Origin of the sequence: Novosphingobium sp. CCH12-A3 (genome assembly GCF_001556015.1) — a bacterium.
Classification (GTDB): Bacteria; Pseudomonadota; Alphaproteobacteria; order Sphingomonadales; family Sphingomonadaceae; genus Novosphingobium; species Novosphingobium subterraneum.
The window spans coordinates 1-47,050 of sequence record NZ_LSIA01000234.1 but is presented as its reverse complement, the minus strand read 5'-3'; the positions used below and the strand labels follow the sequence as shown (position 1 = coordinate 47,050).

Here is a 47,050-nt window from a genome sequence, read left to right as displayed (position 1 = left end):
ATCCGCTAAAACCCACGCATTCCCAAAGGCTTCAGAGTTTTTCACGGGCGACCAGTATAATCAGCCCGCAAGGATTCGCGCATTTTACTTTACCTTCTTTCGACGCGTTTGGGATTGCCGGTTTTTAAGGCGGCCCTGCTGTCATTTCACACCGAATTGCTTGTTTCGTATGTCGAACGCCTGATCCGCGCTCTCTTGGAGTTGATCTAGGGGCGTTAAAGCATTGGTTGTCTTGCTCAGGTCTGTAACATGTAGCCATCTTGGCTGCCGCTGACGAGATGGATCGCGCTCTTACCGCATGGCGTTATATTTATTTATATCTATTTCCCCGCTCGCCGCTCGGGAGCCAACACCTCGTTGTCGGCCCAGCTTCTGTCGTGAAGCGATACCGAGAAGGAAACACTGAACATCCGCTTACGCTCAAAGAGCCGACGTTCAGCCTGTGGCGTGTGAACGACTGCCAGTCCGCCAATCAGCTTCGCAGTGGTCGGTCCCGACCAAATCCGGTCATTCTCTTAGTGCCTGATTCAGAAGTTTCTCAATTCCAGCAATATCTTGCGGTTCGGCGCGTGAGCATTCGGATTGAAGCTATGAGTGCCCATGCGGTTGAAGACGCGATGGACTTTTCCCAGTCCTTGGCAAGGCGTCGGCAGCGGCCAAGCCATGCGAAGGTTCGCTCTACAACCCATCGGCGTGGTAGCACCTCGAAGCCCTTGGCTTTGTCGGAACGCTTGATGATGTCGATAGTCCACTTGCCCATGCCGACAAGCGCGGATCGCAGTTTGTCGCCGGCATAGCCGCCGTCAGCGAAGACATGGCGTAACCATGGAAACCGCGTCCGGACGGCAGCCAGCACATCGACAGCACCATCGCGATCCTGAATGTCGGCGGCGTGGACGAGAATGAAGATCAGAAAGCCGCATGTGTCGGTCAGGATGTGTCGTTTGCGGCCTTTGACCTTCTTGCCTGCGTCAAACCCGGAAACTCCGCCACTTTCCGTGGTCTTCACCGATTGGCTGTCGATCACTCCAGCACTGGGCGAGGCTTCGCGTCCTTCGATTTCCCGCAGGTTCATAACCAGCACGGTGTTGATGGCCTCGAACAGACCGGCATTGCGCCAGGCGTAAAAGTAGCGCCGCACCGTCGACACCGGAGGGAAGCATTTGGGCAAGAGTCGCCACGCGCACCCACTCGCGGCTACATAAAGCAAAGCGTTGAGGACTTCGCGCATGTCTGCCGTTCGAGGTCGGCCTCCACGCCTTGCCGGAGGCACGAATGGCTCTGCCAGCGCCCACTCCGCATCCGTCATATCCGATGGATATCGCAATCCCTCCCGGCTATGCTCGCGCCGGGCAATACCAGTCCATGTCACCATTCACTCCATCTCTTCGCAAAGAGGCGTGAATCACAACATGCTGGTATTGCTCAACAACTTTCGGTTCGGGCTCTTAACCAGGCCAGCCCTGTCGCGACCTATTATGATGAAGTCTACAAGGGGAACTTCGCATTTCTGGGCGTGGCCATGTATGATCTCGAACGGGTCGAAGTCCTGCGTGGCCCCCAGGGCACGCTTTATGGCAAGAACACCACGGGCGGCGCGGTCAATATCATTGCCAATAACGCCAAGCTTGGCGAAACCAGCGGTTACTTCAATGCAGGCTATGGGAATTACAACCGCGTCGACCTGAACGGCGCAGTCAACGTGCCGCTGGGGGAAAAGGCGGCGCTGCGCGTTGCCGGGACCTATGCCAAGGCCGATGGCTGGTTCAAGAACGTGGTGCCGGGAAAGCCGGACCTTGCCTCGACTGACGAGTACGCGATCAGGGCCACCTTGAATGTCGAGGCGAGCGAGACGGTCCGGTTTGTCCTGCGCGCATCGACCAGTTTCCAGAACCCTTACAATTACGGAATCTATGCGCAGCCCGAAGCAGCGAACCGTCCTGGCCTTGGCAGGCGGGAGATCGCTTCGAGCATCGATGCCAAGCGCCGGGCGCGCACCTATTCGGTGGCACTGACCGGCACGTTCGACATATCCGATACGCTGACCGTCACGAGCATCACCGCCTGGGACAAGGGTAGCCTGTTCTTCTACGAAGATACCGATGGCACGGCCAGTGAATTGCTGGAAATTCCCTACAACGACCGTGCGACCCAGTTCGCCCAGGATCTGCGCCTGACCAGTGACTTCGGCGGCCCATTCGAATTCATCCTTGGCGGCTATTTCCACCGCGAGAAGGTGTTCAACGAAACGACCTTCGAGATTGGCAAGGATATAGACTCTGACGGCGTCCTGGGAATCACCGCAGATGACTGTGCGGTGGGCCTTCCGCTCGCGTGCCTCTTCCGCAATCGCTTCGATCAGTTGAAGAAGAGCTATGCGATCTATTCCGATGTCAAATACGAGCTGACAGAATCCGTCACGATGCGGGGTGGCCTGCGCTACACCCACGATACCGGCGTCCAGAGCGGTTTCCGGTCAGATGCACTTGGCGTTGATGGCACATTGATCGCCAATCTGATCCCGCTGTCCTCGCTGCGCTATTCGCAGGACAACCTCTCGGGCAAGATTGGCCTCGATTACAAGCTGGCCGACGGCAACCTTGTCTATGCAAGCATCAGCCGGGGCTATCGTGCGCCGAGTTTCAACGCTCAGGCCTTTTTCGATCCGTCCGAGCTGTCGATCGCCAAGCCCGAGCAGGTCACGTCCTACGAGGTGGGAGCCAAGACACAGTTCGCTGACCGCAAGGTCACGCTCAATGTCGCTGGCTTCTATTACGACTATCGCAACCAGCAGTTCATCAATGTCGATCCGGCGTCGGCTGCGCAGACACTGCTCAACATTCCCAAATCCCGTATCTATGGCGGTGAGGCCGAGCTGACCATCCGCGCTAGCGACCGGCTGACTTTCCATGGCGGCATGGGCCTGCTGGCGACCAAGATTCAGCGTGGCCGCGTGAGCGGCGTGAACGTGGCAGGCAACCGCCTTTCAAATGCGCCGACGCTGACCTTCAACGCGACCATCGACCTGACGGTTTTCGACGGCGGAATGGGCAAGCTCTCGCTGCATCCTGACGTCGCATACCAATCGAGCCAGTTCTTCGAGGTCCTCAATGTTCCCCGCTTGCGCCAGCCCTCCTACGCTCTGGTCGGCGGGCACATCGACTGGGAAAGCGCGGACGGGCGGTTCAATGCCTCGATCTGGGGTAAGAACTTGACCGACAAGTTCTACTTCACCTCTCGGGTTGATCTGCTGGCAGGCTTCGGGTTCGACTACAACCACATCGGCAACCCTCGCATGTACGGGGTCACGGTGGGCGCAAAATTCTGACATTCTGACATTCTGACAGTGCAAGGCGGCAAAGCCGCCAGGAGAGGACCATGGCTGACTACAAGCTGCTGATCGGCGGCAAGCTCGTCGATGGCGAAATGACGATGGATGTGATCAACCCCGCAACCGGGGAGCCGTTCTGCACGGTTCCCCGGGCCTCTGTCGCTCAGGCAGATGCGGCTATCGCAGCAGCCAAGATGGCCGTCCCCTCTTGGTCAGCCGTGCCTTGGGCCGACCGGCAGGCAAAGCTCCTTGAACTTGCAGATGCAATTGCTGCTCGCAGGGACGAGCTGGCTCGCACCTTGACCTTGGAACAAGGCAAGCCGCTTGCCGAGGCCATGGGCGAACTGGCCATGACGGATGGCTATCTGCGCCATTATGCCACGCTGGAGCTGCCCGATCGTGTCATCCAGGACGATGATGCGGGTTACATCGCGGTCAAGCACCGTCCGTTGGGCGTGGTGGTCGGAATTATTGCCTGGAATTTTCCGCTGCTCGTCGCTTGCTGGAAGATTGGCCCTGCGGTTCTGGCGGGCAATGCCATTGTGCTCAAGCCCGCGCCGACAACGCCGGTCTGTGCGCTGATCCTTGGCGAGATATGCCGGGACGTATTCCCCGCTGGCGTGGTCAATATCATTACAGATGCCAATGACCTCGGACCGCACCTGACAGCTCATCCGGACGTCGCCAAGGTCGGCTTCACCGGTTCTACGGCCACTGGCAAGCGCATCGCTGCAAGCGGTGCCGACACGTTGAAGCGCGTTACTCTGGAGCTGGGCGGTAACGACCCTGCTATTGTACTGGAAGATGTGGATGTTCGCGAGACGGCGCAGGCGATCTTCGGCAACGCCTTCTTCAACAACGGGCAGGTCTGCCTTGCCGTGAAGCGCGCCTACGTCCACGCTGACATATATGACGCCATGTGCGAGGAACTCGCCCGCCTTGCCGAAGCTGCCGTCGTGGACGACGGGCTGCAGCAAGGCACCCAGATCGGGCCGATCCAGAACGCGATGCAGTTCGAGAAGGTCAAGGATTTCATCGCGGCGGCACGAGCCGATGGCACGATCGTTGCGGGCGGCGAAGTGATGGAGCGTGCGGGGTACTTTATCCGCCCTACCATCGTCCGTGACGTGACCGACGGTGACAGGATTGTCGATGAAGAGCAGTTTGGCCCCATTCTTCCAGTAATCGAATTCAATGATGTCGAAGATGTGATCGCACGCGCCAACGCATCGGACTATGGTCTTGGCGGTTCGGTATGGTCAAAGGATGTAGCGCGTGCGGCGGACATTGCTTCGCGGATCGAAAGCGGGCAGGTGTGGGTCAATCAGCACATCGCGATTGGCCCCCACATTCCGATGGCCGGTTTCAAGTCCAGTGGCCTTGGCGTGGAACAATCGGTCGAGGGCCTTGCCGAATACACACAGACCCAAGTGGTGAATATCAAACGATGACGCATTTTTCCTACACCAAGGGCGCCACGGAAGAGCCGCTCCTGGAAAAGACGATCGGACAGGCTTTGCGCGACGCGGCGCAATCATGGGGAGGGGAACTGGCTCTCGTCTCTCGCCATCAACGCATTCGCTGGACGTGGGCGGAATTGGACATCGAGGTCGATCGGATTGCCACCGGCCTGCTTGATCGTGGGGTGGCAAAGGGCGATCGCGTCGGCATCTGGGCACCCAATTGCGCTGAATGGACCGTGCTGCAGTTTGCCACGGCCCGGATTGGCGCGATTCTGGTCACTATCAATCCTGCCTACCGCACCAGCGAGGTGGAATATGCGCTCAACAAGGTCGGCTGTACCTTTCTCGTCACCGCAGCCAGCTTCAAGACCAGCGACTACATTGCGATGCTGCGCGAGCTGGGACACGCCAAGTTGCCGATGCTGCGCGGCATGGTTGCTCTTGGTGATGCGGTACATGACGGCTTCGAACCGTGGGACGCCTTGCGCGCCGAACCTGATCATGGTCGGCTAACGGCCGTAGACGCCACGCTTAGTCAGAACGATCCGATCAATATCCAGTTCACCAGCGGCACGACCGGCTTCCCCAAGGGCGCAACGCTCACCCATCGCAACATCCTCAACAATGGCTACTTTACGGCGCGGACAATCAAGCTCGGGGTGAGCGACCGCATCTGCATTCCGGTCCCGCTGTATCACTGCTTTGGTATGGTCTTGGGCAACCTCGCCGCCTTGGCGAGTGGCGCGGCCATGGTCTATCCCGGTGAGGCATACGATCCCAAGACGGCGCTTGAGGCGGTGCAGGCTGAAGGTTGCACTGCGCTGTACGGCGTCCCCACGATGTTCATCACCATCCTCGCACAGCCCGACCTCGATGATTACGACGTCAGCACATTGCGTACCGGAATCATGGCGGGTTCGCCTTGTCCGGTTACCACGATGCGCCAGGTCATGGATCGCCTCAACATGACGGAGGTCACGATTGGTTATGGCATGACCGAGACCAGTCCGCTGACCACGCAGACGGCTACCGACGATCCAATTGAGGAGCGCGTTGGCACCGTCGGCCGCGTCCATCCCCATGCCGAGGCCAAGATCGTGGGGCTCGATGGCGAGGTCCTTCCGATTGGCGAACAGGGCGAGTATTGTTCGCGCGGTTATGCCGTCATGCTTGGTTACTGGGATGATCCTGCCAAGACTGCCGAAGCCATCGATGCTGACGGCTGGATGCATTCCGGCGATCTGGCTACCATGGACGAGAATGGATACATCCGGATTACCGGCCGTATAAAGGACATGATCATCCGCGGTGGTGAAAACATCTACCCGCGCGAGATCGAGGAGTTCCTGCTCACCCACCCGGCCATTCAAGACGCGCAAGTGTTTGGTGTTGCGGACGAGAAGTTTGGCGAGGAAGTCTGCGCGTGGGTCATTGCCCGGGCAGGGGAAGACCTCGGCCCGGATGATGTGCTGGCGCACTGCAAGGGGCGCATCGCGCACTACAAGGTCCCCAGTCACATCCGCATAGTCGAGGCTTTCGCCATGACCGTGACTGGCAAGGCGCAGAAATTCGAGATGCGGAAGATGATGGAGGCAGAGCTTCAGTCATCTCGCCGGTAGACGCTGCGAATCGGAAGCGAACAGGTGCAAATTCTCTGAGATTCTTGATTGATTCTTGTCATTCCTAACGGATCGGCGTCTGTCGGTAATTAACTATATTCTTTAATATTATCAGTTTCTTCGCTTTTCTGAGTGTAGATAAGCTCTCGGCGAGTGGCGGTAAAAAACCACCAAGATACGAAAACAAAAGGAATTTTCAGTTTTACCAGCTGTTCCCTGTTTCAAGCGATGGGGCCAGGTGAAGCCTGTTTACTCTATTTTTTAATTCTCCAGATGCGACGCATCTGGGGCAAATTCTGTCGGATTTGGATGCATCGTGAGTCACGGCAGGCGTTGTGTCGAGCGTAAAAGGTTACCTGCAAGTTAACCAATTCAGGCGCATTGCCACCGAAGACGAACACTGAAGCCAATTTCATCCGCTTGGAGATGTCGACCTACATTTCCAAGGTTGAAGAATTGCGCCCGTAAAAGGGCAAGTGTTTCCATCGCAAGGCAAGCGCGCCGAGTTGCCGTAAGGCAGCAGGAGCAGTGCGCATGTTGATGCACAAGATCAGGATCGGCTTGACGGCGATTGCGGCCACGTGCCCGTCTGCCGTTCTGGCACAGTCAACCATTGCGGGGCCGACGGCATACGCCGGTGGTACTCCCGTGTCGCTGACCCTACCTGTCACCGCATCTGTTGGTGGCCGGTGCGGCTTCGCTATTGGCGGTGCACCATCCGGCACCTTCGATGCCGGGCAAATTGACCAGTCAGGTTGGTCCAATCAGTTTCCGTTCACCCTGAACTGCAACGGCGCAGCGCGGGTGGCGGTTACCTCGGCAAATGGCGGATTGCGCAGCGCCACGCAGCCATCCGATGCTGGCTATGCCGGTATCGCGCCCTATCAGGTCACGCTCAATCTGGTCGGCGCCGGAGGCGGTAGCGTGACCGATCAGTGCGAGGCGTCCACCCTTTCCGTCGCCGCTAGTGCGCCTTGCTCGTTCATAGGGCCGGCGACGCAGAGTCAAGGTCTGCGCGTTGCACCAAGTTCGCAAAACCTCGCCGGTGCCTATCTCCAGGTAAGTGCACCCGCATACACCGGTCCAGCCATCCTGGTTCAGGGCACCTACTCGGACACCCTGACCGTCACCGTTTCCGCTGCCTTGTAGCTCGAAGCCTCCAGCCGGCCCGGTTCCGGCAACCACTCGCGCCGCCTGCGGCGGCAACTGAAAGGCCGATTGCGATGAAGACCATGCTATCCCTGCTGGCTGTAACTACTGCAGTTGCAATGACAGCTGCCCCCGCACAGGCGCAGACGGTGACGACTGGCACGGTCAATGTCACTGGCAGCGTCCTTGGAAGGTGCTCCATTGTTGCACCGGGCGGCTCGGCGACTCAGGCCTTCACCGGCACGATCGCGCTAGGCGCGCTGGACGCATCGGACGGCACCTTGGCGACCGGCTTCACCACCACCACCAGTGCAGCCCCGGGCGGAACCCCGGTCGCCACGCGCGTGGTTTGCACTTCGGCCAGCGTCTCCATTGCGATCGCGGCTGACCGTCTCGCCACCGCCGCCGCCGCCGTTTCAGGCTACTCGAACGAGATAGACTATACCGCCGAAATGCAAGTCGCGCTCGCGGCCGGCGGAAATGGCACCGTGACATACAGCACCGCCACCGGCGCCACCGCAGCCAATTCAGCGACTGTCGGTCGTCTCGCAGCTTCGGGCAACAACATTGCCGTGAAGGCCTATGGCTTCTCCACCAGGGGGGGCGCGTCGAACCTGCTCGTCGCCGGCAATTATACCTCCACCATCACCGTAAACATCCAACCCGTGGCCTGAATTGATCGAGCCTTTTTCCAGGAGAAATGAAATGCGTAAGATCCTTCTCGCGGCGACCGCCGCAGCAGCCCTCTCGGCAATGCCTGCTTCTGCCCAGAGCGTTACCGGAACTGTGAACATCACGGGCTCTGTCGCCGCCAAGTGCAAGTTCGTGACGTCATCGCAGGACCTGCCGCTGGGCGAACTGGCTGACGCAGACGGCGGCCTCGACACCAGCAAGGTTGATGGTCAGACCCGCACGCTCACCGGTTGGTGCAACAATTCTGCAGCCACCCTCTCTGTCAAGGCGACCGCGTTGACCGGAGACCAGCCGGTCACGTCCGGCGCCGAGGCGGCGTTCACCGACACCGTCAACTACACTGCATCGGTCTCTGCGAACGGCAAGAGCTTCTCAGACATCAGCACCGATGCTGTCGCCAGCACTGCCGCCAACGTCGACATGTTTTCCGGCAACATCGCCGTCACTTTGGGCTCGTCCACGGCCGCAAGCAAGAAGCTCGTCGCTGGTGCCTACACGGGCAAGGTCGAAGTCTTCCTCTCACCCACCGTCTGATCTGCATTGCGCGTGAAAAGTTCATCCAGGAGCACGACGATGAAATCCGCACTGTTCAAGTCCAGCCTGCTTTTGCTGCCTCTATATGGGATGGCTGCGCCTGCGTCTGCGCAGGAAACGGCTTCCGACACAGCGTCGGGTCAGGTCGCTGTGACGGGCTCCGTCGCACGGTTGTGCATCCTGGGTGAACCTTCGCGCGCGGTAGTCGATCTTGGCCAGATGGTGCAGACTTCTGGTACATCCGTCGGACGGATTGCCGCGCTCGCCACGCAGTCGGTCTCGCTACCCGGAAGCTTCTGCAACTTTGCCGGCTCGGTGCTCGGTGTAAGGGCGACCGCATTGCTTGGCGATTCAACAATTGCGCCGCCGCCCGGATTTTCCCGTGCCGTGAACTACACGGCCACCGCAACCGGATGGGGCAATAGCGGTACTGCTGCGACAACCAATGCTGCGGCCGACGGGGCCTCTCCCGATTCTGCCGCGACGGGAAGCACGCAGCCCAGCCCGAAACTTGGTGACATCGAAGTCGCGCTGTCTTCGTTCTCGGCGCCTCAGAACGCTCTGCTCGTTGCGGGAAACTACAGCGGCCTAGTCACTGTAACCCTCGGTCCCGTACCCGTAACGGAGTAAGCGGCCATGAACAGGCTTAAGCTTTTCACAGCTATCTCTTCCGTTGTCGTTTCGGCTCCGGTCCAAGCCCAGAGTACCAGTGACTCGGCAGACTTCGCGGTTGTCGGAACTGTTCCGGCAATCTGTGTCGGTGGCTCGGTGACGGAAGCCGGTGGCATTTTCGACCTGGGCATTCTCGTCGATACGACCACAGGTCTCCTCCGCTCCGATCTCAGTGCACCTTCCCAAGTGCTGGCGGGGAGTTTCTGTTCGTCACGCAGTTCGATCGCGGTTACTGCCACGCCCGTAGTTGCGCAGACATTCACCGCCACTGCGCCGACGGGTTTCTCACGCAGCGTTGATTTTACGGCGACGGCGGCCGGCTGGACGACAGTTCCCGCCAGCTTCAGCACCGCTTCGGCAAGCAACCCTGCAGCGATCCAGCAACGGACGACGGCCTTCAGCGGACCGATCATCGTGGGAATAGCTGACTTCGCGACCACCGGTGGAAGCGGCCTGCGCCTCGTTGCCGACACCTCCTATCGCGGCACGGTTACCGTGACGCTGACTCCGGAAAGCTGAAGCATGGCGCGCTGTTCCATCATGCTCGGCATCGCGCTCTTGCCGCTGGGCACGATTCCGGCTGCCGCGCAAGAGACGGCGAGCGCTCGCGGGCTCCCGGTCACCGGTTCTGCGCCACAGGTTTGCTCGCTTGCGGGTGGCGAACTGCAGGCAGGTCAGCTCGTCAACTTCAATGGCATTTCGGGTGACACTCTGCAGGTAACACAACTGCTGGATCAGCAGACGCTCGCTGCTCGCCCGGCGAGCGCTACCGTGTCATTCTCGGCCGTCTGCAACTATCCGCATCAGATCCGCATCCAGTCCGAAAATAATGGTTTGTGGCCCACCGATGGACGGCAAGCCACCGATGCACCGGGATTTGCAACGGCCTTGCCTTATGATGCCAACCTCACCTGGGGCAATTCCTCCGGTCAACTCCAGATGGATGCCCGCATTCGCAGCAATCGCGAGGAGCGCATCGACGTTGACCAGGCGACAGCGGGAACTGTCACCTTGCGCCTTGCCATTCTCGCCGGAGCATCGAATGGCGGCGTGAATGCGCCCGTACTTGCCGGCGTTTATGGCGATACGCTGCGCATCACGCTGGAGCCGAAATAATGCGCTCCATGATCATAACCGCGGCACTCGCGCTTGGCGTTTCGGCCAATGCACAGGAAGTAGATCGCGCAGTTCGAGTGCTGGAACTCAGTGCGACTGCAGGTTCGGCCTGTGTAATCAGCACCCCCAGAGCAAAAGCCGTAACTAACGCCAACTTCCAGGCGACGGGTGACGGCAATGCCACGGTTGGGTTGACGCGCCTGGTTGATCCCAACACCGCTCTGCCGAGGGGAGCCAGTTTCGAGCTCGAAATTCCAGCCACGTGCAATGCCTCGCACCGGGTAACCGCCGCGTCGGGCAGGGGCGGGTTGGGCAGGATCGGAGCCGTCGGCACGCAGCCGCAGGGCTTCGCGGATCTGTTGCCCTACACGCTGCGCCTCGACTGGGCCGGGGCCAGTCAGGAGCGAAGCAGCAACGCAGGCATGCTGACCCTGGCGGTGGCGAATGGTGCGACGGGCAATCTCGCTCTTCTGGTCAACACGCCCGATGGCGGCACGCCGCTGATCGCTGGCGACTATGACGACACGATCGTCATTCAGCTGCAGCCAACCGATTGAATCTATTGCCTGCGGGCAGGGGGAACTTCACGTGAAATCCATTGTCTCGTTCATGTCTGCTGCTGCCGTTTCGCTGCTGCTGCCGGCTGCCTCGACCATGGCGATGACGGTGCAGCCAGTCGTGATCGATCTCAAGACCTCCGGACGTGACATGTCGCAGGTCATCACGGTCGAGAATACGTTCGCCAGCCCGCTGCCGGTCGAGCTGACTGTTCAGGAACTCCGCCTGACCGAGACCGGCGTTTCGCCGACCGGCAAGGACCCCGGAGACCTTCTCGTATTCCCCCCGCAGGCTCTTATCGAGCCGGGCCAGACGCAAACCTTTCGCGTCCAATACGTGGGCGACCCGGCTCTGGCTGGCAGCAGGCACTACTACGTCACGGTCGCACAGCTGCCGGTAAAGTTGCCCGAAGGCCAATCTGCGATTCAGATACTCTACAATTTTCAGGTCCTCGCCAGCGTTGCGCCTGCCGGTGTTAAGCCGAAGCTGGAAGTCACTAGCGCCGAAGTTGGCAAGGATGGCGCTGGCAAGCCGGTGGCTGTCGTGACCGTTGGAAATGCTTCAGCCGTCCACGGTTACTTGAGCGGTAGCAAATTGCGCATTGTTGAAAAGGATGCCGCAGGAAAAGAGCAATTCAGGCGCACGCTTTCCGGTCCTGAAATCCAGCAGACAATCGGCTTCGGCCTCGTGGGCGGCAACCAGACCCGCAAGGTGACCATTCCTGTCGAATTGCCGCTCGCCGTTGGCACGGTTGAAGCGACGATCACACCGGAGGGCTAAGCTCATGCAGGGGCGGTCGCGCCAGATCTTCGCAATAGGAGCCAGCTTGCTTTTTGCGGGCAGGGCTCCTGCTGTCTGGGCGGACACGCTCGAGCCCGGTCACGATGGCGCCGGGATGCACTTTCCTCTGGCGCCAGCGACAAAGCTGGCGTCGGCCAACCTGGCAGATCAACTGCCCGCTCCGGCATTTCGCTCGCAGAAACTCAATCCGACGGGACGCGCTGTGGTTCTGACGGTCCCTGCAAAGGACGGTGGGAGCTATCTCGGCGACGTTCCGGTGCAGATCGATGTCGACGACCGCCTGACATTTCCGGCCGCTCGCGTCGTACAGCTTCTTTCCGAGTTGCTCGCGCCAGACGTGCTGGAAAGTCTGCGGACGAGCTTTGGTGGCAAGACGCAAGTCAGTGCAGAAGATCTGGCGCCTGTTGGCATTGGCGTGGATTACGATCCACGCACGCTCGAACTGCGGTTCAGCATTCCCACTGAGAGGCGCGCGTCGCGGGCCGTTTCGGTCTCGGCGCTTGATCGATCGCGTGTTGGCGAACTTCTGAAGCCGGCAAACTTCAGTGCCTATGTCAATCTCCGGAGTTCGCTGGACCTGGTGGAGGATGGGTTTGACCAGGGACTGCGCCAACCGGTCATGCTTGTCGATGGCGCGCTACGCCTCGGCCCGATTGTGGCGGAAAGCGATGCGATCTGGCAGCCGGGAGCGTTGGGTGGCGATTTCCAGAGGCTTGGCAGTCGTTTCGTGTTTGATGACACCCGGCACCTGGTGCGCATTTCTGCTGGCGACCTTGAAGCGCAGGCACGTGGCTTCCAGTCTGCTCCGGACATCGCCGGGATCTCGTTCTTTCGGTCCTATAGTGTCCTCAATCCCCAACAAGTCGTGCGTCCGCGTGGTGACCGTGCTTTTCGCCTCGACCGCGCGTCTACGGTTGAGGTTATCGTCAATGGCCAGCAGGTCCGCCGGCTGCAACTCGCGCCAGGCAACTACAACCTGCGAGACTTCCCATTCACGCAGGGCGGCAATGATATTCGGCTGAACATTCTTGACGACACGGGGCGTACGGAAGTCGTCCAGTTCAACCTTTTTGTCGATCAGACCCAGCTGGCCAAGGGCCTGAGCGAGTTTGGCCTCTACGCTGGCGTGAAGGCTCCACTCGGATCGCGCGGGCCCAGATACAGCGATGACTGGATCGCCTCGGGCTACTACCGCCGAGGGCTGACCGATGCATTGACTGTTGGTGTCAATTTTCAGGCTGACGCTGATAGCCGGATGGGCGGGGTCGAGGCCGTGGTCGGCACGCCGTTCGGCACGCTTGGCACGAATGTATCTTTCAGCAAGGTTGACGGCGTCGGGTCGGGACATGCCTTCAACGCCACGTTCCAGCGCCTTATCCAGCGACCGAGCGGCCTTGGCGATACCTTCAACCTCTTTGTCGAAAGGCGGAGCCGCCGCTTCGCTCCAGTCTCGTTCTTCCTGCCTGACAATCCCTACAAGTACGAGCTGGGTGGCGGTTACACCCATGCCTTCACCACAAGCTTCTTCGGAGGCGCCGATGTTCGCTTCTCCAAAGGCCGCACTGGCAGGCCCAACGTTCAGAACTACCGCCTGAGTGCGGGTTGGCGGTTTTCAGACCGCGCAACGCTGAACGCAGAGGCGCGCTACCAGGAAGACACGCTCGGTCGGGAGTTCAGCGGATTTGTCTCGCTCATCGTCCGTCTGGGACGCTATTCCACTGTCCGCTCCGACTTTGACACCCGCGACAACCGCTTCCGCGCATCTTATCAGACTCTAAGCGGTAGCGGCGTTGGCAGCTACAACGTGACAGCCGATGTCGAACGCTCGGACAATGGGGCAGGCGTCTCGGTGAACGCCAATTATTTCGCCAATCGCGCAGAGCTAGGCTTTAGCCACTTCGGCACCTACACGCGCGGTTTCGGCGACAGTCAGAACCAGCGCAGCACATTCCGCTTGGGCACCTCGCTGGCCCTTGCCGATGGTGCAGTTTCGCTTGGCCGCCCCATCTTTGACAGCTTTGCGATCGTGCGGCCGCACCGAAGCCTTGGCAAGGCCGACATCGTGGTAGACGCGTCAACCTTCGGCAACGCTGCAAATAGCGGTAGCTTGCGCTCGGCCACGATGCCAAGCCTGCCTTCCTATTCCGAGCGCACGGTGCCGCTTGATGTACGGAATGCGCCTCCTGGCACAGACATTGGCCAAGGTTCCTTGCGCGTATTCCCGTCCTACCGCAGCGGATACGTCGTCACCGTCGGCTCTGACTACAATGTCACAGCCCTCGGCATCATGCTCGATCTTGATGGCCAGCCGGTGTCACTGGTCAGCGGCACGGCCACGGAAGTGGCTCACCCCGAGCGGCCAGCGCAGACCGTGTTTACCAATCGCCAGGGCCGCTTCGGCGCGACCGGACTGGCGCCCGGAAAATGGCGTGTCGAAATGCTCGATGCTGCGCGCTCCACATTCGAAATCGAAATCCCCCAGAAGGCTACGGGAGTTGTCCAGCTTGGGGAGATAAAGGCGGTAGAGAAGAAATGAAAAGTTGGACCGTGATGTCACGCCTACGCACTTTTCTGGCGATGGCTGCAGTTGTCTTGATGGTCACTGCTGCCCAGAGTGCCCAGGCTCAGTCCAACTGCGGTGTTACCGGCAGCGGCGGAAGCACGTCCATCCAGTACGATCCGTTTGCGTCGTCCGGCCTGCAGTCGGTCGATATTCCGCTGACGCTTACGCGCGTTACGGCAGGCGGCGGGAAGAAGACGCAGGAAGCCTATTTCGTGTTGACGAAGCCGGCGGGAAGCCCTGCCTATCAAGTGCAGGCGACCGTGCCGGGTGGCGGTACCTACTTTGACGTGCTTTACGATTCCAACGCGGTGCCAAGCAATCTCCCGACCATTTCCAATATTCAAACCGGCCAGATTGCCGTGCAGTTCGGTGGGGCTGCGCAGCCGGATACGCTACAGATCAACCTGCGGGTAACCGTACCTGCCAACGTCGATCTGACGGCTGGCGGCCTCATCCAGTTCGGTATTCGCTACGTCTGCAAGGGCACGGGCGGTTTGAACGATGTCCTGACGCCAATCGACAGTGCGGCCGCCATCTCGATCAACGTGAATGTGCTGAGCGCACTTCGCGCTAGCTTCGTTGGGACCGCTCTAGATTTCGGCGAGCTTGCCCAAGTTTCGAATGTTCAGGCGCCCACTGTAAAGACTTCTGCGTCAAACCACGTTCGCGTGCAAAGCTCGGGGCCCTACACCGTCACGCTCGGCGTCATGCCGGGCGATGCCCAGCCGTTTGTCCTGACCCCAAGTGGCGCCTCGACGACGGACAGCAGCCAGCAGATCCGCTATTCCGTCCGCTTCCTCGGGCAAAGCCGTTCTCCCACGAGTACGTCGCCCATCAGTCAGACATGCGCACGCGCCGGGATTGGCGATGCGGTCGAAGACCGTCTGCCAGTGCAAGGAACCCTGATCGATGGCGGAGCGACCAAGGCGATCTCCCCGAACTATTCGGAGAACCTGGTCGTCACGATCACTCCGCTCGTTGCTGGATCAGTTGCGCCAACGGACTGCGGCAGCATCCCGCTCTGAAAGTCAGCGTGGCTCGATGCGGAAGCGGATCGAGCCAGCAGCCTTGCCGTCGGCTTCAATCGCTATCGAGCGCGTCGTTGCGGCGGCGTGGCTCACGTCACTGATAACGACTTCGCCTGAACCGTCGAGGGCAATTGTGCGGCCATCAACGATCAGTCGGCCCGCAGCAAGCTGCTTGGAATAGGTCGCTACCACCCGGTAACCTGCACCGTTGTTGCAGAACTCGCGCAGTTCGCTCTTGTTGCCATTGGCGCTGAGCATTGCGCTGGCGCTGTTGTCCACCGCAACGCGGCAAACCAAAGGCACTTGTCCGGTGATAGTGATCGATGCGGACCCTTGCGATGCTTGCACCGCACTGCCTGCGGCCATTGTACCCAACGAGGCAAGCGCCAAGGCTGCCATCCTGCCAGAAATCATGATGCAATCTCCATTAACACTCAGGCATCATGCATCGGTGCCCGCCAACGTCGGGTTCCGGTTTCTGGTTAACAATTTACGGAAAAGCTTTAGGAATGGCGGGATTCCGACGTTTTTTCTCCGCAACCTGCCTAAGTCTGATTACCTAAGCCGCTCGAAAAGTCTGAACGTCCCTTCCTTCCCTCCGGGAACCGCATCCGCCATTCGCGCATAGAGCCAGCGAAGCTGTCGCATCATCGCGCGTCAGTCAGGATCCGGAAGGAAGCCCGCCATGGCCGCTCGCGCATACTGGCAAGGGCAATTGCGCCTTGCCCTGGTTTCGATCCCGGTCGAAATCTATCCGGCCACGCGAAGCGGTGCGGCCATTTCATTTCACCAGATCCACGAACCCAGCGGCAAGCGCATCCGCTACGAGAAAGTGGCGCCCGGCGTCGGTCCAGTCGATCGCGAGGAGATCGTGAAGGGCTACGAGGTATCACGCGGCAATTACGTTCTGCTCGATGACGAGGAGATCGAATCCGTGCGCATCGAAAGCCGCAAGACGCTCGAACTCGTCCAGTTTGTCGGTTCGGACGAAATCGATGTGCTCTATTATGAAAAGCCCTATTTTGTCGTGCCGGCCGATGACCTTGCAGAGAATGCCTACATTGTCCTTCGTGAGGCGCTCAGAAAGACGAGAACTGTCGGGCTGGGACAACTCTCGGTCCGTGGGCGCGAGCAGTTCGTTTCGCTCAAACCGTGCGGGCGCGGACTTATCCTCGAGGTTCTGCGCTATGCTGACGAGGTACAGCGCGCGCACAACTGGTTCCGCGATATTCCCGCACGTGACGCCGACCCCGAGCTTCTCGATCTGGCAGCCAGCCTGATCGAGAAGAAGACGGCGAAGTTTGCGCCCGACAAGTTCCATGACCGCTATGTCGATGCACTCCACGCGCTGATCGAAAAAAAGATCAAGGCGAAGGGGGAGCGCATTATCGAGGATCCCGATGCTGACGAGGCTCCGCGTGGTGGCAACGTTATCGACCTGATGGCAGCGCTCAAGCAATCGCTGGGCCACGACGACGAAGACGCCGACGAGGGCAGACCCCGCAAACGCGCATCTCCACCGCGCCGCAAGCGGGCTTGAGTGATGGCCGCCCGCGATCCCCTCGCAGCCTATAACGCCAAGCGCGATTTTACCCGCACGGGAGAACCTTCGGGCAAAAAGGCATCAAGCAAGACTGGCAACCTCTTCATCGTTCAGAAGCACGACGCCACGCGGCTTCACTGGGACTTCCGCATCGAAGTTGACGGGGTACTGAAGAGCTGGGCGGTAACGCGCGGCCCCAGTCCAGATCCGGAGGACAAGCGCCTTGCCGTGCAGACCGAGGATCACCCGCTGAGCTATGCCGAGTTCGAAGGCACCATACCCGAAGGCGAGTATGGCGGCGGAACCGTGATGTTGTGGGATCGCGGGACCTGGGCACCGATCGAGGGCAAAAGCGCGAAGGATCTTGAAGACGGACATCTGCATTTCCGTCTTGATGGCGAGCGGATGAAAGGCGAATGGCTTCTCATCCGCCTGAAGAAGCGGGGCAACGAGAAGCGCGAAAACTGGCTGCTGCGTAAGATCGATGACGCGTTTGCTGCAGAGGGAGATATTCTCGTGGAACGCGCGCTCACCAGCGTGCTTACCGGGCGGACCATGGCCGAAATCGCCGCCGACAAACGTTCGAGTCATTCGCTGAAGGGGAAGCGGGGAGCGGACTTCGCGGCCGAGATGCAAGCGGCAAGCAAGCACAATGCGCGGATGTCCAAGGCCAAGGCACCGCGCAAGAAGCGCGGCAACGCACCACTGTCAGCGTTTCAACCAGTCCAGCTTGCAACATTGGTCGACAGTGTGCCGGAAGGACGCCAGTGGCTTCATGAAATCAAGTTCGACGGCTATCGGGCCCTCATCGCTGCAAAAGGCAAGAATGTAAGGGTGTTTACCCGCAGTGGCCTCGATTGGTCCGAGAAGTTCTCTCCACTGATCTGCCACTTCGCAAGCCTTGATCTGCCTTCATGCCTGATCGATGGCGAGATCACGGCTTCGGACGCCGAAGGCAACCCGGATTTCTCGCGCCTCCAAGCCGTGCTGAAGCGCGGCCATGGCGAACAGGGCGAAGAAGATGCTCTTTCCTTCCATGCATTCGATCTCCTTGAACTTGACGGCGAAGACCTGAAACCGCTGTCCAATGTGGAGCGCAAGCAACGGCTTGCCGGCCTCTTGGCCGACGCTCCTCCGCCAATTCACATCGCCGATCACATCATTGGCGGGGGCGAGAAGCTGCTGGAGGCAATGTGCCGCGCCGGGCAAGAGGGCATCATCGCCAAGCGGGCTGACGCACCCTATCTGCCAAAGCGGACGCAAAACTGGCTGAAGGTCAAGTGCATCCTCCGCCAGGAATTCATCATCGTCGGCATGACGAAATCGAATGCCCGCCGTCGGCCCTTCGCCTCGCTCCTGCTGGCGCAGCGAGAAGCTGACGTATTGGTCTACAAGGGAAAGGTCGGCACGGGGTTCAATGAAGAACTGCTTGATGAATTGGCCGCCCGTTTCGAATCGCTGAGGCGAGAAGACCGCGCGCTCGAAGTGCCCAAGGCCGAAGCTCGCGGGGCGTCGTGGCTCGAACCGGTGCTCGTTGCCGAAATTGCCTTTGCCGAGTTCACCGGCGAAGGCAGGGTCCGCCATGCCAGCTTCGTCGGCTTGCGCGAAGACAAGAAGGCCGAGGACGTGACGCCAGAGAAACCTGTCCGGATCGAGAGCCCGACGGAGATCATCGCGATAAGCAACCGCTCGCGGGTGATCTTTCCCGAGAGCGGGCAGACCAAGGGCAATCTTGCAGACTACTACGCTCAGCTTGCTCCAGCGATGCTCCCGTTTCTCGCCAATCGCCCGGTCAGCCTCGTGCGTTGTCCGCAGGGGAGGGCAAAGCAGTGCTTCTTCCAGAAGCATGATAGCGGCTCGTTCGGCGAACATGTCCATCATGTCCCGATCCGCGAGAAGGATGGCGATAGCGAAGACTATCTTTATGTCGACGATGCTGCGGGCATTCTCACCTGCGTCCAGATGGGCACCATTGAATTCCACGGGTGGTGCGCACGAACCGATGATGTCGAAGCGCCGGACCGCATGGTCATCGATCTGGACCCTGACGAGGGACTTGATTTTGCGGACGTCAAACGTGCGGCAAAGGATATCCGGTCACGCCTGTCTGATCTCGGTCTGGTAAGCTTTGCGATGCTTTCGGGCGGGAAAGGCGTTCACGTCGTCGTTCCCCTGCGTCGCGATCATTCCTGGGAGGCACACGCCAGCTTTGCCGAGCGTTTTGCCAAGGCGCTCGGTATGGCCGACCCTGAGCACTACGTTGCCAACATGAGCAAGGCCAAGCGCAAGGGCCGAATCTTTGTCGACTGGTTGCGCAACAAGCGCGGCAGCACGGCAGTGATGCCCTATTCCGCCCGGGCACGCGCCAATGCTCCGGTTGCAGCGCCGATCGATTGGAACGAACTCGACGATTTCGACAAGGCCAGCGCTTTCACTATTTCGGACGCAGCCGCCCTGCTGAAGCGAAGCGAGGGCAAGCTGCTGCGAGGATGGGGGGTCGCAGACCAATCACTTCCTGACGTGTGAGGCTTTCCAGTTCGCGGCGATAATCCGGTTACACCATGTTCTCTGGACGGATCAGGCGATCGAACGTCGGTTCGTCGATCAGGTTTAGGGCCAGCGCAGCTTCCCTCAGGCTCAGATTCTCCTGGTGCGCGTGCTTGGCGATCTTCGCAGCATTGTTGTAGCCGATTTTGGGGGCAAGCGCGGTCACCAGCATGAGCGAGCGTTCGACCAGTTCCCCAATGCGCTGCCGGTTCGGTTCGATCCCTTCGACACAGCGTTTGGCAAAGCTTTCCATTCCGACCGCCAGAAGGTGCATCGAGCGCAGCACCGCAGCCCCGATCATGGGCTTGAAGACGTTGAGCTCCAGGTGCCCCTGCATTCCCCCAACGGTCACGGCTTGATGGTTCCCGATCACTTGCGCGCAAACCATTGTCAGCATCTCGGCCTGTGTCGGATTGACCTTGCCGGGCATGATGGAACTGCCCGGCTCGTTGGCCGGAAGCTCCAGTTCACCGAGGCCCGAGCGTGGACCGGAGGCAAGCAGACGGATGTCATTGGCAATCTTGGTCAGCGCCACGGCCAGCGTCGACAGGGTTCCTGAAAGCTGGACCAGCGCATCGTTCGAAGCCAGCGCCTCGAACTTGTTGGGCGCCGTGCTGAAGGGTTTTCCCGTAAGGTCGGCTATTTCCGCAGCGATCTCTTCGGCAAAGCCAGCAGGTGCGTTCAGCCCAGTGCCAACCGCCGTTCCGCCTTGTGCCAGTCGAAGCAGGTGCAGCTCGATGTGTCGCAGATGATCGTGCGCATTGCGGAGTTGCTGTGCGTAGCCCGAAAACTCCTGTCCGAGAGTCAGTGGCGTGGCATCCTGCAGGTGGGTGCGTCCGATCTTGACCAGACCCTTCCACGCTATCGCACATCCAGCGAGCGCACCGGAAAGCTTGTTCAGGGCGGGGACCAATTCGGCGTTCAGCGCTTGCACCGCCGCCACATGCAGCGCTGTGGGAAAGGTATCGTTCGAGGATTGCCCCATGTTCACGTGATCGTTGGGGTGCACCGGACTCTTGCCGCCGCGTTCACCGCAGAGCATCTCGTTGGCACGACCGGCGATGACCTCGTTCGCATTCATGTTGGTCTGTGTTCCGCTGCCGGTTTGCCAGATCACCAGGGGGAAATGGTCATCAAGTTTTCCGGATGCGACTTCGGCCGCAGCCTGTTCGATGACGCCCGCGAGGCTTGCATCCAGGCCATGCCGCCGATTCACCCGGGCGGCGGCCTGCTTGATGATACCCAGCGCGTGCACCACGCCCAAGGGCATCCGCTCCATCGATCCGAATGGAAAATTGTCGATGCTGCGTTGCGTTTGTGCGCCCCAGTAGGCCTCGGCCGGCACGCGCACTTCGCCCAGGCTGTCGCTCTCTATACGGTGCATTCCCATCTCCGGTCAGGTTCGGTCGAGCAGTCGCTCCACTGTCTCGTCTGCTGTACCCTGCTTGTCGGTCGATGCACCAACTTCGCGTTCAAGCGCAGATCGCAGTCGGCAGATCTCGTCATCGGTGAGATGTTCGATGCCGACAAAGCCTTCGCGGGCCTTGTCTACCGCACGGATCAGCTCGTCCAGCTTCGCCTGCATAGCGGCAGCATCGCGGTTCTGGCTGTTCTGGATCAGAAAAACCATGAGGAATGTGATGATCGTGGTGCCGGTGTTGACCACGAGCTGCCACGTATCGCTCCACTGGAACAATGGGCCGCTCAAGCCCCAGCCAATGATGATGGCGAGCGCGATGACGAAGGTTGCGGGGCGTCCGGCCCATCCGGAAACCCGGTTGGCAACGGCGGTGAAAGCCTGATCCACCGATCAATCCTTGCGCACGTGCTCTGGCTTGCCTTTGCGACTTGTCGCAGCCAGCTCCTCCAACTCCTTCTCGGTCATCGATTTTTCCATCGATCGAGATGCACCTTTGAGGTCGTTCTTGTCGGTCTCGCCTCGTTTGGCCGACAGTGCAGCGCCGGCGGCTTTCTGTTGGGCAGCTGATTTGGCTGGCATCGTCGTTCTCCGAATTGTTCCCGACGTGAACGTTCGGGCAGGTTTGCCGTTCCGGAATGTCGGCCCGCAACTGCGCCGATTTGCGTAGCGCCTGCCGTCGTGCGTGGAGCTAGGCTTCAACTATGGCGGCGGGTTCATCATTGCGACAACTGCTTGGCTCGGGGCGAATTTCCGAGGCTCTGGTCAAGGCGGGAGAGGCGCTTGCGGCCAATCCGCACGACGTCGAAGCCGGGTTCGTTGCCGCAGTTGCTCTGGCGGAGAGCGGGCGCGTTGCCGATGCGCTGAAGGCGATTGGGGCAGTGCTCAGAGCCGAACCCAGCAACGCCGAGTATCTTGCTCAACAGGCGAGATTTTTTCTTCTGGCCCGGCGGGAGGCCGATGCACTTGCCGCGGCGCGGCAGGCAGTAACTGCAGGGAGTTTGGAGCCGCTGGTGCTGGACACGATCGGCTGCGTGTTTGCCCGCCTTGGCGCGCATGACGAGGCGCTGCCCTTGTTCGAAAAGGCCGTGGCGTCTGCCCCGGAAGTGATTGAATTCCAGTTCAATCTTGGCAGCACGCTGGGGTTCTTCGGCCGAGTTGACGAAGCTGCCCGCGCTTATGAGGCCATACTTGCGCGCGAGCCCGGTCATGGCCGGGCGCATCTTGCCCTTGCGGGACTGCGCCGAGCCTCCGCCGGGGCTGGAATCGCCCGGATTGCGGCGGCCTTGTCGCAAAATCCCGATCCCGAAGAGGAAGTCAGGCTGCGCTATGCTGCTTTCCAACTCTACGAGGCAGAACGGCAACTCGACGAGGCAAACGCACAACTCTCCCTGGCCAACGCGAGGCACCGGGCCAACCTCGGCTACCAGTTCGAGATCGATCAGGCGCTGTTCGAGATCATCCGCCGCACCTTCGTCCGCGACTTGCCACTGACCCCCGACAGCCGCCTCGGCGACGCACCGATCTTCGTCGTCGGACTGCCTCGCACCGGCACGACCCTGGTTGACAGGATCCTGTCCTCGCATGCCGACGTGACTTCTGCCGGGGAGCTTCAGGCCATGCCGCTGGCGGTGAAGCAATTGTCCGGGACATCATCGCGGCTGGTCCTCGACCCGGCGACGGTGGAGGCGAGCCGGGGCGTTTCGGCGCAGAAGATGGGAGAGCTCTATCTCGCTCGTGCGCGTCAGAATGCCGGGGCCTCCGGGCCCCGGTTTACCGACAAGTTTCCTTTGAATTTCCTGTACATAGGATACATCCTCCAGGCGCTGCCGCATGCGAGCATCGTCTGTCTGCGGCGCGGGGCGATGGACAGTGTGTGGAGCAACTACAAGCACCTGTTCGCCTTGGGTTCGCCCTACTATCGCTGGTCCTACGATCTGATGGACACGGCGCGCTATGTGCTGCTATTCCAGCGTTTGATGGCGTTCTGGCGCCAGCGCTTTCCGGGCCGAATTCATGAGGTTACCTATGAATGGCTGGTTGCGGATCAGGAGACCGAGACCCGCAAGCTGCTGACTCACTGCGGGCTGGCATGGGATGCGAACTGTCTGGAATTTCACCAGAATCGCGCTGCGGTTGCCACCCCGAGCGCACAGCAGGTGCGCCAGCCGATCAATGCGCGATCCGTTGGCCGCTGGCGCGATTACGACAAGCACCTTGGCAAGGTGAAGGATTACTTCCTCGCCAACGGCATTCCGCTCGACTGATTTTGCACAGCAGATGAAAAGAGGGCCGCCGGTCTTTCGAGCGGCGGCCCAGTCTTCGCAGGAACTGGTGCCGACCTGCCGCAGCAGGCCGGCGTAAGCGTCAGAAGTTCTTAGTCATTTCGATGCCGACCTTGCGCGGGCTGAGCACCGAGTTGGCGTAGTAGCGCGAGACGACGCCATCGTTGACGATACGGCGCGACAGGTCGTTCGAGACCGAGACCACGGCGTACTTGTCGAAGATGTTGTCGGCATAGACGCGGAACTCGAGCGTCTCATCAAGGCGGTAGGCGATCGAAGCGCGGTGCGTAGTGTACGAAGGCAGTATCTCACCGCCGGCACGCGCACCGACGCGGGTGAAGATGTTTCCGGTAAAGCTGGAGGTCCAGCTCAGCGTCATCTGGTCTTCGCCGACCGGGAACTCGTAATTGAAGCCGAGGGAGCCGGAAACCTTGGTCGACCCCGGGAGCCGGTCACCCGGGAGCGCGGCGAACTCACCCGTGCGGGTCTTAAGCAGACCCGGAACGGCCTCGGTAAGATAAGCATCGGTGTAGGACCAGTTGCCCTGTACGCTGAACCCTTCGAAGGGGCGGGCATTGAACGAGAACTCGACGCCCTTCGATACGGCCTTGCCGCCATTGACGGTGATGCCGATGGCGCCGTTCTCGGTCAGGCCATCCAACTGGATACCGTCCCAATCAATGTGGAACAGTGCCAGCGTGGTGCGCAGCTTGCCATCGAACAGGCTGGCGCGGATGCCGATTTCCTTGTTCTTGGTGGTATCGGGTTGGTAGGAAAGCTCGTTCGGAAGAGCGCAGAGGTTCTGGCCCGGTGGCAGGGGAAGGACGCATGGAGCGACGCGGTTCACGCCACCGATGCGATAGCCCTTGCTGTAGGTTGCGTAGACCATCAGGTCGGGCGAGAACTTGTATGAGCCGTTGAACTTCCAGACGCTGCCGCTCTTGCCAGTCTCCCCTTCGCGCGAGCGGAAGTTGATGTTGGGGTATGTCTGGAACAGCGGCAGTGCCTGACCACCGATGACGTAGGCATCATACTTGAAGTAGCGACCACCCGCAGTAAGCGTAAGCGCGTCGATCGGCTGGAATGTCAGCTCGCCGAAAACCGCCTTTTCCTTGGTGTCGGTGCGGACAAAGGATGCGTATTCGACTTCGTCAGGACGGTTGATCCCGGCCCAGGCCGGATAGCCGGGGACGATTTCGCGGTAGTCGGAATTGGTCTTCAGGCGGTTGTAGAAGCCGCCCAAGACCCAGCTGAAGGGACCGCCGTGGGTGGAGACAAGACGGACTTCCTGGTTGAACTGCTCATTCTCACCGTTCGAGCGGGTATAGCCCGAGAACGCGGGGAACAATTCGTAATCGTAATCGAGATCGAGAAGCAGGTCGGTCACGTCGACCGAGCTCTTGAACTTCTGCCGGGTGAAGGCGGTTGCCGACACGAGTTGGGCAATGTCGCCCAGTTCCGCTTCGACCTCGGTGGCATAGAGGTCCGTGGTGCGCTTGGCAGGTTCGAGATAGCGCCATGGGGCTTCGTATTTGCCAGTTCCAAAGACGCCGCCGCCATTGGCCTGGCGGCCGTTGGTATCGGTCTGCTGGCGGACGTAGCTGAGAGTCACCTTCAGCCCATCGAAAGGATAGAGGCCAAGCTGGTTGCGGCTGGTGAAGGTGTGTTCGAAGTTGGCGTCAGCGTAAGTGTAGAAGTTGTCAGCGATCTGCTGCGGCGTGCCGATGGGGCCAAAGAAGGTGCCCGGGCGCGCAGGCTGGGGGTTGGACACGCCCGGCTGCTTGAGCAGGTAGATGTAGTCCATGAAGCCAGGATCATTGTAGTACCCGGTGGCCGAACGGAAGGCGACCCTGCCCGGGATGATCGGCACGTTGACCACGCCATCGACGACGAAGCCGGGATCCTTGGCATGGGCGACGTCATAGACACGGGCGTGGAACAGTCCTTCCCAGCGATCCGGGTCCGGACGGTTGGGAATATAGCGGATTGCGCCGGCAAGGGTGCCGAGGCCGTAGAGCGTGCCTTGCGGCCCAAGCTGGACTTCGACGCGGTTCATGTCGATGAACTTGAAGTCCTGATACAGCGGGATTTCGCCAAGGTAGGTGGCGAGGGTGTTGTCGCCATTGGCGCCGAAAGTGCTGCTGTCGCTGGCCGAAAGGCCGCGCATGACGATTGCGCCGGTCGAGCGGGGGCCGGTATCCTGGATCGTCACGCCCGGCGTGAAGGCGGCGAGCGAACGGACGTCGTCCACGCGCTGGTCCTTGAGGCTCTCCGCAGTGACGGCTGAAATGTTGATCGGTGCATTCTGAAGCGAGACGGCGCGGCGGGTGGCGGTAACGATGATCTCGTTTCCGGCGCCTTCACCTGCTTCGGCGGCGGCATCTGCGGAAATGTCGGCCGGGGCTTCCTGTGCGACAGCAGGAAGAGCCGCGATGCTGGCCAGCGCGCTGGCTGAAAGGAGCGCTGCGCGCTTCAGGGAAAACGTCATGAAACCCTCACTTTGTTGTTTTGTCTCTTGTGGCTTCAGTCACCCTCGGCATCGGTGCAGCGCTGGCTCTGGCTTGAACTCTGTTCGCGGCGCCGATGCATTTCTCCCCGGTATTCGATCCGGAATGGGGCGAAGCTAACCGCTGCATGCCGTGCGACTATGGGTCATTTGACGTACTGCAGCGGCCTTCGGGGCGGGTTGGCACCTTTGGGTGTACGTAGATCGGCCCATCCTCTGACGGCGCCGTCTTGGCCACTATCACCTGCATGGAACGAGCCAGGCTGGATTCTGCGGGACGGGCGGCTGCATCGGGCATGTCGCGCTCCACCACGATCGTTCCCGAGCGTCGCTCCTACAATCAGTGGGCGGCGGTCCAGACGCTCGATGACTTCGCACATCGCCATACCGGTGAGGAAGCGCGAGAAGGCCCGGCTTCGCGCGTGGTGGCAGCAGCGCTGGGGACGAGTTCCTCGCTGGTCTACGAGGCAATCGGAGCGGCCATCACCGTGCTGTACGGCCTCAAGGTCGGCATTGCGGCGATTGTTACGGGTTGCCTGATCCTGCTCCTGATCGGTCTTCCGATAACCCTGAATGCTGCGCGGCGAGGGATCGATGTCGATCTGATTTCGCGCGGGAATGGCTTTGGCTACCTCGGTTCGACCATCAGCACGCTCATCTACGCCACCTTCACCTTCCTGTTGCTCGCGCTCGAAGCGAGCATCCTTGCTGACGCGCTGCGGCAGGCGACGGGCTTGCCGCTCGAGCTCGGTTACTTTGTCGCGACTTTCGTCGTGGTGCCGCTGGCGCTCCAGGGCATGCGTTTCATCGCACGTTTTCAGGCGTGGACGCAGCCCATGTGGATTGCGCTGCAACTGGTGCCGGTTGCCTACATTGCCTGGAACATTGGCGACGTCGGAGACGTGTGGAGCGGGTTCAACGGGGTATACGCGCCACGCTCTGCCCTCGTTTCGTTCGGTTTTGCGCTTTCGGTCATGCTCTCGCTGCTGCCGCGGATCGGTGAACAGGCCGGGCACCTGCGCTTCCTGCCTCCGCCGGAGCAGATCGGGGTGCAGCGATGGTGGAGCGCGGTGCTGCTCGGCGGTTCGGGCTGGGTCGTGATTGGCGGCCTGAAAATGGCCATCGGCGGGGTGCTGGCAGCCTGGACGATTGGCCGGGGAATTGCGCCCGATGCCGCGGCATCAGTCAGTCGCATCCACGTGCAGGCTTTCGCCGCCATCGGAGGTGGCCGCGAGGCGGGGGTGCTGCTGGTGCTGCTGTTCGCGGTGGTCTGTCAGACGCGTGCGAACCTGACCAACGCCTTTGCCGGGTCGGTTGCGTGGTCGAACCTGTTTGCGCGGCTGACGCAGGGGTACTCTTCCCGCCATGTCTGGCTGCTGTTCAATGTCGGGCTGGCAGCCATGCTGCTGTTCTTTGGCATCACCCGTTCGTTCGACGTGGTGATGATCCTCTATGCAAGCCTTGCAGCAAGCTGGATCGGACCACTCGCGGCGGACCTTGTGGTGTCACGGGCCTTGCGGCTCAACCCGGCCGACCCCGAGTTTCAGCGGGCTTACCTCTATGATGTGAACCCTGTCGGCATCGGGGCGATGCTGTTGTCGCTGATCGCTTCGGCGGTATGCCAGCTCGGATTTGCGGGGGAAGTGGCGCAGGCCTTTTCGCCGGTCATCGGGCTGGTCGTGGCATGCCTTGCCGCGCCGCTGCTCGCCGGGCTTACGCACGGGCGCTATTATCTTGCCCGCAGGAGAGAGGCCGGGGCTCCGGCGCGGGTCGCCTGCGTGATCTGCGAGAATAGGTTCGAGCGAGCCGATACTGCACATTGTCCGTTCTATTCCGGCGCGATCTGTTCGCTGTGCTGCACGCTGGAGACGCGGTGCCACGATGCCTGCAAGCAGGGTGCCCGCGCCACCGAGCAGTTCACCAACATCGCCGAGCGCCTGCTGCCGCGCGTCCTGGCGCGCCATGTCCACACCACCACCGGGCATTTCGTTGGCGTGGCCGGAGCGTTCACGCTGGCCAACATGCTGGTGCTGGGCCTGATCGGACGCGAGTATGCGCGCTACTATCCGGCACTTTCGACCCACGTCTGGTCGATCCTGTTTGCGGTGTTCCTGGTGTTCTTCTTCATGTCGGGCGTGGGCTCCTGGTTCATCGTGCTGGCGCATGAAAGCCGGCGGGCCGCGCTGGACGAGACGCGGCGGCATCTGGGGGAACTGGAGCAGGAGATCGTCGCGCATGAAGCGACCGACGCTGCGCTGCAGAAGGCTCGCGAGGTGGCTGAGAACGCCAACGCCGCCAAGAGCCGCTACCTCGTTTCGGTGAGCCATGAGATCCGCTCGCCGCTCAATTCGATCTACGGCTACGCGCAATTGCTGGAGCGCGGGAGCGACCTGAATCCGGGCGAGGTGGGCAAGGTCATCTGCCGGTCGAGCGAGCACCTTTCCAATCTGGTCGACGGGCTGCTGGATATTGCACAGGTCGAGGCTGGCGTGCTGCGCTTGTCGCGCGATACCATCCGGTTGCCGGCGTTTGTCGAGCAGATCGCCAACATGTTCCGGCCGCAGGCGCAGGCCAAGGGGCTGATGTTCCGCCTGGAGACGCCCAGGCAACTGCCCGAGTTCGTGCGGGGCGACCAGAAGCGGTTGCGGCAGGTGCTGATCAACCTGATCTCGAACGCGATCAAGTTCACGCCGGCCGGCTCGGTGACCTTCCGCATCGGCTGGCGCGGCGAGATCGCGACGTTCGAGGTGATCGACACCGGCATCGGCATCGCGCCCGAGGACATGGACCGTATCTTCGGCGCGTTCGAGCGGGGGAACAGCAATTCCGTGGCGGGGCAGCCGGGGATAGGTCTTGGCCTCGCGATCACCTCGACGCTGGTGCACGTGATGGGCGGAGACCTGACCGTCGACAGCACGCTGGGGGAGGGCACACGGTTTGCCCTGCGGCTGATGCTTTCCCGGCCGGTTACGCAACCGGTGCAGAGCCATCGCGCGGATGTCATTACCGGGTATGAAGGCGAGCGGCGCCGGGTGCTGGTGGTTGACGACGATGCAGCGCAGGCTTCGGTCATCGAGAACCTGCTGCGGCCACTGGGCTTTGTTGTTACCGGTGCGCGCGACGGGGACACCGCGATCGCGCTGGCTGCGGCGACGCGGCCCGACATCGTGTTCATGGACATCTCGATGCCCGGCAAGACCGGGTGGGAGACGGCCGGTCTGCTGCGAGCGGCGCACGGCGGTTCCTTGCGGATTGTCATGGTTTCGGCCGACGCGCACCAGTTCAGGCGGGGCGGAGACGGGCACGATCCGCACGACATGTTCCTGACCAAGCCGATTGAACTCGACAGCCTGCTCGATGCGCTTTCCTGGCAGTTGGACCTGACCTGGACCGTGCAGGATGGCAGTCCGCGAAAATCGCCCGCGGCCGCGACGGTGGAACTGCACTTGCCGGCTGCAGCACTGCCTTTTGTACCCGAGATCGAAAGCCTCGCGCGGATCGGCAATGTCCGCGCGATCCAGACCCGCCTCTCAGAGCTTGAGGATGCCGTCCCCGATGCAGCCCGCTTCGTCGCACACCTTCGTTCCAGTCTCGAATGCTTCGATTTCAAGGGCCTGCGCGAAGCCCTCCGACGAGGCGTCGTCAATGTTCAGTGATACCTTCGCCGGGCAGGCCGGGCGCGACACAGTGCTTGTCGTCGACGACAATCCCGAATCCCTGCACTTCCTGATCGACACGATCGAACGGGCCGGGATGACCGTGCTGATCGCCACGAATGGTGAGAATGCCCTCGAGCTGCTGCAGCACGTTGCTCCGGATCTGATCCTGATCGATGCGATCATGCCGGGACTGGACGGGTTCGACACGACGCGAGCGATCAAGAAGCAGCCGCGGCTGGCGGACATCCCGGTGATCTTCATGACCGGTCTTACCGAGACCGAACATGCAGTCCGGGCGCTGGACGCGGGCGGAGTGGACTATGTCCGCAAACCCATTGCGATCGAGGAACTGCTGGCGCGGATGCGGGTGCATCTTGCGGGCGCGCGGGTCTCGCAGGCGGGAAGGTCCGCTCTCGACGCAACCGGCAGGCATCTTTTCGCGGTGGACCGTGCGGGGCAGCTGCTTTGGGCAACGCCGCAAGTGGAGCACCTGATGGCGTCGATGGGCGGCGGGGATCGGTTGCCACCGGACTTTGCCGGGCCGGTTGCCCGCTTGATGGCCCTGCGTGACAATCCGGACGCGACCTTGCGTTTCGAGGCCGGGGCGCAGGTCGTCGAGCTGGTCCTCGTCGGACCCGTACGTCGCGACGAGGGCGAGGGGCGGGAGGTGCTGGTGCGGTTGAATCTCATCCGTGAAGGCGCCGACCTGGAGCGCCTGCGAGACCGTTATGGTCTGACCCAGCGGGAGGCCGAGGTTCTGCTGTGGATCAGCTATGGCAAGCCCAACCGGGTGATCAGCGAGATCCTGGGGATCAGCCCGCGCACGGTGAACAAGCATCTGGAGCAGGTTTTCGAGAAGCTGGGCGTCGAGACACGAGCGGCGGCGGCGGCTTTCGCGGTGCGGACAATTGCCTGAGGCCGTGCCCGGTTACCGAATTGGCGAAGGGTCCCGCTCTCTTCCTTCGCCATGCTGCGGGAAAGGCGCTAGGACAGGTCGATGACCTTCGGAGCCCTTTCCCGCAGCGCCTTGCTGGCCCTTCTTATGGCTGCCCGACCTGCGCACGCAAGCAGCCATGACGTCAAGATAACCCGCGATGACTGGGGCATTGCCCATGTCGATGGCAGGACCGATGCCGATGCCGTATTCGGCGCAATCTATGCGCAGGCGGAGGATGATTTCCCGCGCATCGAGGCGAACCTGCTGACTGCGCTGGGGCGACGGGCGGAGACCGAGGGCGAGGACTTTCTGTGGCAGGACCTGCGACAGCGGTTGTGGATCGATCCGGACGCTCTCAAGCGCGACTATGCGGCTTCGCCGGCTTGGCTGCGCAAGCTCATGGATGCCTGGGCGGCCGGCCTGAACCATTACATCGCGACCCACCCGCAAGACACGCCGAAAGTCCTGACCCGCTTCGAGCCATGGATGGCGCTCTCATTTACCGAAGGATCGATCGGTGGGGACATCGAGAAGGCAGCGCTCAAGCCTCTCGCCGCGTTCTACGGTGGCGAAGCAAGCCTCCTGGCGCTGGCAAGGGAAATGCTGCGGGACGACGAGCCGCGCGGTTCGAATGGGATCGCGATAGCGCCCAAGCGCACGGCGAATGGCAATGCTTTGCTGCTTATAAACCCGCATACCTCGCTGTTCTTCCGATCCGAGCTGGAGATGAAGAGCGGGGAAGGGCTGCATGCCTATGGCGCCTCAACCTGGGGGCAGTTCTTCATCTATCAGGGCTTCAACGAGAAGCTTGGCTGGATGCACACCACCAGCGGTGCCGACAACGTCGACGAATTCGTCGAGACGGTCGCGCGAAGGCGGGGCAAGTGGCTTTACAAGCGCGGATCTGCATTCAAGCCGTTCGCGGTGAAGCCGATCGTTCTGCGCTTCCGCAAACCGGATGGAAGCCTGGCCGAGCGAACCTTCCGGACTTACGCCAGCGACCATGGACCAATAGTGCGGCAGAGCGGTGAGGGAAAGAGCCGCAAGTGGATTGCCCTTTCCTTGATGCACCGGCCAATAGCTGCGCTCAGCCAGTCATGGTTGCGCACAAAGGCCCGCGATAAGGCGGAATTTCTCAGGATCGCCGAGTATCGCGCCAATTCGTCGAACAACACCCTGTACGCCGATCGTGCCGGCAATATCGCGCTGCTCATGCCGCAATTCGCGCCCCGTCGGAATGCGAGCTTCGACTATCGCGAACCGGTGGATGGGAGCAATCCTGGCGCCGATTGGAAGGGGCTATATGGGCCGGCAGAGCGGCCTGACGTGGTCAATCCGCAGTCAGGCTGGGTCTACAACTCCAACGATGCGCCGTGGCGCGCGGCAGGGGAAGGCACGCTGAATGCGGCGCGCTGGCCGGCGACGTTCGACCAGGTCGGGGCCAATCCGCGCGGCGACCATGCGCTTGAGCTGCTGGGCAAGGCGCAGGGGCTCGATCTGGAAAGCCTGCGGGCGCTCGCCTACGATCCGCACATGCCGCTGTTCGAAGACCTGATTACGGGGCTGGCGCAGGTGGCTGCAACAGATCCGCTGAGCGGGCCGGTTGCGCTACTCAAGGGCTGGGACCGGCGATGGTCGGCAGGTTCACAGGCCATGAGCCTTGCACACTATTGGGGCGACGAACTGGAGGCTGACGTGCGCAAGTCGCTGCCGCGCACCGGCAACGTCTTCGCCGCGATGCGGGCGACGACGGAGCAGCAGCGCAGGGCGGCGCTTGCACGCGCGGTTGCGCGCTTGCAGGCCGACTTTGGCGGGTGGCAAGTGCCTTGGAGCGAGGTCAACCGCTATCAGCGCACCACTTCGGACATCATCCAGCCGTTCGCTGACCACAAGCCCAGTTTGCCCGTGGCATTCTCTTCGGCCCGCTGGGGTTCGTTGGCATCGTTTGGGACGAAGCAATATCCGGGAACCAGGCGGTGGTACGGCACGAGCGGGAACAGCTTTGTGGCCGTGGTCGAGTTCGGCCCAAAAGTGAGGGCCATGGCGGTATCGTCGGGCGGGGCCAGTGGCCGCGAAGGGTCACCCCATTTCAACGATCAGGCCGAGCTATATGCGGCAGGAAAGATGAGGGCGGTCTACTTCTACCCCGAAGACATCAAGGGGCATGTCGAGAAGACCTATCGCCCCTGAATGATCGCTTCAGCGCGCGCCAGGTCTTCGGGCGTGTCGATATCAAGGGCAAGATGCTGATCCAGCGGGATTGCTGGTGCATTGCGCAGCAGGGCAGCGGCTCCGCGATCACCTTGGAGCGAGCGCAGAGCCGGAAAATGCCGCGCGCCGAAGATGGCAGGAACCATCGTGCGATCGGCCACGCTGGTGCCGATGTGATCGCCATCGAACGCCTGAATGAGATTCTCGAAATGGCTGGTCGGCACGAGCGGCATGTCTGCGAGGGCAATCAAGGCGGCGCAGGCATCGGGAATTTCGCCAATGCCAGTGGCAATCGAGCGGGACAGTGGAGCGCCGATTGGTTCGAGCGCGATCCTCTCGAAGCCTTCGACCTCGGGCGTAGCTTCGGAGCAGATGATCAGCTTTCGCTTGAACGGCAAGGCTGCCAGACGGTCACCGAGGTGCCGGGCCAGTGGCCGGCCTGCAAGCGTCGCGGCAAGCTTGCTGCCGCCGAAGCGACTTCCGCGCCCGGCAGCGAGGAGAACGACGACGATGTCGGCAACTGTCATTGCTCTGCGTCGGCCAGGGATTCGCCTGTCCAGTAGGTCCAATGCGCGAGAGTGTTGTATTCGGCAACGAGTTCGGCGAGCAGGGAAACGGCAAGCGTTGCCGGATCGCGGGTGGAAGGAATAAGCCCGATATGGCCGCGCAGACGCGCGATCTGTTCCAAGGGGACGCCGCTTGCCTGCAAGGCATCAAGCCTTGCGCGATGTGTGCGCCGACTGCCGATGGCGCCGTGGTAGAATGCCGGGAGCGCAAGCGCCTGCGGCAGCAGATGCTCTTCCCAATCGCGCCCGTGAAACAGGAACACGATAGCGGACCAGTGATCGGACGCGGTCAATGGTAAGGTTGAGCGCACCTGGATGCGGGTGGTCGCGATCTCGAGAGCGGCAAGGTCCATGCAAGTGCCGACGTCAGGGGATAGTGCATGAACTTGTGCGCCGAAGGCTTTGGCCAATCTGGCAAAAGCCGTAAGATCTTCGCCTTGGCCCAATGCATGAATGCGTAATGCCGGCTGGTAGCAGTGGGTCAGACATTCGCCATTCCATGGCGCTTCCTGCGCGTCTGTCACCACTGTGACCCGATCGCATTCCAACCGAAGTGCGGCTGGCTGGCGTTCTCCCAGCAAATCGAGAGCCTTGCGGATCGACGCAGTATCCGGGCGAGGCGTGAACAGGAGATCTATTCCCCCACCGCACGGCAGGCGAATGTCGATATAGGGTGAACCGATACCGTAACGGACCACATGCCCCCAGCCGTCGGCCAGCGTTTCCAGTGCCTCCGCCGCCACGGCGTCTTCAATGCAACCGCCGGAGAACGAACCAACCCGCCGACCGTCTGCCGCGACGGCCATTTGCGTGCCAATGCCGCGCGAGGATCCGCCGATCACCGCAACCAGAGTGACGAGCACGGTCTCCACGCCTTCATCCGCACGAGCGGACAAGAAGCGAAGAATGTCTAAGGGAGTCGTCGCGACCATGCGCCGCGGGCTATATCATCTCCAACGGAAGGCGGCGATGCCGTTTTCCTGTGAGCGAGTAGATTGCGTTCGCCAGAGCAGGAATGACCGGAGGAAGAGCCGGTTCGCCAAGACCGGTCGGCGGGAAGTCTGTCTTAACGAATTCGACCACGATTTCTCGAGGCGCCGCATCAATCCGCATGAGGGCGAAGTCCCCGAAATTCTCGGCGGTGATTGCGCCGTTCTCTTGCACGATCTTCTGTCCAACGAGCGCCTGGCCAATTCCATCGATCACGCAGCCTTGCGCCTGGTTCAGCGCGTTGATCGGATTGATGACGTGCGCGCCGATGTCGCCTGCCACCCAAACCTTATCGATCTGGATGTTGCCGTCTTTCATCGAAAGATCAACAATTTCAGCGAAATAGCCAAGGTGGCTGAAGTAGAAGCCGAAGCCGCGGCCCTTTTTGCGGCCTTGCCATCCAGCGGACTTGCACACCGCGTCGATCACGCCGCGCGCCCGGCCGGTGTGGAACTTCACGCGCTCGCCCGGGATCTCGCGCGGTGCCCCGAGGGTGCGGCGCATGAACTCGGGGAGATCGAGCCCTGCGGCTTCGGCAACCTCGTCCATGAACGACTGCCACACGAACGACATGGCGTTCGAGGTCGGCGCGCGCAGCCAGCCGGTGGCGAGGTTGGTCGCCATGTAGCTGGCGCCGAGGTCGACGTTGGGCACGACCGGCGCGGGGAACTCGCTCGGCGCCATCTGCGCGGCGCGGATCGGCTTGCCATCAGCGCCGAACGTCACGAAGTGGTCCTTGAGGGCAATGAGCGCCCCGTTGGCATCGAGACCGGCGGTGAAGCGGTGCCAGCCGGCGGGGCGGTAGAAATCGTGGCGGAAATCGTCCGTGCGGTCGTAGAGGACCTTGACCGGCTTTCCGGGCATGGCCTTCGCGACCTGGCCGGCGATCACCATGTAGTCATTCATCAGGCGACGTCCGAAGCCGCCACCGATCCGTGTCATGTGGATGGTAAGGTCATCGGCGTTCAGGCCGCATAGCTTGGCGGTTTCCTCGCGGCCGCCCGCGGGCGCCTGGCTGGGCGCCCAGATCTCGAGCTTGCCGTTCTGGAACATCGCCGTGCAGTTTTGTGGTTCGAGCGATGCGTGGGCGAGGAAGGGGTATTCGTAGTCCGCCTTGACCACCTTTGCCGCCTTGGCGAGCGTGGCGTCCGGATCGCCGACCTTGAACAGGCTGGCTTGCGGGGCGTTGCCGACGATCTTCGCGGCGTCGGCTTCGTATTTGGCGGTTGAAAAGCCTGTGACGGCAGCGTCGTCCCATTTCAGGCCAAGCTTTTCGCGTGCCTTGCTGGCTTTCCACCAACTGTCGGCGATGACGACCACCGTGTCGGACTTGCCCTGTGGAACGAAGCCGCTGTTGACGGCAACGACGCCGAGCACGCCGGGGATGGCTTTTGCCGCCGCGTCATCGAACGAGGCGACCGTGCCGCCGTGGGACGGGCACTTGACGATGGCGGCGTGAACCATGCCCGGGAGGCTGGTGTCGATGCCGTAAAGGGGCTCGCCCTTGACGATCTTCGGCACGTCGACACCGGGCTTGGATTTGCCGATGATCGTGAAGGTTTTCTCGTCCTTCAACTGGACCTTGGCGAGATCGGGCGGGGTTTCGGCAGCGGCGGCCCTGGCCAGAGAGGGGTAGGTTAGGCTCTTGCCGGAGGACGGTTGGACCACGGCGCCTCTGGCCGTGGTGAGGGTGGCGGGATCGACGCCCCACTTCTTTGCTGCAGCGGAAACGAGCATGGCGCGGGCTGCGGCGCCGACCTGGCGCATCGGTAGCCAGTTGCGCGGCGTGGCGGTACTGCCTCCGGCTACTTGGGGGCCATAGCGCTTCTCGTCGGCATCGGTCTGCTCGATGCGGACCTGCTCCCACGCGATGTCCATTTCCTCGGCGATCAGCATGGGCAGCATGACCTTTACGCCCTGTCCGATCTCCGGGTTCTTGGCGCCGATGGTCACGGTGTTGTCGGCATTGACGCGGACGAAGGCGTTGAGGACGTCGGCGGGTGCAGTGGCCGTTGCAGCGGCGAGGACGACCGATGCGTCGAGAGTGAGTGCCGTGCCGCCAGCCAGCGAGGCGGCGATGAACGAGCGGCGGGAGAGGGTCAACTGGTCGCTCATGCTGCGGTCCCCTCAGCCGGAAGGCCTGCGGCGGTGCGGATGGCGGCGCGAATGCGCATATAGGTTGCGCAGCGGCAGATGTTGCCGCTCATCCAGCCGTCGATATCGGCCGGTGTAGGTTTCGGGTTCTGCTTGAGCAGTGCGGTGGCGGACATGATCTGCCCGGCCTGGCAATAGCCGCACTGCGGCACGTCGAGCGCGACCCATGCGTCCTGCACGCGCTTGCCGAGCGCATTGAGGCCGATGCCCTCGATCGTGGTGATCGACTTGCCGGCGGCATCGGCAATCGGCGTCTGGCACGACGGAACGGCATCGCCATCGAGGTGAACGGTGCAGGCACCACACAGGCCAGCGCCGCAGCCGAACTTGGTCCCCGGCATGTCGAGATCTTCGCGTAGCACCCAGAGCAAGGGCTTGTCTGCTTCGGCTTCGACAAGGCGTTTGCGGCCGTTTACGGTGAGGGTAATGCTCATCGCCTGAAATCCCTGGATGATCCGGAAGGGCAAAGCGGGACGCCTGATGGCACCGGCTTGTGACGTCCGGAATCTGGACAGGCATCCGGTGTGGGTCAAGCGCCTTGTTGGGCAAGTAACCGTTGGGCGGCAATCGGTGCAAGCGCGACCTTGGTCTCTGGGCGGCGCGGTGTTATGCGCGGTGCGTAATGGCTGCGCTTCCCGAGACCTTAGACACCGACTTGCCATCCGCCCGGCGGCCGGGAACCTACGCTCGTGGGACGGAGACGGTCGACGCGATCATCAAGGCGGCGCTGCGCGTCCTGATCGATGAGGGGGCAGGGGCCTTTACCATTCGGCGGATCGCTGCGGAATGCGGGATGAAAGTGGGGAATGTCAGCTACCACTTTCCCAAGAAGGAACTGCTGATCCAGACGCTGCTCGATGACATCATCGGGAACTATGACAAGCTTCTCGAGCGCACCGTCCGTCAGCCTGGTCTCGACGCCGAGGAGCGGCTGCGACTGATCGTCGTCATGTGCCTCGACGACATCGCGGGCAAGCGAACCACCAGGCTGTTCACGGAGCTGTGGGCTCTGGCCAACCACAACGAATTCGTGGCCGACCGTGTACGCCTGTTCTATCAGCGCGTGCACGAATTCATCGCGGAGTATATCGCTGAACTGAACCCGTCACTGAGCGCGCAGGAGGTCCGCGATGTCGCGCTGTACATCAGTGCGTCCATGGAGGGGGCGACGCCTTTCCTCGGATACCAAAAGCCTTGGGCCTCGCGGATGAGCGCCTATACCGCAATTGCGACACATGCGCTGGTATCGCTTGCCAAGTCGATAACTTCGGCAGAAATTGCGGGCTTGACCAACCGCAGGTAGCGCATCGTTTCGCACACGCAAAAAAGGCGTTGACCGAATCTGGACATGCGTCAAGTCTCTGTCCTGCGGACTGGCAAAGGGGGCCGAGATGACGCTTCAACGCAAGGTGGCGCGAGTTGTTCTGGGTTCGATGCTGACCGGAGCGCTGGCAGGTCTTCATGCCACGCCGGCATTCGCCGAAACCGTGGTGCCGGAGGCCGAAGAGCCTGGCGTGATGACCTTGGAGCCGCCCAAGGCAAGCTGGTTCTACGTCCGTGGCGGCTGGGGATCGGCAGGTTCGAGCATCTTCGACGCTGGCACGGGCAAGATGGTCGGCATGGTCAACACCAGCCGCGATTCCGATATGGCGATCGACCCATCGGGCAAGTTCTACTACGTTGCCGAAACAATCTGGTCCAAGGTCAACCGTGGCACGCGCCAGGATCTGGTTTCGATCTACGACAGCAAGACTCTGAAGCTGGTAAGCGAAATCCCCACGCCGGGGCGCCTGATCGTCGGCGGGTTTACGACCAACTTCGTGCTGACCGACGATGGCAAGACCGCCTACGACTACAACTTCGATCCGGCCTCGTCGGTGAACATCATCGACATGGTGAAGCGCAAGTTCGTGCGTGCGGTGGAACTGCCGGGGTGCGCGGGGATGATTCCCAATCCGGGCGTGGGGTTTTCCTCGCTCTGCGCAGACGGCACGATCGCGACCGTGGCCATCAAGGGCACAACGCAGGACATCACGCGGACCGAGCCGTTCTTTGACGCTGCGGCAGACCCGATCTTTTCGAACACCGTCTATGATCGCAAGAAGAAGCAGGCGGTGATGGTCAGCTATACCGGCCTGATCCGCACGGCTTCGATCGGTGCCAAGGTCGAGGTCAGCACGCCGTTTTCGATCCAGGAAGCGGGCGGGATGAAGTCCGCCGATGTCAAGCCGCTCGACATTGCCTGGTATCCCGGCGGGATGCAGCCAGTTGCGCTGCACAGGCCCAGCGGCACGCTGTGGGTACTGATGCACAAAGGCGAATACTGGAGCCACAAGGAAGGCGCCGAGGAAATCTGGGGCGTGGATCTGGCGGCCAGGAAGCTGGTCAAGCGCATTCCCGTGGAAGGCAAGCCGGGCAACATCCAGATCACGCAGGACGATGCGGCCATGATCATGGTCAACGGCTACAAGGGCGATGCGCAGGTCATTGATTCCAAGACAGGCGAGGTGAAGCACGAGATCGAAAACGCCGGTGGCGGCTTGATCACCGTCGTGGAGCCGATGTGATCACCGGCGACGCCTTGAGCATGCAGGCAGCAATGGGGATCGCCGGCACGGCAGGCGCGATCGGTGTTGGCGCGGTGTTCGTTGGCGCTGGCATTGCAAAGTTGCGCAGCCGGCGGATATTTCCCGGCGTCGTCGCCAACTATCGCTTGCTGCCGGAGGCATTGGTTCCGGTGGTCGCGGCGACGCTGCCTTTTGCCGAAGTGGCGGTTGGGGTTGCGCTGATCTGCGGCGTTCGCCTTGCAGCAGTGCCGGCCGGTCTGTTGCTGCTGGTCTTTGCGGCGGCCATGGCGATCAACATCGGCCGGGGTCGTTCGCACATCGATTGCGGGTGCGGCCGGTCAGAACTTCGCCAGCCCCTCAGTCGCGCGCTCGTGACACGCAACATCGTGCTGGCTCTGCTGCTGGTTCCCGCGCTGCTGCCACAGCCGCAGTTCGCTTCGGGACAATGGCTGATCGGCCTAGCCGCTGGCACGGCACTTTATCTTCTAACCCTTCTGGCCAACGCATTGGCGGCGCTGGCCCAAGGGCCTCTCGCCATGGAAAGGAATTCGCGATGATGACGGCACTGATCGTTGGGCAGGCCCTGTCATGGCTGGTGATCATAGCCCTGGTGGTGGCGCTGCTGGCGCTGGCGCGGCAAGTGGGCGTGCTGCACATGCGGGTGGCTCCGGCGGGCGCCTTGCAAACCAGCGGTGGGCCTGCGGTCGGGGGCAAGGCTCCTGCGGTTCCGGCACACACCCTTGACGGCAAGGATGTGATCGTGGGTGGGCCCGCCAGGAACGCGCCGCTTCGGCTGCTGATGTTCGTCTCGGCGACTTGTCCGCTGTGCAAGGGCATGATCCCGGCGGCGCGCTCCTTTGCCAAGGACGAGCGGGTCGAACTGACCTTCGTCGGCGACGACGACGCGCAGGTGCAGCGCGGGCTGATTGCCGCGCAGGGGTTGGAAAGCTACCGCTTCATCAACGGACCGGAGGTGGGGCAGGCGTTTGAAGTGGGCAAGCTGCCTTACGCGGTGCTGCTTGATGCAGAGGGGACCATCCTGTCAAAGGGCCTGGTCAACAGCCGCGAGCATCTCGAGAGCCTGGTGGTGGCGCATGAAATGGGGATCGCCACGGTGCAGGATTACATCGGCAAGCTGAAGACCGTCGCTGCGGCCTGATCGGTCTCGCGCATCCAAAGGATCATAGGGGGCATCCGATGAAGCGTTTCAATCCCGATGCAATGGGCGAGAAGCTGTTGCGGCGCTTTGCTGGCGGAACATCGCGTCGTGGCATCCTTGCGCGGATGGGGGCGGCGCTGGTGGCGGCGCCGGTCTTCCCGCTGCTGCCGGTGAGCCGCGCCGAAGCGGCCAAGCCTGATCGTTCGCCCGAGGCCAAGACCGCGTTTGCGCGCAGCGCGCAGACGACCGACCAGACCAAGTGCAATTACTGGCGTTACTGCGCCATCGATGGCGCGCTGTGCACCTGCTGTGGCGGGGGCATCCATACTTGCCCGGCAGGCGCCGAACCATCGCCGGTTTCGTGGGTCGGTTCGTGCATCAATCCGGATGACGGCAAGGCCTACATGATCGCCTATCGCGATTGTTGCGGAAAGCCCGCCTGCGGCCAGTGCAATTGTGACAATATCGATCGCGAGACGCAGCTCTATCTGCCGCAGCTCAACAACAATATCATCTGGTGCTTCGGTACGAGCAGCATGGAGTATCACTGCTCCACCGCGATGATGATCGGCGCGGCCTGAGGGTCGGGCGATGCGCGTGTTGGCCTTGGCCGGAGTTATCGCGGCGCTGGCAATTGCGATGCCTGCGGTATCTGCGGGCGATCCCCGCGCCGAGACGGTTGCGAATGGACTGGCGGCGATCGGGGATCCTGAGCTGGCCAAGGCCGATTATATCGAACATTGCGCCGGGTGCCACGGGGTGCAGGGCCTTTCTGCGCCAGCCAGGCTGCCGGAATTGCGCGGGCGCGTAGGCTACATGATGTGCACGGCCGATACCCGCGCCTATCTGCTGCGGCTGCCAAACATCGCCAAGAGCCGGATCAGCGACAACCAGCAACTGGCTGACATGCTCAACTTCATGGTCTTCGGCCTTGGCGGCACGAGCGTCCTAGCGGGCACGAAGCCTTTCACGGCGGCGGAGGTCGGCTATGAGCGTCAGTTCGCGCTGACCTCGGCCTCGCTGGTGCGTGAGCGCAAGCGGCATGTGGAAACGGCGATCGGCAAGTGCGGCGCACCTGCCTCGTTCCGCAACTTCTACAACGGCAATTGATCAGCGCGGAGCAAGGCCCGCTGTCAGGAAGTCGACCAGCTTTACGGCAATCTCGCGCTCGGGCAGTTCGCCATCGGGGCGATGCCAGCGGGACGGGCCATTAAGTGCGCTCGCCAAGGTAAGCGCCGCGAGCTTGGGGTCGCACGGGGCGGCGGATCCATCGGCTATGGCCTCGGCGACAAGCTCGCGCAGTGTTGCGTCGATGCGGCGCTTGCGAAGGCGTATCGTCTCACGGGCGTCTGGCGACAGGGCTTCGTTGGCCGTCAGGATGTTGCAGCGGCCAAAGTCGTTCATGTTGATCTCGGCATAGTCGATCAGGAACGCGCGCAGACGCTCCAGGCCGAGGCCATGGATCAATCGCGCCTGTTCGGCTGCGGCTAGCAACTGGTTCATGCCAATGGTGAGGCATTCGATCAGCACCTGCTCCTTGTTGCCGAGGTAGTGGTAGATCGTCGGCTTCGAGATGCCGAGGCTGGCGGCCACGTCGTCCAGCGAAGTCTGGTGATAGCCGCGCGCGTTGAACATGCGCACTGCAGCGGTCAGCACGGCCATGCGCTTGGCTTCACGTTCTTCGCTGCGTTCTGCGGCGGTCTTGAAGGGCGATCGTGGGGCCAAGGACGGTTACCTGCGTGTTCTGCCAGTTGGAAACTCGACGCGAGCGGCGCTTTTGTCGCGCGCAGGGTAGGGCAGTCTTGCGATTGACACCATACCCAAAAGAACAATACCTACTCGTGAGTATATATTGTTCCAGTGGGTCGGGAAAAGCTTCTGGCTTGCTGCTGATCGGATTGGATTGGCTATGGAAATCAATGGTCTGGCTGCGATCGTAACTGGTGGTGCTTCCGGTCTCGGCGGAGCGACTGCGGCGCGACTCGCTGAACTTGGCGCGAAAGTTTCGATCTTTGACCTGAATGAAGACTTGGGCCGGTCGCATGCGGCAGCCATCGGGGGTACCTTCTTCAAGGTCGACGTGACCGACGAGGACGCGGTCGAAAACGCCGTCCTCGAAGCTGAGGCGATGAACGGCAAGGCACGCATTCTGGTGAATTGCGCCGGGATCGGCCCACCCGCCAAGGTCATCGGCCGCGATGGCAGGGCCATACCGCTCAAGGATTTCAGCAAGATCATCCAGATCAATCTGATCGGCACGTTCAACGTGCTTTCGAAGTTCGCGGCCCGCATCTTCGATGCCGAGCAGGTTGGCGAGGAGCGCGGCGTCATCATCAACACCGCCAGCGTCGCAGCGTTCGAAGGGCAGATCGGGCAAGCCGCCTATTCTGCGTCAAAGGGCGGCGTTGTCGGCATGGCGCTGCCGATTGCGCGGGAGTTTGCGCGCTACGGCATCCGCGTGAACACGATCGCGCCGGGTCTGTTCCTGACGCCCCTGCTGCAGTCTCTGCCGCAGGAAGCGCAGGATTCGCTGGGGAGCCAGGTCCCGTTCCCGAGCCGTCTGGGCAAGCCCGAAGAATACGCGCGCATGGTCGAAAGCATCGTGACCAATCCGATGCTCAACGCCGAAGTCATCCGCCTTGACGGTGCAATCCGCATGGCGCCGCGCTGATACGATCATCAACCGATCCTGCGATTGAGGAGTAGAGCAAATGGCAACTGGCATCGGCATGGACGCCGCATTGGAAATCGCGGATCGGGTAGAGCGGTTCGTTCGCGAGGAAGTGATCCCGTACGAGAGCGATCCGCGTCGTGACGATCACGGCGCGCCGCTTGACGAGATGGTCATGGAAATGCGCGAGAAGGCCCGCGCGGCGGGCGTGCTGACGCCGCACATCCTGGCCGACGGTCGCCACCTCAGCCAGCGCGAGACTGCGGTCGTGCTGATCCGTTCGGGACTCTCGCCGCTCGGCATGCTGGCAGTGAACACGCAGGCGCCGGACGAGGGCAACATGTACCTGCTCGGCAAGGTTGGCAGTCCCGAACTGAAGGAACGGTTCCTCAAGCCGCTGGTGTCGGGCGAGGCGCGGTCGGCGTTCTTCATGACCGAGCCTGCGGAGACCGGCGGAGCGGGTTCCGACCCGTCGATGATGCAGACGACCTGCCGCCGTGACGGCAACCACTGGGTGATCAACGGGCGAAAGGCGTTCATTACCGGTGCCAAGGGTGCCAAGGTCGGCATCGTCATGGCGAAGGACGAGGAGGGCGGGGCGTGCATGTTCCTCGTCGACCTGCCCGATCCGGCGATCGAGATCGTGCGCGTGCCGAACACCATCGACAGCAATATGCCCGGCGGCCATGCGGTGATCGACATCAAGGATCTTCGCGTTTCGGCAGACCAGATGCTGGGCGAGCCGGGTGAGGGCTTCAAGTATGCCCAGGTTCGCCTGAGCCCGGCGCGTCTTTCGCACTGCATGCGTTGGCTCGGCGGCTGCATCCGCGCGCAGGAGATCGCTTCCGATTATGCCAACCGGCGCATGGCATTCGGCAAGCAGTTGATCGATCATGAAGGCGTGGGCTTCATGCTGGCCGAGAACATGATCGACCTGAAGCAGGCCGAACTGATGATCGACTGGTGCGCAGGCGTCCTTGATACCGGCTCGCTCGGCACGGTCGAAAGCTCGATGGCCAAGGTTGCTGTGTCCGAGGCGCTGATGCGCGTGGCCGACAAGTGCGTGCAGGTGATGGGCGGAACGGGCGTCACCTCCGACACGATCGTCGAGCAGATGTTCCGCGAAGTGCGCGCGTTCCGCATCTATGATGGCCCGACCGAGGTCCACAAGTGGAGCCTTGCCAAGAAGATCCGCCGCGACTGGCGCCACGCACAGGCGGGGACGGCACACTGATGGGCGGCACGGCGCAGGAGGCAAATGCCGGCACCACGCCGGTTCGCGAGGGCTACCGCTTCGATGAGGCCGCGCTTGCGAAGTGGATGGAGGCCAATGTCGAGGGCTTTTCGGGGCCGCTTGAGGTGGAGCAGTTCAAGGGCGGGCAATCGAACCCGACCTACAAGCTGATCACGCCAGGCCGCGCCTATGTCCTGCGCCGCAAGCCTCCAGGTCCAGTGCTGAAGGGGGCACATGCGGTCGAGCGGGAGGCCAAGGTACTCTTGGCTCTCGGGTCCGTTGGCTTTCCGGTGGCGCATGTCCACGGATTGTGCACCGATGAAAGTGTCATTGGCAGCTGGTTCTATGTGATGGAGATGGTCGAGGGCCGCATATTTTGGGATGCGACCTTTCCTGACGTTTCCCGCGAAGAGCGGCCGGCCTATTTCGACGCGATGAACGCAACGATCGCGCAATTGCACTCGATCGACCATGAAGCTGTGGGGTTGGGCGACTACGGCAAGCCTGGCAACTACTTCGTGCGCCAGGTCGGCCGCTGGTCGAAGCAGTACCTCGAGGACGAACTTGCCGGGCGGGATCCGAACATGGATGCCCTGGTCGATTGGCTGCCGACAGCCATTCCCGAAGGGGACGAGACCAGCATCGTTCACGGGGACTTCCGCTGTGACAACATGATCTTTCACCCCACCGAACCGCGTGTGATTGCCGTGCTCGACTGGGAGCTGTCGACGCTGGGGCATCCACTGGCCGATTTCGCTTATCACGCGATGATGTACCACATGCCGCCCAATATCGTGGCCGGGCTGGAAGGGGCGGACCTGGCAAAACTGAACATTCCCGGCGAGGCCGAGTACGTCGCTGCCTATTGCCGCCGGACAGGGCGAGACTCGATTGCGTCGTGGGATTTCTATGTCGCCTTCAACTATTTCCGGCTCGCCGCGATTTTCCACGGCATCAAGGGGCGCTACCTTCGGGGTACTGCCGCATCAGCGCATGCCAAGGACCGTGCGGAGGCATTTCCGGTACTCGCGCGGCTGGCGAGAGAAGCCATGGAGCGCTGCCGGTAGGTGATTGGTTCGAATCCGAACCTTAACAGTTCTTGGTGATTTGCGGTCTGCGCCGATCCTTTCGTCCGTCGAGCGCATGTTTGCTTTGTCGCTCTTGTGGGGAAAACCCGCTGCTGATTCGGCGGCTGAAGCATACTGGAAAGCAGGTGCAAAAGCGCGGAGGCACCGCGCCTGTCGATACTGCCAAAGCGGAGGCGATTGATTCTGGCGGCGGCAGGTCGCCGGCATGTTGCAGCGCAAAGGAGGGGGCTGACTAACTGTCAGAGAGGTAAGTAAATCTCCGTGGCTACGTCCTGCATCTGCCTCCAGCTCGGTTTCCGGTTGTTCATTTCCGGTGCAATCTTCCCTTTCTGCCTGCAAATTCGCGGTTAGGAGTTGGCATGCAACAGGGTCCGTCCGGTTGTGCGGGGCAACAGGAACAGTCTACGCCATGCAGGTAGCAGCCAAGCCACTAGTCGAAGTTTTCGAAGCCCTGTCGACTGCGCTCGACGAACTCGACACGCACGGTGAGGCTATGGCCGCTCTCCATCTCGCCATGGCAGTTGAATGCCTCGCTCACAGGCTAGAGGACGACGAACCGCACGCTCCGCGGAGGGCGCCGCCGATACTGCGTCTGATCAAGAACGACTGAGCCGCCGGGACGGGGTGTCGAAAGCTCCAGCAGGGCTGCCGCGCGAACTGTCGCGCGCTGACGCCCGTTCGTCGCACGAGCATTGTCTATCTCTTCGATAGAGTTAATCGAACTGGACGGCGCCAAGTGCGCGACAGCCTATCGCATCGGCAAAAGGAAAGCTTTGAGCCGTAACAGACGAAGTTTAATGTCTACTAAAAAACTTGAGTATAGAAGCTGAGCAACGGCGACGATTCGCCGGAAACCGCGCAGGAAAGGGGCAAGGCAATCATGCGAACACAATCGACGGGCACCCTTCGCGCCAACAGGATCGAACGGGAGATGACCGAACCCACCAAACCAGGAGCTGGCAACCAGGGTGAGTCCGAACGCCATCTCGAAGAAAGCATTGCAAGCGTGCGCGAAGCCCTGACCGGGCTGCGCTACGGGGCCGTGCAACTGACCGTCCATGAAGGGCGTGTCGTCCAGATTGACGTGACCGAGAAGCGACGGCTCAAGCCGAACTGATCGTTCCACGCAGCCAATACCAATAAACAAGCAGAACTACCGCACCGCTGACCGGACCACCGGAAGCATCGTTCGGGAACACATGAGGTCCTACGATGAATTTCCGCGTCCTTCTTGCGGGTGGCGTTGCGCCGCTCGCCCTGGCTTCGCATGGCGTCTACGCTGCCGAAGCGCCTGCCACCACCACCAACGCCGCAGTGCCCGCACCCGAGGACGCCCAGACGACTTCCGTCGGAACGGGGGCCAGTGACAGCGGCGAGATTGTCGTTACCGCGCGTCGGCGCCAGGAAACAGCGCAGGATGTGCCGCTGGCAATTTCTGTCGTCGGGGGCGAGCATATCGACAATACCGGCGCCTTCAACGTCGGCCGTTTGCAGCAGTTGACGCCAACGCTGCAGTTCTACTCATCGAACCCGCGCAACACTGCGGTGAACATCCGTGGCCTTGGCGCGCCGTTCGGCTTGACCAACGACGGCATCGAGCAAGGCGTCGGCATCTATATCGACGACGTCTACAACGCGCGGGTCGCCTCGGCGACGTTCGACTTCCTGGACGTGAAGCAGATTGAGGTCCTGCGCGGGCCACAGGGCACGCTCTACGGCAAGAACACTACAGCCGGCGCGATCAACATCACCACCAACCAGCCGACCTTCGACTTTGAAGGCAAGGCGGAAGTAAGTTTCGGCAACCTGAATTTCGTGCAGGCGAAGGCTGCGGTGTCTGGGCCGATCACGGATACTCTGGCAGCGCGCTTGGCGGTGTCCTCAACCAACCGCAGAGGTACGATCTACAATGTGACGTCGAAGCAGTGGGTTCAGGGTAAGCATACGCCGAGGACCGCGGCGAAGCTAAATCAGGCGGCGAGAGCGACC

42 protein-coding genes are annotated in these 47,050 nt (G+C 61.6%); 31 read left to right on the top strand and 11 right to left on the bottom strand.

The window, feature by feature from the left end; translation table 11 throughout:
• Positions 1-538: 538 nt before the first annotated feature.
• Entirely contained in the window at positions 539-1,375 is an 837-nt protein-coding gene (locus AX703_RS18915; RefSeq protein ID WP_062346270.1) for an IS5 family transposase, read from the bottom strand.
• On the opposite strand from AX703_RS18915, the gene AX703_RS18910 reads away from it, so the two are divergent.
• From AX703_RS18910 to AX703_RS18850, 13 genes are all read left to right on the top strand, one after another.
• Positions 1,340-3,328 carry a TonB-dependent receptor gene (locus AX703_RS18910; protein WP_231735620.1) on the top strand — a complete coding sequence of 663 codons (1,989 nt, stop codon included), beginning with the start codon at positions 1,340-1,342 and terminating at the stop codon, positions 3,326-3,328. The two genes, AX703_RS18915 and AX703_RS18910, sit on opposite strands and share 36 nt — an antisense overlap.
• 50 nt (positions 3,329-3,378) lie before the next feature.
• Positions 3,379-4,782, top strand: a complete 1,404-nt coding sequence (locus AX703_RS18905) for an aldehyde dehydrogenase family protein (RefSeq protein WP_062346269.1) — start codon at positions 3,379-3,381, stop codon at positions 4,780-4,782.
• On the top strand, positions 4,779-6,413 hold the full coding sequence (locus tag AX703_RS18900) for an AMP-binding protein (RefSeq protein WP_062346267.1): 1,635 nt from the start codon (positions 4,779-4,781) through the stop codon (positions 6,411-6,413). Before AX703_RS18905 ends, AX703_RS18900 begins: the two co-directional genes overlap by 4 nt.
• 534 nt (positions 6,414-6,947) lie before the next feature.
• Positions 6,948-7,562, top strand: coding sequence for a hypothetical protein (locus AX703_RS18895; protein WP_062346265.1), 615 nt, complete (start codon positions 6,948-6,950; stop codon positions 7,560-7,562).
• A 119-nt stretch (positions 7,563-7,681) separates the two neighbouring features.
• Positions 7,682-8,236 carry a hypothetical protein gene (locus AX703_RS18890; RefSeq protein ID WP_062346263.1) on the top strand — a complete coding sequence of 185 codons (555 nt, stop codon included), beginning with the start codon at positions 7,682-7,684 and terminating at the stop codon, positions 8,234-8,236.
• 31 nt (positions 8,237-8,267) lie between these two features.
• Complete coding sequence (locus AX703_RS18885) at positions 8,268-8,789, top strand: hypothetical protein (RefSeq protein ID WP_062346261.1); 522 nt, start codon at positions 8,268-8,270, stop codon at positions 8,787-8,789.
• Between the two features lie 39 nt (positions 8,790-8,828).
• On the top strand, positions 8,829-9,419 hold the full coding sequence (locus AX703_RS18880) for a hypothetical protein (protein WP_039333876.1): 591 nt from the start codon (positions 8,829-8,831) through the stop codon (positions 9,417-9,419).
• Between the two features lie 6 nt (positions 9,420-9,425).
• Complete coding sequence (locus tag AX703_RS18875) at positions 9,426-9,980, top strand: hypothetical protein (protein WP_062346259.1); 555 nt, start codon at positions 9,426-9,428, stop codon at positions 9,978-9,980.
• A gap of 3 nt (positions 9,981-9,983) precedes the next feature.
• Positions 9,984-10,577, top strand: a complete 594-nt coding sequence (locus AX703_RS18870) for a hypothetical protein (protein ID WP_156452127.1) — start codon at positions 9,984-9,986, stop codon at positions 10,575-10,577.
• Positions 10,577-11,134, top strand: a complete 558-nt coding sequence (locus AX703_RS18865; protein ID WP_062346254.1) for a hypothetical protein — start codon at positions 10,577-10,579, stop codon at positions 11,132-11,134. Before AX703_RS18870 ends, AX703_RS18865 begins: the two co-directional genes overlap by 1 nt.
• A 31-nt stretch (positions 11,135-11,165) precedes the next feature.
• Entirely contained in the window at positions 11,166-11,915 is a 750-nt protein-coding gene (locus AX703_RS18860) for a molecular chaperone (protein WP_231735619.1), read from the top strand.
• Between the two features lie 46 nt (positions 11,916-11,961).
• On the top strand, positions 11,962-14,472 hold the full coding sequence (locus AX703_RS18855) for a fimbrial biogenesis outer membrane usher protein (protein WP_156452126.1): 2,511 nt from the start codon (positions 11,962-11,964) through the stop codon (positions 14,470-14,472).
• Between the two features lie 41 nt (positions 14,473-14,513).
• Positions 14,514-15,524 carry a hypothetical protein gene (locus AX703_RS18850; RefSeq protein ID WP_062346250.1) on the top strand — a complete coding sequence of 337 codons (1,011 nt, stop codon included), beginning with the start codon at positions 14,514-14,516 and terminating at the stop codon, positions 15,522-15,524.
• A gap of 3 nt (positions 15,525-15,527) precedes the next feature.
• On the opposite strand, the gene AX703_RS18845 is transcribed toward AX703_RS18850, so the two are convergent.
• Positions 15,528-15,941, bottom strand: a complete 414-nt coding sequence (locus AX703_RS18845) for a hypothetical protein (protein ID WP_156452125.1) — start codon at positions 15,939-15,941, stop codon at positions 15,528-15,530.
• Between the two features lie 271 nt (positions 15,942-16,212).
• On the opposite strand from AX703_RS18845, the gene AX703_RS18840 reads away from it, so the two are divergent.
• Both AX703_RS18840 and ligD read left to right on the top strand, forming a co-directional pair.
• A complete protein-coding gene (locus AX703_RS18840) occupies positions 16,213-17,067 on the top strand; it encodes a Ku protein (protein WP_062346246.1) in 855 nt (284 codons plus the stop codon).
• A gap of 3 nt (positions 17,068-17,070) precedes the next feature.
• Positions 17,071-19,596, top strand: coding sequence for a DNA ligase D (ligD, locus tag AX703_RS18835; protein ID WP_062346244.1), 2,526 nt, complete (start codon positions 17,071-17,073; stop codon positions 19,594-19,596).
• Between the two features lie 28 nt (positions 19,597-19,624).
• Here ligD and fumC read toward each other — a convergent pair whose 3' ends face one another.
• Genes fumC through AX703_RS18820 form a run of 3 tightly spaced genes read right to left on the bottom strand, consistent with a single transcriptional unit; the run spans position 19,625 to position 21,616 of the window.
• Positions 19,625-21,007, bottom strand: coding sequence for a class II fumarate hydratase (gene fumC, locus AX703_RS18830; RefSeq protein WP_062346242.1), 1,383 nt, complete (start codon positions 21,005-21,007; stop codon positions 19,625-19,627).
• Between the two features lie 6 nt (positions 21,008-21,013).
• Complete coding sequence (locus AX703_RS18825; protein WP_039333896.1) at positions 21,014-21,424, bottom strand: low affinity iron permease family protein; 411 nt, start codon at positions 21,422-21,424, stop codon at positions 21,014-21,016.
• Between the two features lie 3 nt (positions 21,425-21,427).
• Positions 21,428-21,616 (bottom strand): DUF3008 family protein, encoded by a 189-nt coding sequence (locus AX703_RS18820; RefSeq protein ID WP_062346241.1) that lies wholly within the window; start codon positions 21,614-21,616, stop codon positions 21,428-21,430.
• A 140-nt stretch (positions 21,617-21,756) separates the two neighbouring features.
• Here AX703_RS18820 and AX703_RS18815 point away from each other — a divergent pair, with 140 nt between their 5' ends.
• Positions 21,757-23,301 carry a sulfotransferase gene (locus tag AX703_RS18815; RefSeq protein WP_231735618.1) on the top strand — a complete coding sequence of 515 codons (1,545 nt, stop codon included), beginning with the start codon at positions 21,757-21,759 and terminating at the stop codon, positions 23,299-23,301.
• Between the two features lie 100 nt (positions 23,302-23,401).
• On the opposite strand, the gene AX703_RS18810 is transcribed toward AX703_RS18815, so the two are convergent.
• Positions 23,402-25,807: a TonB-dependent receptor gene (locus tag AX703_RS18810; protein ID WP_062346237.1), complete on the bottom strand. Its 2,406-nt coding sequence runs from the start codon at positions 25,805-25,807 to the stop codon at positions 23,402-23,404.
• A 266-nt stretch (positions 25,808-26,073) separates the two neighbouring features.
• On the opposite strand from AX703_RS18810, the gene AX703_RS18805 reads away from it, so the two are divergent.
• The 3 genes from AX703_RS18805 (at position 26,074) to AX703_RS18795 (ending at position 32,611) form a co-directional block, all read left to right on the top strand.
• Positions 26,074-29,481: an ATP-binding protein gene (locus AX703_RS18805; RefSeq protein WP_231735617.1), complete on the top strand. Its 3,408-nt coding sequence runs from the start codon at positions 26,074-26,076 to the stop codon at positions 29,479-29,481.
• Positions 29,471-30,400 carry a DNA-binding response regulator gene (locus tag AX703_RS18800; RefSeq protein ID WP_062346233.1) on the top strand — a complete coding sequence of 310 codons (930 nt, stop codon included), beginning with the start codon at positions 29,471-29,473 and terminating at the stop codon, positions 30,398-30,400. The genes AX703_RS18805 and AX703_RS18800 overlap by 11 nt, the downstream gene beginning before the upstream one ends.
• An 81-nt stretch (positions 30,401-30,481) precedes the next feature.
• Complete coding sequence (locus tag AX703_RS18795) at positions 30,482-32,611, top strand: penicillin acylase family protein (protein ID WP_062346231.1); 2,130 nt, start codon at positions 30,482-30,484, stop codon at positions 32,609-32,611.
• Here AX703_RS18795 and AX703_RS18790 read toward each other — a convergent pair.
• From AX703_RS18790 to AX703_RS18775, 4 genes are read right to left on the bottom strand one after another with little or no spacing between them, the layout of a single operon-like run.
• Positions 32,599-33,159, bottom strand: a complete 561-nt coding sequence (locus AX703_RS18790) for an NTP transferase domain-containing protein (protein ID WP_062346229.1) — start codon at positions 33,157-33,159, stop codon at positions 32,599-32,601. The two genes, AX703_RS18795 and AX703_RS18790, sit on opposite strands and share 13 nt — an antisense overlap.
• Positions 33,156-34,094 (bottom strand): XdhC family protein, encoded by a 939-nt coding sequence (locus AX703_RS18785; RefSeq protein WP_231735616.1) that lies wholly within the window; start codon positions 34,092-34,094, stop codon positions 33,156-33,158. Before AX703_RS18785 ends, AX703_RS18790 begins: the two co-directional genes overlap by 4 nt.
• A 46-nt stretch (positions 34,095-34,140) precedes the next feature.
• Positions 34,141-36,303, bottom strand: a complete 2,163-nt coding sequence (locus AX703_RS18780) for a xanthine dehydrogenase family protein molybdopterin-binding subunit (protein WP_062346226.1) — start codon at positions 36,301-36,303, stop codon at positions 34,141-34,143.
• Positions 36,300-36,776, bottom strand: coding sequence for a (2Fe-2S)-binding protein (locus AX703_RS18775; protein WP_062346224.1), 477 nt, complete (start codon positions 36,774-36,776; stop codon positions 36,300-36,302). Before AX703_RS18775 ends, AX703_RS18780 begins: the two co-directional genes overlap by 4 nt.
• 188 nt (positions 36,777-36,964) lie before the next feature.
• On the opposite strand from AX703_RS18775, the gene AX703_RS18770 reads away from it, so the two are divergent.
• The 6 genes from AX703_RS18770 to AX703_RS18745 all read left to right on the top strand — a co-directional run bounded on the left by AX703_RS18770 (position 36,965) and on the right by AX703_RS18745 (position 41,178).
• Entirely contained in the window at positions 36,965-37,645 is a 681-nt protein-coding gene (locus tag AX703_RS18770) for a TetR/AcrR family transcriptional regulator (protein WP_062346222.1), read from the top strand.
• Between the two features lie 88 nt (positions 37,646-37,733).
• The gene (locus AX703_RS18765; RefSeq protein ID WP_062346220.1) at positions 37,734-38,909 is read left to right on the top strand and encodes an amine dehydrogenase large subunit; all 1,176 of its coding nucleotides are present in this window, start codon (positions 37,734-37,736) and stop codon (positions 38,907-38,909) included.
• Positions 38,906-39,466: a MauE/DoxX family redox-associated membrane protein gene (locus AX703_RS18760; protein ID WP_231735615.1), complete on the top strand. Its 561-nt coding sequence runs from the start codon at positions 38,906-38,908 to the stop codon at positions 39,464-39,466. Before AX703_RS18765 ends, AX703_RS18760 begins: the two co-directional genes overlap by 4 nt.
• Complete coding sequence (locus AX703_RS18755) at positions 39,466-40,068, top strand: methylamine utilization protein MauD (RefSeq protein WP_231735614.1); 603 nt, start codon at positions 39,466-39,468, stop codon at positions 40,066-40,068. Before AX703_RS18760 ends, AX703_RS18755 begins: the two co-directional genes overlap by 1 nt.
• A 38-nt stretch (positions 40,069-40,106) precedes the next feature.
• A complete protein-coding gene (locus AX703_RS18750; protein WP_062346216.1) occupies positions 40,107-40,649 on the top strand; it encodes a methylamine dehydrogenase light chain in 543 nt (180 codons plus the stop codon).
• 10 nt (positions 40,650-40,659) lie between these two features.
• The gene (locus tag AX703_RS18745; RefSeq protein ID WP_062346215.1) at positions 40,660-41,178 is read left to right on the top strand and encodes a hypothetical protein; all 519 of its coding nucleotides are present in this window, start codon (positions 40,660-40,662) and stop codon (positions 41,176-41,178) included.
• Here the strand turns inward: AX703_RS18745 and AX703_RS18740 are convergent, their stop codons facing one another.
• Complete coding sequence (locus AX703_RS18740; RefSeq protein WP_062346214.1) at positions 41,179-41,793, bottom strand: TetR/AcrR family transcriptional regulator; 615 nt, start codon at positions 41,791-41,793, stop codon at positions 41,179-41,181. It lies immediately after the preceding gene.
• Positions 41,794-41,977: 184 nt separating this feature from the next.
• On the opposite strand from AX703_RS18740, the gene AX703_RS18735 reads away from it, so the two are divergent.
• The 6 genes from AX703_RS18735 to AX703_RS18710 form a co-directional block, all read left to right on the top strand.
• Positions 41,978-42,739, top strand: a complete 762-nt coding sequence (locus tag AX703_RS18735; RefSeq protein WP_062346213.1) for an SDR family NAD(P)-dependent oxidoreductase — start codon at positions 41,978-41,980, stop codon at positions 42,737-42,739.
• Positions 42,740-42,779: 40 nt separating this feature from the next.
• A complete protein-coding gene (locus AX703_RS18730) occupies positions 42,780-43,973 on the top strand; it encodes an acyl-CoA dehydrogenase family protein (RefSeq protein ID WP_062346212.1) in 1,194 nt (397 codons plus the stop codon).
• Positions 43,973-45,040, top strand: a complete 1,068-nt coding sequence (locus tag AX703_RS18725; protein WP_039333930.1) for a phosphotransferase — start codon at positions 43,973-43,975, stop codon at positions 45,038-45,040. Before AX703_RS18730 ends, AX703_RS18725 begins: the two co-directional genes overlap by 1 nt.
• Before the next feature lie 430 nt (positions 45,041-45,470).
• Positions 45,471-45,671, top strand: coding sequence for a hypothetical protein (locus AX703_RS18720; RefSeq protein ID WP_039333932.1), 201 nt, complete (start codon positions 45,471-45,473; stop codon positions 45,669-45,671).
• A gap of 321 nt (positions 45,672-45,992) precedes the next feature.
• Positions 45,993-46,178 carry a YezD family protein gene (locus AX703_RS18715; RefSeq protein WP_039334070.1) on the top strand — a complete coding sequence of 62 codons (186 nt, stop codon included), beginning with the start codon at positions 45,993-45,995 and terminating at the stop codon, positions 46,176-46,178.
• Between the two features lie 95 nt (positions 46,179-46,273).
• Positions 46,274-47,050, top strand: a 777-nt coding sequence (locus AX703_RS18710; protein WP_156452124.1) for a TonB-dependent receptor, incomplete at its 3' end; no start/stop codon positions are given.

Bases quoted from the DNA above. Each gene is read 5' to 3' on its own strand.
- AX703_RS18800 (WP_062346233.1), top strand. From the start codon at position 29,471: ATGTTCAGTGATACCTTCGCCGGGCAGGCCGGGCGCGACACAGTGCTT.
- AX703_RS18795 (WP_062346231.1), top strand. From the start codon at position 30,482: ATGACCTTCGGAGCCCTTTCCCGCAGCGCCTTGCTGGCCCTTCTTATG.
- AX703_RS18715 (WP_039334070.1), top strand. From the start codon at position 45,993: ATGACCGAACCCACCAAACCAGGAGCTGGCAACCAGGGTGAGTCCGAA.
- AX703_RS18780 (WP_062346226.1), bottom strand. From the start codon at position 36,303: ATGAGCGACCAGTTGACCCTCTCCCGCCGCTCGTTCATCGCCGCCTCG.
- AX703_RS18905 (WP_062346269.1), top strand. From the start codon at position 3,379: ATGGCTGACTACAAGCTGCTGATCGGCGGCAAGCTCGTCGATGGCGAA.
- AX703_RS18900 (WP_062346267.1), top strand. From the start codon at position 4,779: ATGACGCATTTTTCCTACACCAAGGGCGCCACGGAAGAGCCGCTCCTG.
- AX703_RS18895 (WP_062346265.1), top strand. From the start codon at position 6,948: ATGTTGATGCACAAGATCAGGATCGGCTTGACGGCGATTGCGGCCACG.
- AX703_RS18805 (WP_231735617.1), top strand. From the start codon at position 26,074: ATGGAACGAGCCAGGCTGGATTCTGCGGGACGGGCGGCTGCATCGGGC.
- AX703_RS18885 (WP_062346261.1), top strand. From the start codon at position 8,268: ATGCGTAAGATCCTTCTCGCGGCGACCGCCGCAGCAGCCCTCTCGGCA.
- AX703_RS18850 (WP_062346250.1), top strand. From the start codon at position 14,514: ATGGCTGCAGTTGTCTTGATGGTCACTGCTGCCCAGAGTGCCCAGGCT.
- AX703_RS18880 (WP_039333876.1), top strand. From the start codon at position 8,829: ATGAAATCCGCACTGTTCAAGTCCAGCCTGCTTTTGCTGCCTCTATAT.
- AX703_RS18810 (WP_062346237.1), bottom strand. From the start codon at position 25,807: ATGACGTTTTCCCTGAAGCGCGCAGCGCTCCTTTCAGCCAGCGCGCTG.
- AX703_RS18770 (WP_062346222.1), top strand. From the start codon at position 36,965: ATGGCTGCGCTTCCCGAGACCTTAGACACCGACTTGCCATCCGCCCGG.
- AX703_RS18870 (WP_156452127.1), top strand. From the start codon at position 9,984: ATGGCGCGCTGTTCCATCATGCTCGGCATCGCGCTCTTGCCGCTGGGC.
- AX703_RS18910 (WP_231735620.1), top strand. From the start codon at position 1,340: ATGCTCGCGCCGGGCAATACCAGTCCATGTCACCATTCACTCCATCTC.
- AX703_RS18765 (WP_062346220.1), top strand. From the start codon at position 37,734: ATGACGCTTCAACGCAAGGTGGCGCGAGTTGTTCTGGGTTCGATGCTG.
- AX703_RS18845 (WP_156452125.1), bottom strand. From the start codon at position 15,941: ATGATTTCTGGCAGGATGGCAGCCTTGGCGCTTGCCTCGTTGGGTACA.
- AX703_RS18875 (WP_062346259.1), top strand. From the start codon at position 9,426: ATGAACAGGCTTAAGCTTTTCACAGCTATCTCTTCCGTTGTCGTTTCG.
- AX703_RS18755 (WP_231735614.1), top strand. From the start codon at position 39,466: ATGACGGCACTGATCGTTGGGCAGGCCCTGTCATGGCTGGTGATCATA.
- AX703_RS18890 (WP_062346263.1), top strand. From the start codon at position 7,682: ATGACAGCTGCCCCCGCACAGGCGCAGACGGTGACGACTGGCACGGTC.
- AX703_RS18840 (WP_062346246.1), top strand. From the start codon at position 16,213: ATGGCCGCTCGCGCATACTGGCAAGGGCAATTGCGCCTTGCCCTGGTT.
- AX703_RS18865 (WP_062346254.1), top strand. From the start codon at position 10,577: ATGCGCTCCATGATCATAACCGCGGCACTCGCGCTTGGCGTTTCGGCC.
- AX703_RS18775 (WP_062346224.1), bottom strand. From the start codon at position 36,776: ATGAGCATTACCCTCACCGTAAACGGCCGCAAACGCCTTGTCGAAGCC.
- AX703_RS18790 (WP_062346229.1), bottom strand. From the start codon at position 33,159: ATGACAGTTGCCGACATCGTCGTCGTTCTCCTCGCTGCCGGGCGCGGA.
- AX703_RS18730 (WP_062346212.1), top strand. From the start codon at position 42,780: ATGGCAACTGGCATCGGCATGGACGCCGCATTGGAAATCGCGGATCGG.
- AX703_RS18735 (WP_062346213.1), top strand. From the start codon at position 41,978: ATGGAAATCAATGGTCTGGCTGCGATCGTAACTGGTGGTGCTTCCGGT.
- AX703_RS18725 (WP_039333930.1), top strand. From the start codon at position 43,973: ATGGGCGGCACGGCGCAGGAGGCAAATGCCGGCACCACGCCGGTTCGC.
- AX703_RS18750 (WP_062346216.1), top strand. From the start codon at position 40,107: ATGAAGCGTTTCAATCCCGATGCAATGGGCGAGAAGCTGTTGCGGCGC.
- AX703_RS18720 (WP_039333932.1), top strand. From the start codon at position 45,471: ATGCAGGTAGCAGCCAAGCCACTAGTCGAAGTTTTCGAAGCCCTGTCG.
- AX703_RS18745 (WP_062346215.1), top strand. From the start codon at position 40,660: ATGCGCGTGTTGGCCTTGGCCGGAGTTATCGCGGCGCTGGCAATTGCG.
- ligD (WP_062346244.1), top strand. From the start codon at position 17,071: ATGGCCGCCCGCGATCCCCTCGCAGCCTATAACGCCAAGCGCGATTTT.
- AX703_RS18915 (WP_062346270.1), bottom strand. From the start codon at position 1,375: ATGGTGACATGGACTGGTATTGCCCGGCGCGAGCATAGCCGGGAGGGA.
- AX703_RS18820 (WP_062346241.1), bottom strand. From the start codon at position 21,616: ATGCCAGCCAAATCAGCTGCCCAACAGAAAGCCGCCGGCGCTGCACTG.
- fumC (WP_062346242.1), bottom strand. From the start codon at position 21,007: ATGGGAATGCACCGTATAGAGAGCGACAGCCTGGGCGAAGTGCGCGTG.